General features: G+C 72.1%; 49 protein-coding genes and 5 pseudogenes. 35 read left to right on the top strand and 19 right to left on the bottom strand.

Features of this window, described 5'->3' with window-relative positions; all coding sequences use genetic code 11:
* Positions 1 to 199 precede the first annotated feature (199 nt).
* Positions 200 to 637: pseudogene (locus QMZ92_RS30390) on the bottom strand (tyrosine-type recombinase/integrase); the annotation flags it as partial.
* A gap of 40 nt (positions 638 to 677) precedes the next feature.
* On the opposite strand from QMZ92_RS30390, the gene QMZ92_RS30385 reads away from it, so the two are divergent.
* From QMZ92_RS30385 to QMZ92_RS30350, 8 genes and pseudogenes are all read left to right on the top strand, one after another.
* Complete coding sequence (locus QMZ92_RS30385; RefSeq protein ID WP_283300779.1) at positions 678 to 1,010, top strand: transposase; 333 nt, start codon at positions 678 to 680, stop codon at positions 1,008 to 1,010.
* Between the two features lie 543 nt (positions 1,011 to 1,553).
* The gene (locus QMZ92_RS30380; protein WP_283300777.1) at positions 1,554 to 2,186 is read left to right on the top strand and encodes a hypothetical protein; all 633 of its coding nucleotides are present in this window, start codon (positions 1,554 to 1,556) and stop codon (positions 2,184 to 2,186) included.
* Positions 2,187 to 2,712: 526 nt separating this feature from the next.
* Positions 2,713 to 2,898, top strand: a pseudogene (locus QMZ92_RS30375) (transposase); the annotation flags it as partial.
* A gap of 457 nt (positions 2,899 to 3,355) precedes the next feature.
* A complete protein-coding gene (locus tag QMZ92_RS30370) occupies positions 3,356 to 3,559 on the top strand; it encodes a cold-shock protein (protein WP_236242280.1) in 204 nt (67 codons plus the stop codon).
* A 287-nt stretch (positions 3,560 to 3,846) separates the two neighbouring features.
* Positions 3,847 to 5,267, top strand: a pseudogene (locus tag QMZ92_RS30365) (DEAD/DEAH box helicase).
* A gap of 9 nt (positions 5,268 to 5,276) precedes the next feature.
* Positions 5,277 to 5,549 (top strand): CBS domain-containing protein, encoded by a 273-nt coding sequence (locus QMZ92_RS30360; protein ID WP_283300776.1) that lies wholly within the window; start codon positions 5,277 to 5,279, stop codon positions 5,547 to 5,549.
* Between the two features lie 154 nt (positions 5,550 to 5,703).
* Positions 5,704 to 6,012, top strand: a complete 309-nt coding sequence (locus QMZ92_RS30355) for an SCO5918 family protein (RefSeq protein ID WP_283300775.1) — start codon at positions 5,704 to 5,706, stop codon at positions 6,010 to 6,012.
* Between the two features lie 632 nt (positions 6,013 to 6,644).
* Positions 6,645 to 6,983, top strand: coding sequence for a helix-turn-helix domain-containing protein (locus tag QMZ92_RS30350; protein ID WP_283300774.1), 339 nt, complete (start codon positions 6,645 to 6,647; stop codon positions 6,981 to 6,983).
* A gap of 29 nt (positions 6,984 to 7,012) precedes the next feature.
* Here the strand turns inward: QMZ92_RS30350 and QMZ92_RS30345 are convergent, their stop codons facing one another.
* Complete coding sequence (locus QMZ92_RS30345) at positions 7,013 to 7,510, bottom strand: DUF5994 family protein (RefSeq protein ID WP_283300773.1); 498 nt, start codon at positions 7,508 to 7,510, stop codon at positions 7,013 to 7,015.
* Between the two features lie 288 nt (positions 7,511 to 7,798).
* Here QMZ92_RS30345 and QMZ92_RS30340 point away from each other — a divergent pair, with 288 nt between their 5' ends.
* A complete protein-coding gene (locus tag QMZ92_RS30340) occupies positions 7,799 to 8,272 on the top strand; it encodes a DUF5994 family protein (RefSeq protein ID WP_283300772.1) in 474 nt (157 codons plus the stop codon).
* Positions 8,269 to 8,535 carry a hypothetical protein gene (locus tag QMZ92_RS30335; RefSeq protein WP_283300785.1) on the top strand — a complete coding sequence of 89 codons (267 nt, stop codon included), beginning with the start codon at positions 8,269 to 8,271 and terminating at the stop codon, positions 8,533 to 8,535. Before QMZ92_RS30340 ends, QMZ92_RS30335 begins: the two co-directional genes overlap by 4 nt.
* Positions 8,536 to 8,998: 463 nt before the next feature.
* On the opposite strand, the gene QMZ92_RS30330 is transcribed toward QMZ92_RS30335, so the two are convergent.
* Positions 8,999 to 9,703, bottom strand: a complete 705-nt coding sequence (locus tag QMZ92_RS30330; protein ID WP_283300771.1) for a hypothetical protein — start codon at positions 9,701 to 9,703, stop codon at positions 8,999 to 9,001.
* A 274-nt stretch (positions 9,704 to 9,977) separates the two neighbouring features.
* Positions 9,978 to 10,322, bottom strand: a complete 345-nt coding sequence (locus QMZ92_RS30325; protein WP_283300770.1) for a winged helix-turn-helix transcriptional regulator — start codon at positions 10,320 to 10,322, stop codon at positions 9,978 to 9,980.
* A 97-nt stretch (positions 10,323 to 10,419) separates the two neighbouring features.
* Here QMZ92_RS30325 and QMZ92_RS30320 point away from each other — a divergent pair, with 97 nt between their 5' ends.
* Entirely contained in the window at positions 10,420 to 11,310 is an 891-nt protein-coding gene (locus QMZ92_RS30320) for an NAD(P)-dependent oxidoreductase (protein WP_283300769.1), read from the top strand.
* A gap of 285 nt (positions 11,311 to 11,595) precedes the next feature.
* On the opposite strand, the gene QMZ92_RS30315 is transcribed toward QMZ92_RS30320, so the two are convergent.
* Complete coding sequence (locus QMZ92_RS30315) at positions 11,596 to 11,922, bottom strand: carboxymuconolactone decarboxylase family protein (RefSeq protein WP_283300768.1); 327 nt, start codon at positions 11,920 to 11,922, stop codon at positions 11,596 to 11,598.
* Between the two features lie 543 nt (positions 11,923 to 12,465).
* Between QMZ92_RS30315 and QMZ92_RS30310 the strand changes: the two genes are divergently transcribed.
* Positions 12,466 to 13,455 carry a serine hydrolase gene (locus tag QMZ92_RS30310; RefSeq protein WP_283300767.1) on the top strand — a complete coding sequence of 330 codons (990 nt, stop codon included), beginning with the start codon at positions 12,466 to 12,468 and terminating at the stop codon, positions 13,453 to 13,455.
* Positions 13,456 to 13,623: 168 nt separating this feature from the next.
* Here QMZ92_RS30310 and QMZ92_RS30305 read toward each other — a convergent pair whose 3' ends face one another.
* The gene (locus QMZ92_RS30305; RefSeq protein WP_283300766.1) at positions 13,624 to 14,118 is read right to left on the bottom strand and encodes an excalibur calcium-binding domain-containing protein; all 495 of its coding nucleotides are present in this window, start codon (positions 14,116 to 14,118) and stop codon (positions 13,624 to 13,626) included.
* 128 nt (positions 14,119 to 14,246) lie between these two features.
* The gene (locus tag QMZ92_RS30300; RefSeq protein WP_283300765.1) at positions 14,247 to 14,990 is read right to left on the bottom strand and encodes a histidine phosphatase family protein; all 744 of its coding nucleotides are present in this window, start codon (positions 14,988 to 14,990) and stop codon (positions 14,247 to 14,249) included.
* Positions 14,991 to 15,695: 705 nt separating this feature from the next.
* Here QMZ92_RS30300 and QMZ92_RS30295 point away from each other — a divergent pair.
* Entirely contained in the window at positions 15,696 to 17,798 is a 2,103-nt protein-coding gene (locus tag QMZ92_RS30295; RefSeq protein ID WP_283300764.1) for an alkaline phosphatase family protein, read from the top strand.
* Positions 17,799 to 18,411: 613 nt separating this feature from the next.
* Here QMZ92_RS30295 and QMZ92_RS30290 read toward each other — a convergent pair.
* A complete protein-coding gene (locus QMZ92_RS30290) occupies positions 18,412 to 19,203 on the bottom strand; it encodes a CDP-alcohol phosphatidyltransferase family protein (protein WP_283300784.1) in 792 nt (263 codons plus the stop codon).
* 115 nt (positions 19,204 to 19,318) lie between these two features.
* On the opposite strand from QMZ92_RS30290, the gene QMZ92_RS30285 reads away from it, so the two are divergent.
* The 5 genes and pseudogenes from QMZ92_RS30285 to QMZ92_RS30265 form a co-directional block, all read left to right on the top strand.
* Positions 19,319 to 20,299, top strand: coding sequence for a zinc-dependent alcohol dehydrogenase (locus tag QMZ92_RS30285; protein ID WP_283300762.1), 981 nt, complete (start codon positions 19,319 to 19,321; stop codon positions 20,297 to 20,299).
* Positions 20,300 to 20,520: 221 nt separating this feature from the next.
* Positions 20,521 to 20,919, top strand: a complete 399-nt coding sequence (locus QMZ92_RS30280) for a 6-pyruvoyl trahydropterin synthase family protein (protein WP_283300783.1) — start codon at positions 20,521 to 20,523, stop codon at positions 20,917 to 20,919.
* Complete coding sequence (locus QMZ92_RS30275; protein ID WP_283300761.1) at positions 20,916 to 22,109, top strand: glycosyltransferase family 4 protein; 1,194 nt, start codon at positions 20,916 to 20,918, stop codon at positions 22,107 to 22,109. The genes QMZ92_RS30280 and QMZ92_RS30275 overlap by 4 nt, the downstream gene beginning before the upstream one ends.
* Positions 22,106 to 23,059 carry a methyltransferase domain-containing protein gene (locus QMZ92_RS30270; RefSeq protein WP_283300760.1) on the top strand — a complete coding sequence of 318 codons (954 nt, stop codon included), beginning with the start codon at positions 22,106 to 22,108 and terminating at the stop codon, positions 23,057 to 23,059. Before QMZ92_RS30275 ends, QMZ92_RS30270 begins: the two co-directional genes overlap by 4 nt.
* Positions 23,056 to 24,036, top strand: a pseudogene (locus tag QMZ92_RS30265) (lysylphosphatidylglycerol synthase transmembrane domain-containing protein); the annotation flags it as partial. The gene QMZ92_RS30270 and the pseudogene QMZ92_RS30265, both read left to right, overlap by 4 nt.
* Here QMZ92_RS30265 and QMZ92_RS30260 read toward each other — a convergent pair.
* The gene (locus QMZ92_RS30260) at positions 23,968 to 24,768 is read right to left on the bottom strand and encodes a RibD family protein (RefSeq protein ID WP_283300782.1); all 801 of its coding nucleotides are present in this window, start codon (positions 24,766 to 24,768) and stop codon (positions 23,968 to 23,970) included. The pseudogene QMZ92_RS30265 and the gene QMZ92_RS30260 overlap by 69 nt on opposite strands.
* Positions 24,769 to 24,881: 113 nt before the next feature.
* Positions 24,882 to 25,655 (bottom strand): creatininase family protein, encoded by a 774-nt coding sequence (locus tag QMZ92_RS30255; protein WP_283300759.1) that lies wholly within the window; start codon positions 25,653 to 25,655, stop codon positions 24,882 to 24,884.
* Between the two features lie 137 nt (positions 25,656 to 25,792).
* On the opposite strand from QMZ92_RS30255, the gene ribA reads away from it, so the two are divergent.
* The 7 genes from ribA (at position 25,793) to pstB (ending at position 31,923) form a co-directional block, all read left to right on the top strand.
* The gene (gene ribA, locus QMZ92_RS30250; protein ID WP_171052995.1) at positions 25,793 to 26,464 is read left to right on the top strand and encodes a GTP cyclohydrolase II; all 672 of its coding nucleotides are present in this window, start codon (positions 25,793 to 25,795) and stop codon (positions 26,462 to 26,464) included.
* Positions 26,465 to 26,719: 255 nt separating this feature from the next.
* Entirely contained in the window at positions 26,720 to 27,076 is a 357-nt protein-coding gene (locus tag QMZ92_RS30245) for an ArsR/SmtB family transcription factor (RefSeq protein ID WP_283300758.1), read from the top strand.
* Positions 27,073 to 27,330, top strand: a complete 258-nt coding sequence (locus QMZ92_RS30240; RefSeq protein WP_283300757.1) for a hypothetical protein — start codon at positions 27,073 to 27,075, stop codon at positions 27,328 to 27,330. Before QMZ92_RS30245 ends, QMZ92_RS30240 begins: the two co-directional genes overlap by 4 nt.
* Before the next feature lie 883 nt (positions 27,331 to 28,213).
* Positions 28,214 to 29,191 (top strand): PstS family phosphate ABC transporter substrate-binding protein, encoded by a 978-nt coding sequence (locus QMZ92_RS30235; RefSeq protein WP_283300756.1) that lies wholly within the window; start codon positions 28,214 to 28,216, stop codon positions 29,189 to 29,191.
* Entirely contained in the window at positions 29,188 to 30,138 is a 951-nt protein-coding gene (gene pstC, locus QMZ92_RS30230) for a phosphate ABC transporter permease subunit PstC (protein ID WP_283300755.1), read from the top strand. The genes QMZ92_RS30235 and pstC overlap by 4 nt, the downstream gene beginning before the upstream one ends.
* Entirely contained in the window at positions 30,135 to 31,034 is a 900-nt protein-coding gene (pstA, locus tag QMZ92_RS30225; RefSeq protein ID WP_283300754.1) for a phosphate ABC transporter permease PstA, read from the top strand. Before pstC ends, pstA begins: the two co-directional genes overlap by 4 nt.
* A gap of 37 nt (positions 31,035 to 31,071) precedes the next feature.
* The gene (gene pstB, locus QMZ92_RS30220; RefSeq protein WP_283300753.1) at positions 31,072 to 31,923 is read left to right on the top strand and encodes a phosphate ABC transporter ATP-binding protein PstB; all 852 of its coding nucleotides are present in this window, start codon (positions 31,072 to 31,074) and stop codon (positions 31,921 to 31,923) included.
* A gap of 55 nt (positions 31,924 to 31,978) precedes the next feature.
* On the opposite strand, the gene pstS is transcribed toward pstB, so the two are convergent.
* A complete protein-coding gene (gene pstS, locus QMZ92_RS30215; RefSeq protein ID WP_283300752.1) occupies positions 31,979 to 33,100 on the bottom strand; it encodes a phosphate ABC transporter substrate-binding protein PstS in 1,122 nt (373 codons plus the stop codon).
* Positions 33,101 to 33,409: 309 nt separating this feature from the next.
* Between pstS and QMZ92_RS30210 the strand changes: the two genes are divergently transcribed.
* The gene (locus tag QMZ92_RS30210) at positions 33,410 to 34,180 is read left to right on the top strand and encodes a DUF72 domain-containing protein (protein ID WP_283300751.1); all 771 of its coding nucleotides are present in this window, start codon (positions 33,410 to 33,412) and stop codon (positions 34,178 to 34,180) included.
* Positions 34,181 to 34,283: 103 nt separating this feature from the next.
* A complete protein-coding gene (locus tag QMZ92_RS30205) occupies positions 34,284 to 34,649 on the top strand; it encodes a PH domain-containing protein (RefSeq protein ID WP_283300781.1) in 366 nt (121 codons plus the stop codon).
* A gap of 104 nt (positions 34,650 to 34,753) precedes the next feature.
* Here the strand turns inward: QMZ92_RS30205 and QMZ92_RS30200 are convergent, their stop codons facing one another.
* The gene (locus QMZ92_RS30200) at positions 34,754 to 36,091 is read right to left on the bottom strand and encodes a phytase (protein WP_283300750.1); all 1,338 of its coding nucleotides are present in this window, start codon (positions 36,089 to 36,091) and stop codon (positions 34,754 to 34,756) included.
* A 275-nt stretch (positions 36,092 to 36,366) separates the two neighbouring features.
* Here QMZ92_RS30200 and QMZ92_RS30195 point away from each other — a divergent pair, with 275 nt between their 5' ends.
* The 3 genes from QMZ92_RS30195 to QMZ92_RS30185 all read left to right on the top strand — a co-directional run bounded on the left by QMZ92_RS30195 (position 36,367) and on the right by QMZ92_RS30185 (position 39,035).
* Positions 36,367 to 36,900, top strand: coding sequence for a DoxX family protein (locus QMZ92_RS30195; protein ID WP_283300749.1), 534 nt, complete (start codon positions 36,367 to 36,369; stop codon positions 36,898 to 36,900).
* 120 nt (positions 36,901 to 37,020) lie between these two features.
* Positions 37,021 to 38,187, top strand: a complete 1,167-nt coding sequence (locus QMZ92_RS30190; RefSeq protein WP_283300748.1) for a magnesium and cobalt transport protein CorA — start codon at positions 37,021 to 37,023, stop codon at positions 38,185 to 38,187.
* A 107-nt stretch (positions 38,188 to 38,294) separates the two neighbouring features.
* Positions 38,295 to 39,035 (top strand): PP2C family protein-serine/threonine phosphatase, encoded by a 741-nt coding sequence (locus QMZ92_RS30185; RefSeq protein WP_283300747.1) that lies wholly within the window; start codon positions 38,295 to 38,297, stop codon positions 39,033 to 39,035.
* A 125-nt stretch (positions 39,036 to 39,160) separates the two neighbouring features.
* On the opposite strand, the gene QMZ92_RS30180 is transcribed toward QMZ92_RS30185, so the two are convergent.
* Both QMZ92_RS30180 and QMZ92_RS30175 read right to left on the bottom strand, forming a co-directional pair.
* On the bottom strand, positions 39,161 to 39,571 hold the full coding sequence (locus QMZ92_RS30180) for a hypothetical protein (protein ID WP_283300746.1): 411 nt from the start codon (positions 39,569 to 39,571) through the stop codon (positions 39,161 to 39,163).
* Positions 39,572 to 39,973: 402 nt separating this feature from the next.
* A complete protein-coding gene (locus tag QMZ92_RS30175) occupies positions 39,974 to 40,387 on the bottom strand; it encodes an STAS domain-containing protein (protein WP_283300745.1) in 414 nt (137 codons plus the stop codon).
* A 225-nt stretch (positions 40,388 to 40,612) separates the two neighbouring features.
* On the opposite strand from QMZ92_RS30175, the gene QMZ92_RS30170 reads away from it, so the two are divergent.
* The 4 genes from QMZ92_RS30170 to QMZ92_RS30155 all read left to right on the top strand — a co-directional run bounded on the left by QMZ92_RS30170 (position 40,613) and on the right by QMZ92_RS30155 (position 44,526).
* Positions 40,613 to 41,014 carry a hypothetical protein gene (locus tag QMZ92_RS30170; protein WP_283300744.1) on the top strand — a complete coding sequence of 134 codons (402 nt, stop codon included), beginning with the start codon at positions 40,613 to 40,615 and terminating at the stop codon, positions 41,012 to 41,014.
* Positions 41,015 to 41,166: 152 nt separating this feature from the next.
* Positions 41,167 to 41,982 (top strand): P-loop NTPase family protein, encoded by an 816-nt coding sequence (locus QMZ92_RS30165; protein ID WP_283300743.1) that lies wholly within the window; start codon positions 41,167 to 41,169, stop codon positions 41,980 to 41,982.
* 58 nt (positions 41,983 to 42,040) lie between these two features.
* On the top strand, positions 42,041 to 43,162 hold the full coding sequence (locus QMZ92_RS30160) for a sulfite oxidase (RefSeq protein ID WP_283300742.1): 1,122 nt from the start codon (positions 42,041 to 42,043) through the stop codon (positions 43,160 to 43,162).
* 80 nt (positions 43,163 to 43,242) lie between these two features.
* Complete coding sequence (locus QMZ92_RS30155) at positions 43,243 to 44,526, top strand: phosphoribosyltransferase family protein (protein WP_283300741.1); 1,284 nt, start codon at positions 43,243 to 43,245, stop codon at positions 44,524 to 44,526.
* 200 nt (positions 44,527 to 44,726) lie between these two features.
* Here QMZ92_RS30155 and QMZ92_RS30150 read toward each other — a convergent pair whose 3' ends face one another.
* Both QMZ92_RS30150 and QMZ92_RS30145 read right to left on the bottom strand, forming a co-directional pair.
* Complete coding sequence (locus QMZ92_RS30150; RefSeq protein WP_283300740.1) at positions 44,727 to 45,917, bottom strand: thiolase family protein; 1,191 nt, start codon at positions 45,915 to 45,917, stop codon at positions 44,727 to 44,729.
* A 53-nt stretch (positions 45,918 to 45,970) separates the two neighbouring features.
* Positions 45,971 to 46,150, bottom strand: a pseudogene (locus QMZ92_RS30145) (CoA-transferase); the annotation flags it as partial.
* A gap of 103 nt (positions 46,151 to 46,253) precedes the next feature.
* Between QMZ92_RS30145 and QMZ92_RS30140 the strand changes: the two are divergent.
* A complete protein-coding gene (locus QMZ92_RS30140; RefSeq protein ID WP_283300739.1) occupies positions 46,254 to 47,891 on the top strand; it encodes an IclR family transcriptional regulator domain-containing protein in 1,638 nt (545 codons plus the stop codon).
* A 54-nt stretch (positions 47,892 to 47,945) separates the two neighbouring features.
* Here QMZ92_RS30140 and QMZ92_RS30135 read toward each other — a convergent pair whose 3' ends face one another.
* The 3 genes from QMZ92_RS30135 to QMZ92_RS30125 form a co-directional block, all read right to left on the bottom strand.
* A complete protein-coding gene (locus tag QMZ92_RS30135) occupies positions 47,946 to 48,587 on the bottom strand; it encodes a vitamin K epoxide reductase family protein (RefSeq protein WP_349307777.1) in 642 nt (213 codons plus the stop codon).
* A gap of 374 nt (positions 48,588 to 48,961) precedes the next feature.
* Positions 48,962 to 49,465 carry a DUF5949 family protein gene (locus QMZ92_RS30130; protein ID WP_283300738.1) on the bottom strand — a complete coding sequence of 168 codons (504 nt, stop codon included), beginning with the start codon at positions 49,463 to 49,465 and terminating at the stop codon, positions 48,962 to 48,964.
* Positions 49,466 to 49,680: 215 nt separating this feature from the next.
* Positions 49,681 to 49,968 carry a hypothetical protein gene (locus tag QMZ92_RS30125; protein WP_138054087.1) on the bottom strand — a complete coding sequence of 96 codons (288 nt, stop codon included), beginning with the start codon at positions 49,966 to 49,968 and terminating at the stop codon, positions 49,681 to 49,683.
* Between the last annotated feature and the right edge of the window lie 393 nt (positions 49,969 to 50,361).

Below are 50,361 nucleotides of genomic sequence, written 5' to 3'. Positions count from 1 at the left end.
GTGCGGCCCACCGGGCGCATGATCTTCTACCACCTCGGCGAACTCACCCTGCGGATCGGCAATGTCACCGACCCGCCCACCGTCCAGATCACCCGCGGCGTCCAACTCCACCTCCTCGACCTACTCGACACCGACATCGGACAAACCCGCTGGCCACAGACCTGAAACGGTGACCCGCGAAGTCCGGGTCTAGACCGCGCTAGGCGTCGCGTGCCCGTTCCGTGCCCGATGGCTGCTCGTCGGGCACGTCGGCAGCCTTCTCCCGCTCGGCGCGCACACGGGCGTCGATACCGCCGGCTACTTCCCTCTGCCGCTCCAGGTTGGAGTGCTGGTAGATCAGTGCCGCCCGCTCGGAGGACTGCCCGGCGCGGACCATCGTGTCCTTCAGCGTGGCCCCGGACTGGGTCGAGGGCGTATGCCCGGTGTGACGAAGATCGTAGAAGCGGAAGTTCTCCGGCAGCCCGACCTTTGCCCGGACCTTGCGCCACTTCCGCCCGAAGGTCGAGCGCCGGAACGGCTTGCCCTCCTCCCCCACGAACAGCAACCCGTCCGGCGTCTTCTCCGCGTACCAGGCAAGGTGGCGCTTCAGGTCCTTCTCCATGAAGGCCGGCAGGACGATGAACCGCTTGCCCGCGTCTGGTATGCCCCGGCTCTAATGGAGTCGGTTTGCTGGACAATTGACGATCCAGCAGCCTTCGGAGGCCGTGATGCCCCGCAGCTATCCGCCCGAGTTCCGCCGCAAGGCCCTCGATCTCGTCGCATCCGGAAGAAGGGTCGCCGAGGTCGCTCAACTCCTCGGCATCAGCGACCAGACCATCTATATCTGGCGTCGCCAACACCTCATCGACACGGGACAGTTGCCCGGCACGAACAGCAGCGACCAGTCCGAACTCGCCGCGGCCCGCAAGCGCATCGCCGAGCTGGAGGCCGAGTTGGCCATCCGCCGGCGGGCCGCCGAACTGCTGGGTGAGGTGACGCCCCCAAAAGGCGGTTCGAAGCCATCCGCGTGATGGCCGGCGCAGACACTCTGCGCTTGGCATGCTCAGCCCGGTGGAGTACGAACTCCGCACCCCACCGGTAGCCTGAAACCAAGCAACTCGACTCCACCCAACTCGGGGCAGTCCGCCGGACTCTACGAAACTCGGGGCAGCTCAAGGACACGATGCCGGCTAGCGCCGAGGCTACGAGAGCAGTCGTCCACCAACGCTCAGGCCAACCCTTGCTCACGTTCCCCCCAGCCACAACTGCGGATGCCGACGCTCCCAGTGTGCCGTGCCCGATTCGTGCCCGATCCAGCGGGACGTAGCGGGGATTCAAGGGGAACAGCAGCGGCAACCGCGCTCCAGCCCAGTTCGGGAGCTTGCCAGGTCAGCCGCCATCCTCATACGGCGTCTTCCAAACTGGTGCTCCGGGATCCGGTCCCGTCGACTCTTGACCAGGGCATGGAAAGTCCACCAACCTTGCTCGAGCCCACGCGTTGACCTCAGGCGGCGCGCTCCTGGCACGCTTCAGCCTGGCTGGCCGATATCAGCCGTGGGAGAGAGGTCAACCGCATGCGAGCCAGTTTCAAAGTTCACCTCGTTCTGGCGTTGACCCTGTGTGGTCTCGCCGTGCTGATCGTGGCCGCGACGTTCCTACCGGGTGCACCTCTTGTACCGGACCCGGTCTCCGTCACACTGTTCGCTCTGGTTTTTCCGGTCTTCGGTACTGCCCTCATCCGCTGCACCCTCGCCGACAGGGCGATCGGCCTCCCAGGACCCCAGGGCCATCGGTTTCTCGAAATCCTCCGAGAGACACCGCGGCCACTCCAGATCGCGTCAGGTGTGATCCTTGTGGGGGCATTGCTCAGCTTTGTCCTCGGCGTGGGCATGCTCAAGGGGCAACCATCGTCGGACGGTAGCTCGTACCACGCGAACAACCATGGCACGCACATCGGCTTGACCCTTGACGAATACCATCAGCACGTCAAGGCGCAAGAGCGCATGTTCGCCTCCGGATGCGCACACTTCTACATGGGCAGTGCGATCTTCGTGCTCGCGGCATCTCGATCCCGGGAAAGGGCCTCACGCGGTGTGCCACCGTACGGCAGCGCGGTACAGCTGCCGCTGCGACCGTCACCCACCGGCAATGTCCGCTGGACCAGGGCCGATCAGCCGAGGAAGCCTCATCGAGCACCCCGCCCGTAGTTCATCGAGGGGGTCAAGCCGTGCCACTCTCGTGCCAGAACGGGCGGTCAGCCACGGTCAACCGAGGGACGACAGAGCGCGTCGCCGCAGTGGTCGTTCAAGGACTCCGTCCTGCTCAGCGGCTCAGTGGCACGGATCCGTTCGGTGATTCCCAAACTCAGAGCGCGGGTTCGATTCCCATCACCCGCTCCATGGCGAAGCCCCAGGTCACAAACCTGGCGCCTATTTGCTGTCTAGACCTCTTGGCCCGCGCGCCACAATCGCCGTAACGGGGCGTCAGGTGGGAGGTCGCATCCCAACCGATCATGGAACGTTCGGTTCGAACAGATTTCCCCCGGGGTGGTCTTCCCGTCGTGCGCGCATGAAGACAGGGACCTCTCGGTAGCTCGGGGATGTGGATCTGACCGAGCAGTACGGGGAGGCCCTGGTTCGTTGTTGTACGCGTCCGAAGCCGTTCATTTCAACTCGGCCGCTCCATCGTGTGATTGCCTCACGCACGTGTACGGCACCGCGGCCTGCCGTCCCGATCGGGCACTCCGGTATCCGTCGGATACCGGAGTGGGCCGCCGTACGGCCGTTGCTGCCGGTGCCGGCCTGGCTGAATGAGCGGGGCGGACGCCCCGAGGGCTACCGCCACCGCCAACTGCTGGACGCGATCCGCTACCTGGTCGCGGGCGGGATCCCCTGGCGGGCGATGCCCGCGGACTTTCCCGACCGGGGCCGGGTGGGGGCCCGCATCGCAGGCTTCCCCTCGGACGAGTTCCGCCCGCGCCAGGTGGTGAGCCTGTCCTTCCGCCAGGCCACCCCGCCGAGGCGGGCCACGGCCGTGTCTCCACCACCTCGTCGGCGTGCGCCTCGGCGCGCCGGCACCTCAGGAGGCACGCCCGGGCTCATCGTCATCTGCGTCGGCGAGATGAGAATGTGCGGGGTCGTGCCGTGAGGATTTCTACCGCATAAAAGGAGCAGCGGGATTTGAGCCGCATCGAGCATGACGGCGTGCTAGCCTCGGATTCAGTTGCAGTAGTGGTTCCAGAAACTTACGTGCATCCAGTCGCCCAGAGGGCCTCTGAGGGCACTTTTCACCTCCGGTCTTCTCCGGCGGGGTAATCATCGCGGCGACACGGCATCCGCGCAGTGCGGATTCCGATTACCCCCGAAGGAGACATGCCATGTCAACTGGCACTGTTAAGTGGTTCAACGCGGAAAAGGGCTTCGGCTTCATCGAGCAGGACGGTGGCGGCCCCGACGTGTTCGCCCACTACTCGAACATCGCCGCACAGGGCTTCCGTGAGCTGCAGGAGGGCCAGAAGGTGAACTTCGACATCGCGCAGGGCCAGAAGGGCCCGACGGCCGAGAACATCGTTCCTGCCTGACAGCGGCGCGTACGACGTAGCTGGGGCCCGCATCCTTCGGGGTGCGGGCCCCAGCTGCATGTGTTTCACGCAGCACGACTCCGCCTGATCCGTGTCCGCGCCCCACGTGGCTGACGGCCTGGGGTGGCACGCGCTCACTTCCGGCACTCATCCGCCGCCGGTGATCGGCATCCCCGAATTCCGTCAACCCGGGTTCCATTCCCCATTCGAAGCCGTCTCGAAATTCTCCGAACCGTTCAACCGCCGGGCGAATTCAGTGATGTGCACTGTATCGAGGAAGGTTGCACATGAACGGCACGCACACGACCGATCGTCTTCCGGACACCCTAGGAGAGTTCGCACTTTCCGCTCCGGCCGCCCCCGCGCTCTCATCCGTGGAAGCCTTCGCCGATCTCGGCATGCCGGAGCGGTTGCTCGCCGCGCTCGTCGCCGAGGGCGTCACCGTTCCCTTCCCGATCCAGAGCGCGATCCTGCCGAACATGCTTGCGGGCCGTGACGTCCTGGGCCGTGGCCGTACGGGCTCCGGTAAGACGCTGGCCTTCGGCCTCGCCCTGGTCGCCCGTACGGCGGGGGTGCGAGCCGAGCCCCGTCAGCCGCTCGCCCTGGTCCTGGTCCCCACACGTGAGCTGGCGGACCAGGTGGCCGACGCCCTCACGCCCTACGCCCGCGCCGTCGAACTGCGCCTCGCGACGGTCGTCGGCGGGAGGCCCATCGGCAGGCAGGCGAACGTCCTCCGCGGGGGCGCCGAGATCGTCGTCGCCACTCCGGGCCGGCTCAGGGACCTCGTCGCCCGCGGCAGTTGCCGACTGGACCGGGTCGCCGTCACCGTCCTGGACGAGGCCGACCAGATGACCGACATGGGTTTCGCCCCCCAGATCACCGAGCTGCTCGACCAGGTGGTCCCCGGGGGGCAGCGGATGCTCTTCTCGGCCACGCTGGACCGCACGATCGGGCGGCTGGTCAGCCGCTACCTGTCCGACCCCGTCGTCCACTCCGCGGATCCGGCGAGCGGCGCCGTGTCGACTATCGAGCACGATGTGCTGCACGTACACGCCGACGCCAGGCACGCCGCGACGGCCGAGATCGCCGGCGTGACGGCCGTGTGATCATGTTCCCGGCCACCGAGCGCGCGGTCGACCGGCTGACCACACACCTGCCGGCCGGCGGTGTACGAGCCGACGCACTGGACTGTGGCAAGTCCCAGCCTCAGCGCAACAGCGCGCCGGCGCGGTTCAGGAGCGGGCAGATACCCGTGCTCGTCGCCACCAACATCGCCGCCCGCGGCATCCACGTCGATGGGCTCGACCTCGTCGTCAACGTCGGCCCGCCCGCCCACCACAAGGACTACCGGCACCGCAGCGGCCGTCCCGCCCGGGCGGGAGGGACCGGCGGCGTCGGCATCCTCGTCACCCCGAACCAGCGCCGCCCGACGACCCACCTCATGGCCGAGGCGGGGATCCACCCGCGGACCACCCGCATCCGCCCCGGCGCGGCCGAACTGAACGGCACCACCGGTGCACGGACTCCGGCGGGCATCCCCGTCCAGGGCACGGAGCCGGTGCCCGACGGCCCCGCACACGGTCTGGCCCCGCCCACCTGGCTCGGCGGCCCTCACCGACGGAGCCGCACACCGCTCCGGGGCGCTCCTCCCCTGTCCGGGCCTGCTAGGCCTTCGCACCGGGGGCCGACGCCCCTTCACTCCCCGTAGGAGTCGCATATGACACAGATCCAGACGCCGACCCGCCCCGCGCGGCCCGCACCCCACGCCGACGAGGCAGAACCGCATGCCTGGGCCGACATGACCGTCGAGGTGGCTCTGGCGGTCATGCGCGGCGCCCGCACCGAGCGCCTGATCGTCCGTGACGCAGACGGCCGGGGCACCGGCCTGGTGACCCTGGCCCAGCTCACCGGCTTCCGTGCCACTCCCGACTACACCGACCGGGTACAGCTTCGCGACTTGCGCACCGCGGGCCCTCCGTCCCGCTCGTGACCACGAGAGCCACCGCCGAGCACACGATGCACATCGACCGGCCCACCACACCGCCTGGACTCCGACAGACGCCGCCGCGTCCGGACCTCCCCAGTCCGCCGCCACGCTGCCACATGCCGACCCGGTCCGTTCCCGTCGTCCCCTGCGAGGTCCCATGCGTTGCGTCATCGCCCGCTTCCCCTTCGAGTTGACGAGGAGCGGTGTCCTGGAAGCGATGAAGGGCGTCAAGCCCGAACCCGTCACCGGCGAGTCCGTGGTCATCGGACGCCGTGAGTATCCCGTCAAGCAGGTCGGCGCGATCATCACACGCCAGGACCGTCGCGACTTCAGCGCCGGCGAGGTCATCCGGGCCATGGTCCGGCTCGGCTTCGTCTGCCGTACCCGCCCGGGGGCTGAGCCCCCGGCCGCCGCCACCCCGATCCAGCACGCGTCCTCCCAGCTCGGAACGCCCACGGCGCTCTGACCGGCGGACGGGCGCATGTCGCGCCTGAAGGCGGGGGCCCGTCCGGTGCGCACCGGACGGGCCCCCGCCGCGTCGCACGGTGGCTCAGCGGTCGGGGTCCTCGACGTCTCCCACTGTCCGGGTGCCGGCCTCCGCGATCGATGCGCGGTACATGCCGCCCTTCTGCGGGACCCCCTCGTGCCCTGAATGATCCGTCAGCGGCACGTCGTCCCGGGTCGCCCCGTCGAGGACGTCGGCGAACCGGCGCAGGCGGGCCGATCGGGCAGGACTTCCCTCCCGCCGCAGCGCTTCGGGGCGTCATCGCGGTCAGGAACAGCAGGCGACGCCCACCCCGCGAGAGGCCGACGGGCGCGTCCCGCGCGGCAGGAGGACCCGGGACCACGGCACGGTGACGCCGGACCGGCAGGGGGGATGGGAGCATGACCCTCAGCGAACGCGCCGGACCGCCGGCGCGCGGACTGGGAGGTTCGACGGACAGGTTCCGAGCCGAGCAGGTGTGGCAGGGGCGGGAGCGCCTGCCGACGCGCGTTGCACGGTACCGAGCCGGCGCCGGCTCGCGTACGCCTCCGGTTCCTTGATGTCCGAGGACACCAGACACGACGCTCTTCGGCCCCGTCCCCAGAGAGATGAGAATGACAGCAGACGATTCGACCGGCCGTCTCGACGATGACGACTACCCCGCCTACACCATGGGACGGGCGGCCGACATGCTGGGCACGACTCCCGGGTTCCTCCGCGCCCTCGGAGAGGCCCGGCTGATCACTCCGCTCCGCTCCGAGGGCGGCCACCGACGCTACTCCCGCTACCAGCTGCGCATCGCCGCCCGCGCCCGGGAACTCGTCGACCAGGGCACTCCCATCGAGGCCGCCTGCCGCATCATCATCCTCGAGGACCAGCTCGAGGAGGCACGGCGCATCAACGCCGAGTACCGCCGCGCGGCGTCCGAACCACGTCCTCGGGACGGGGAGTGAGCAGGGCCTGCGGTACCACGCGGTCCCGCTCATCCAGGTTCCTCCGTCCCGGGCGCCGGTGCGGCCACTGCGGTGACGAGGATCTCGGCGGCCTGCGTGACGTTGTCAGCCCGGACCGCGCGTGCCATGGCCGCACGCGCGGCATCGGGCTCCGTGTCCGGGGGCACCACCATCAGCGCGAAGTGGTCCCGCTCGCCGCGGGTGATCAGGACGGTGTCGTCGCCGACGGGGAACGAGTCGAGGTGGACGACCCGGTCGTCGACGACCAGTCGGGTCGGGATGGCGTTCCACGCCACGGCATCCAGGCCGACGCGGGTGATGGGTCCGAGATGCTCGGCCAGGGCGGACACGAGCGCGGAAACCTCCCGCGCCACGTCCCGGGTGCGCGGCCACCACGCACCGTCGAGGACGCCCTGCCGTGAATGCGTCGTCTCCAGCCGGAGCAGCGCCGTGCCGGGACGCACCCTCTCGTGGATCGCGTCCGGTAGGAGCGACGGGGGCGAGTGCGGGATGTCCGAGTCGGCCATGGGGGTCCGCCCGTCTTCAGGAGGGGACGTGGCCGTCGCGTGTGACGGGCCGCGGACGGGTGGGGTTTGCCGTCACTTCACGGTAACTCCGGCTCTCGCCTTCCCGGCCCAGACCCACGCTGTCCGCGAACAGAAAGCCTCCTCCCGTGTCGTCTCACTTACGAGGTGCCCGGACGTACCCTGGAAGGACCGGGAGTACTTCGCACACCGGCACCCGTGCAGGTGTCGTTCCCGGAGGAACACGAGAAACCGGGCTGCCGACGGGCGGCCCGGGGGCAGGTCCGCACCATGACCACCACCGTCGGCAGGACGGCGAGCCGCGCCCCCATGCCAAGACGTGCAAACCGGTTGCCGCCCACCCCCAAGACCAGGTCGGCCGCGAGCTCGCTCGACGGCGCCTGGTGGCCCCGTTCCCGTGACGTGGCGGCCGAGCTGCCGTCGCTGGCCGACGCCCTCGAAGCCCGCTGGGGCCGCGTCACCCGGACCGCGGTGAAGCCGAGCCGTCGGCCCGCCGTTCCGTGCCGGGTCTCCTCTTCCGGCCACGCGCTGCACATGGGCTGGACCCTCGCGGTAGGCACTCTCGTGGTCGCGCTCGGCATGCGTCTGATCCACCGGCTCAGCGCCCAGCACGAGCACGCTGATCCCGGACCACTCCTCCGCCCGAAAGGCGGCGGGTGGGGCGACCGGGCATCCCGGAGGACCCCACCCGCCGACCTCTCGCTTCGCTCCGAAGGGAGCACGCCGTCTTGCGCCCTGTTCTGAACCCCGCCGAAAACGAGCCTCTGCCACGGCCAGGGCTCGCGGAGATCCGTATCGTCGCCGCCACCCCCGAAGCCGCCCGCACGGTCGCCGAAGTGATCCGCCGGTGCTTCGCCGGGACGGAGCAGCGCAGCTACCCCGCGCCAGGCGGCGGCACGCGGCTCCACCTCACCGTCGACACCGAGACCGCCGCCGGCCCCGCCCGCTCCTGGCTGGCCACCAGCCGACCCGCCACCGGTTCCGGCCCGCACGCCGAGGAGCCCTGACCGGCTGCGAACGGCACACACCGCGCGGAGCGTGAGCGACACGGCCGGGGCGACCCGCACCGGTGGGGGCGGTACCGTCGACAGGCCGCGGGTTCCCCCCGGCGCCGGGCAGGCGGCGGGCTGCCTGGCGCCACCGGGGCGGCACACGGGCCCGACCACCGCATCCCGGTGCAGCACCGCGCCCCCGCCCGTGACGGCCACCTCGTGACCGAGGGCCTGGTCACCGGTCACCCGGTCCCGCTGCGCGGCGGCGGCTGCTGCATGACGGACGGGTCTTCAACGTCGCCACGCCGGTCACGCAAGCGGCTTGACTTCGTCATTGCGTCTCCCGCCCAAAGCCGCTGCGCCGACCTCGGCTGTCAGTGGCAGTCGAAGCGCCAGTCCCATGGGAGGCCGGGGCACTGGCGGCAATGGAAGGAGTAGACGCCGCCGCAGTCACCCAACTGTATGTCGCCGGTGATGGTCAGAAGGTGCTCCATGCGGTGTCCGCGCTCGCAGTTCGGCCAGTCGGCAGGCTGCGTCCAGGCGGGCCAGCCGCCGACCTTCGTCCCGACGACGTTGTTGTCGGGTGGCCACCTGGAATGGCCCGTCGGCAACCGGAGACGAGGCTCCCAGGTCTCCACATGTCCTTGAGCAGATCACGCCACCCCGGAAAGTCCTCCGCGCTAGTCGGGGACAACGTGGACGATTGCGGCATGTTGTCCTCGTCGTACTCCCCCTCGCCCACCCCGGGGATCTCGGACAGCACCCCTCCAGCCACGACCTCGGCCTCGTTGCGCCAGTACAGCCGCGGCATCACCAGCAGCCTGGGGTCCTGCTCATGCATCAGCGCGCACCACACCAGCTGTAGCAGGTCCTTCCCCTCCGGGAACTCCAGTCCCGGCACAACCCGGGCGAACAGTTGGAGGATCGGCACCATCGGCACCGCGCCAGGGACGATCTCGTTCCTGTTGGACGGGTCGGAGCCGAACGTCCAGTGGTCTTCCTGCGCGCAGTGCGGCCACGCCTCGTCCGCGGGCCACAGCGGCTTACCTCCCAGCGAGCTCTCCCGCACGCCGGGGTCGCCGGGCTCAGCGTTGAGGAGGGTGGTCTCCCGAGCGAGGCCCGCGTATTCCGGTATCAGGGTGAGCAGATCCTTCGCAGGCAGCTCGGGTGGGTCTCCGGCCATCGTGGCTCCTCAGGCGTACAAAGATCGACGAAACGCTGCGGGCACGCTGGTACGTGCCACCGACAACCCCATGCGGCAACGGCCGCCTCATCATTGGCGTCGAGAGGATCAGGCCGTGCCACGATCGCGTCAGATCGGGCAGGGAAGTCACGGCGAACTCCGACGGCTGGCGGGGACGGCAGCCGGCATCCGCCAAAGCCGGCATGCCGCAGGTCACGATGCAACCCGCCCGACCTCGCTGCCAACGCGGTGCCCGCGAGAGCGCCGGCTCCCCCTAAGCGGTCGGCGTCCCTTCGGGGAGGAGGTGCCTGCTCCCCCACGCCCCCAAGGGCTCCAGGGCCGTGTTGAGGGCGTGGCCCAGCGGGGTCAGGGAGTACTCCACGCGGGGCGGGACCTCGTCGTAGGCCTGACGGTGCACCAGGCCGTCCGTCTCCAGCTCGCGCAACTGGGCGGCCAGCACCTTCTCGGACACCCCAGGGACCAGTCGCCGCAGTTCACCGAAGCGGCGCGGCCGCTGGTCCAGCTCCCACAGGAGCGACACCTTCCACTTGCCGTCGATCACGGACATCGCCGCGGCCACACCGCAGTGGTCCGCCCCGGGCCTTCGCGTCAGTGCCATCACGCACCCCTCCCCACGTGTTCACTCACCCTGGAGTAACCACCCACTCCAAAGTGCGTACTTGAGGGCCTTTCGGCCCACCACCAGTCTGAACTCCATGACCGACACGAACATTGCACGGCGCTCCCTCACCCTTCTCGGCCTCGGCGACATGGGCACGGCCCTGGCCCGCACCTGGCTCGCCGCCGGCCACTCACTGACCGTCTGGAACCGCACCGCCGCCAAGGCCGAGGCCCTCGCCGGGGCGGGCGCCCTCGTCGCCGCGAGCCCGGCCGAGGCGGTGGCCGCGAACGACCTCGTCGTGGTCTGCCTGCTGGACGACGCCAGCATCGGCTCGGCTCTGGACGGCACCGGCCTGGACGGCAAGGACCTGGTCAACCTCACCACCGGCACCCCTGACGAGGGCCGGGCCCGCGCGGTCTGGGCCGAGGCTCGCGGGGCCCGCTTCGTGGACGCCGGGATCATGGCCACACCGGCGATGATCGGCGCCCCCGAAGCCGGCGGCTATGTCCTCTACAGCGGCTCCCGGGCCCTGTTCGACACCCACCGGGCCGTGCTGGAGATCCCGGCCCCGGCCCGGTTCGTCGGCGAGGACCCGGGCCACGCCGCCCTGCACGACGTGGCACTGCTCAGCGGGATGTACGGGATGTTCGCCGGCATCTCGCACGCCTTCGCGCTCATCGAGGGCGAGGACATCGCCCCGAAGGACCTCGCCCCGCTGCTGTCTCAGTGGCTGGGCGCGATGGGCTTCTTCGTGGGCAACGCGGCCGAGCGGCTGACCTCGGGCGACTTCACCACCGGTGTGGTGTCGAACCTGGCCATGCAGGTGGCGGCCACCGGGACGCTGCTGCGCACCGCGGCGGAGCAGGGGGTCAGTACGGAGCTGATCAACCCGTACTTCGAGCTGATGCGGCGCCGGCTGGCCGCCGACCGAGCCGCGCACGCCGATGAGGACACGGCGGGAGCGATCACCCTGCTGCGGCGCTGAGGGCGTCCCGCAGACGAACTCGGGCGAGCTGGGGGACCCGGCATCGGTGACCGAGTCCCTGGCCGGCGGCTGACACGGGGAGCGACGGGCTCGGCCGACGGCTCCGGCCACCCACCGGGCGACGCCTTCCGAGGCGGCAGCCGCGGAGGTCCTTTCGGTGCCTTCCGGGGCACGCCGCATCACGTACGACGCCCGGCCCGTCCGCGGTGCGGCCGGCCCACGAAGTCAGGCGCGCCGGTCGTCGGTGCCGGGCGCGCCCGGTGGCGTCAGGGCTGGGTGAGGTTCCTACGCGCCGGCCTCGGCCGCCGCGTCGGCGACTGCGATCTCGATGCTGAGCGCCTCGGCGATGTTGCCGGCTGCCGTCATGACGCGCGCCGTGCCGACGATGGGGGCGATGGCGACCAGGACGTCCTGCAGCTGGTCGGCCGTCAGTCCGGCCTGGAGGGCGGGGTCGATGTGCGCGACGTAGGAGATCGGCGGAGCGTCCGAGGCGGCGAGAGCGGCGATACGGGTGAGCATGAACATGTCCGGTGCCAGTCCGCACCGCTCGACCGAGTCGACCGTCATCGCGGCGAGGGTGTCCAGTACCGGGGTTTCGGATGCTGTAGCCATGGCAGGTCGTCTCCTGATGGTGTCGTGACGAGGATCGGCCGGGCGGAGGCGCGGCAGGGCTCCGTGTCTCGGTGCAGCGTCTCCTGCTCGACCGTAAGTCGGTTTGCGGCGGATCGCCCGTCGAGGCGACCTGGGGCAGGGCGGACCGGGACGTGACAGACACCGATGTGCGCCTGTGGCAGGCGGACCGGGGACGGCGGTCGCGGCCTGTGGGCCGGGGGAGGGTCGGCGGGCACCCGCAAGGGCGACCGGGCTCGTACACCCCGGCGGCACGCCGCCCCACGGCCGGTCCCGCCGTCCCTCCGGCCGGCCGCGCCGCCCCGTCTGGTCGGGCTCCCGGGAAGGGGTCGTACGCCTGTTGGTCGGCCCGTACGCCCATTGGTCGGCCCGGCGGGCACGGCGCGGTACCGGCTTGTAGCGTCAGCGCACAAGCAGTGATCAATCGGATCTTCCCAACGGTACCGGTGGAGGCCCGGAGGGGGCCGGCCGGTGAGGGCGCAGTGCGGTGTCCACACCTGTGGAGCGGTGCGGAGAGGAGGCGAGTTGGCACGCCGCAAGGTCACATCGATGGCCGTGTTCGGGGTTGTTGTCCTTGCGATCGCCATCAACCCCGTGATCCCCGTCTTCCCGAAGGCCGGCCTCCAGCACGCCCCCAGGACGGAGCACGCGACTCAGCGGTTCAAGGGGCGGCCCGTCGAATGCACCTCCGGGAAGCCCAAGCTGGCGCGGGCGCTCGTCCGGCACATGGTGAACTCGCTGGAGATGCGGTCCAGTCGGGTCTCGATCGCGCTCTACGACCGTACGTCCCGCACCTCGTGCACATACCGCGCCGATGTGCACTACGACTCCGCCAGCACGGTCAAGCCGATCGTCCTGGGCGCGTTGCTGCTGGCCAAGGGGACCGACCTGTCCAGGAAGGAAAGGTCCCTGGCCAGGGAGATGATCGTGAACTCGGACAACGACGCAACCTACGCCCTGTGGGACCTGCTGGGCAGGGCGAGAATCCAGGACTTCCTCGACGAGGCCGGGCTGGAGGACACCGGCCTGAACGACGCCGGCTTCATGGGGCTCACCCAGATCACCGCGCGTGAACAGGTGAAACTTCTTCAACTGCTCACGGGGGAAGACGAGTCCGTGCTGAACTCCCGGGAACGCGCTTACGTTCTGCGGCTGATGCGGGAGGTGCAGGACGACCAGCGCTGGGGGACGCCGGCGGGCGCTCCGCCGGACGCCGTCGTCCAGGTCAAGAACGGATGGCTGCAGCGTTCCGAGCACGGGGTCAAGAGCTCGTGGGACCGCGGGGACTGGAAGGTCCACAGCATGAGCGCCATCACCGGAAGCTCCTACGACTACGGCCTCGTGATCCTGACCGAGAACAACCGCGTCCCCGAGGGTGCATCACCCGAAGTGGGGTGTGACTACGGTATGGAGACGATCGAGCGGGTGGCCAAGGCGATCCACCACGACCTGTACCCGGAGGAGACGCCCGGGGTCCGCCGGGCGTCCCGGCCGCTGGTGAGCGCCGCGCGATAGGAAACGGATGGGATGTGTCAGGGCGCGGGCACGGGACCGTGCTCGGGGTGTGTCGGGACAGGGTCACGGGCGCGGGACCGTGCTCGGATGTGTCGAGGGCCCGGGTCACGGCCCACTACCGGGCGCCGGGCGGCCCGGACGCGGGACCTCCCGGCGAACCCCGGGTGGTCAGCCCCAGTCGCAGCCGATGCCGTCGTTGTCGCGGTCGAGGTGGCTGCCGTAACCGGGCTCACCGCGGCGGACGGGGGCGGCACCGGCGGCGCGGGCCGCCGCGCAGTTCTCGTAGTGGACACCGGCGGAACCTCCCCCGCCGCCACTAGCACTGCCGCCGTCGCCGCCCGATCCGCGGACCTCGACGCTCCTGGTCTTCGTGACGGTGACCGTGGGCCCCGGCTCGGTGACCGTCGCCGCGGGCGCCTCGGGGGTCGCGGTGACCGTCGCCGTGGCCGTCACTGTCGCGGTGACCGTCGGGCCGGGGCCCGCCTCTGCCGGCGCAGAGGCCGGGCGCCCTTCCTCGGCCCGGTCCGCGGCTCCACCGCAGCCGAAGCCGATCGCCATGAGGAGCAGGCCGCCGGCATAGGCGCGCTTCATCCTCCACAGGGGCCGGTGCGCTCCCGAGGGCTGCGGTCCGGGCTGCGGAGCGATGGTGTAGGGATTACTCAAGGCCCCCCCTGTGCAGATTCAGTGAACGACGTGTGGGGACACGGTAATCCCAGGACCCGTCCCTGGCGAGGGAAGTGACGGACATTCCACTTCCGGGCCGGAACCCGGCGTTCCCTTCGGCCGTCGGCTCACCCGACCGCGTTCACGTCGTTCCGGTCCGCGTGCGCACGCGCCCCGGAGACGATCCTGCGCCGTGCGGCGCTCCTCACCCACGTCGCCCGCGCGGCGCCGACGTGCTGGACGACGGCGGAGACGTCCGCCACGCCGGAGACGCCCCAGACCCCCGGACCGGGGCGGCAGTGGACGGGGAGGCGGCCGGGCCGGACGGACCAGCGGCCGTCGAACGCCGGGGACGAGAGTGTGCAGAGCGCCGGTGCGTCGAGGCGCCAGAAGGCACGCGCCGGTGCCGACAGTGCGTGCACGAGCAGGGCCCTGACGGTCGCAGGTTCGGCGATCACCAGGGCGCGGCCGGTGTCCGGCGGGAGGCCGTCCAGCCAGTCGGCGGTACGGCGGCACAGCCGGCGTACGGACTCACCGCCGTGGGGCGTGGCGTCCGGATCCCTCAGCCAGGCCGTGAAACCGTCCGGGTCGGCCGCCGCGACCTCCTCGACCGTACGGCCCCGCCAGGCGCCGTAGTCGATGTCGCGGAGCACGGACTCGACCGCGGGTTCCAGTCCGAGGGCGGTGGCCACGGCCGCACAGCGCGCCGAAGGCGCCCGGAGGGAGGGCAGGTACGAGGGCAGGGCCGCCCTGGCCGCACCCGCGTCCCGCAGGACACGCTCGCTCGGGGGCCCGTCACCGAAGACCGTGCTCCGGGTGCCTCGGGTGCCGTCCCCCGCGGCCGCACAGAGAAACGTCAGGCGGACCGTCATGACGACCGACCTCCTTCCGGGTCCGGCGAGTGCGCCGGACTCCTGCCGCCGGTCAGCTGATCAGCGGACGGGTGTGGTGCCGCGCGCAGCAGGTGCCCGAGCGGCCCGGGCGGGCCCGCATTGGGTGCGGACATGCCGAGGATCGCCGGTTCCCGGACACGGCCCGGCCGCGCGAGGACGCTCCCGGCGGGCCGGACCGTCGGCGGTGCCGGCGGACGGGAGGCGTCCGCCGGAATCGCGGCAGCCGCCGGAGCTGCCGCGTTCGTCACGGCCTGCAGTACGTCGGGCCTCATGTGCTCCAGCGTCGGCCACGGCTGCCGGGGCCGACCATCCGGCAGGTGTCCGGACCGCCCCCGCCGAATGGCCGGTGGGTTGCGGCGGGGTGGGCGGTGGAACCACCGGGGCGGGTGCCCACCGGAGCGGGGCGGCCACAGGGCGTACCGGGCCCCCGCACGGTGGTGCCGTGCACGACCGCGGCGTGCCCTCGCCAGTACCGTGCCGCGCATGGCCGTACCGTGCCGGGCGGGCATGGCCGTACCCGAGCCTGCCGTACCCGTGCACGGCCGTGCACGGTGGTGCGCCCGAAGCCGCGGACCGGCCGGGGAAGGGGCGGTCGTGATGCCGGGCGCCCGGCGGCACCGGTGCTTGAACTGAATCCGACGGCGGTCCGTACAGGTAGTCGCGGGCGTGGCGGGCCCTGTCGTCATGCCGATCACCAGCCCTGCGCGGAAGGACCTACGGGTGGCGCTCTGGACACGCTCACGCCGGCTGCCGGCCCAGGCCGCGGCTCCGGCCGTGGAAACCGGGACGGACGTCGGCACGGACGTCGGCGAACGGCCCGTGCCCGACGGCTCCCGGGACCGCCCCTCGGTCGACCGCCCGGACGGCGGCACCGAGGCGGAGGGGGGTGTGCACCGGGCGGGCGACGGGCAGGACGTCCTCGGCACAGACGACGGGGACGCCTCCGCCGGTACCGACGTGGAAACCAACGCCCGTACCGCCTCCGACACCGGAACCGGCACCCCCGCCACCTCCGACACCGGGACCAGGACTGGGACCGACACCGCATCCGACACCGGAACCGGCACCCGTACCGACGGAGACCTGGACCTCCCGGTGGCGCCCGGCGCAGGCGGCCGCCGTGTCGTTCACCCGGTCGCGGCGCGCGTGGTCCACCACGGCGCCACCGCCGTGGCCGCCCTGGTCGTCCTCACCGCGCTCCTCCTGCCGAACAAGCTCGGGCATCTCACGGCGCCCATGTTCCTCCGCATACCGGTGGAGGGGATCTTCGGCGTCGCCGTGCTGCTGCTCCTCGGACCGGGCCGGCGCGGCCGGGTGAGGCGCCTCGTACCGGCGTTCGCCGGCACGGCGCTCGGCCTGATGGTCGTGCTCAAGCTGCTCGACATCGGGTTCGACGCGGTCTACAAGCGACCGTTCGACCTCGTGCTCGACTGGATCCTCCTCGACGACGGCCAGTCGTTCCTCCGCGACTCCATGGGCCCGGCGGGCGCGATCGGCGTCGTGATCGGAGTCCTCGTCCTCGTGTTCCTGCTGCTCGTCCTCCTGACGTGGGCCGCCGTACGGCTGAACCGGGTCCTGGCCCGTCACGGGGCCGCGGCGGCGGGAGGCACGCTCGTGCTCGGGACCGTGTGGGTCGTGTGCGCCGCGCTGGGTGTGCGCAACACGGCGGTGCCCGTCGCGGCGGGCGGTTCGGCCGAGTTCCTGCAGGACCGGGTGCAGCAGGTGCGTGCCGGCCTGCGGGACAAGGAGGAGTTCGCCCGCGAGTCCGCCGACGACGACTTCGCCGGTGTACCCGCCGACCGGCTGCTCACCGGACTGCGCGGCAAGGACGTCCTCTTCGCCTTCATCGAGAGCTACGGACGCAGCGCGGTCCAGGATCCGGAGATGGGACCGCGGGTCTCGGCCCTCCTCGCGGACGCGGACCGCCGGCTGGGCGCGGCCGGCTGGTCCTCCCGGAGCGCGTTCCTCACTTCCCCTACATACGGCGGCGGAAGCTGGCTGGCGCACGCCACCTTCAACTCGGGCCTGTGGATCAAGAACCAGCAGCGGTACCGCAACCTCACCTCCGGCGACCGCATGACGCTGACCAGTGCCTTCCAGAAGACGGGGGCCTGGCGGACGGTCGGCATCATGCCCGGCGTCACACGGTCCTGGCCGGAAGGGAAGTTCTACGGCCTCGACCACGTCTACGACTCGCGCGACATGGGCTACAAGGGCCCGAAGTTCAGCTGGACGCCGGTGCCCGACCAGTACAGCCTCTCCGCGTTCGAGCGCCTGGAGCACGGAAGGCCGGGCCGGGGGCCGATGATGGCGGAGATCATCCTCGCGTCGAGCCACAACCCGTGGGCGCCGATACCGAGGACACTCGGCTGGGACGAGATCGGCGACGGCTCCGTGTACGGCGCCATCGCGGAGGAGGGCAAGGACCCCGAGGAGGTCTGGGAGGACCCGGCGCGGGTCCGCACCGAGTACCGTCGTGCGATCGAGTACTCGCTGACGAGCCTCATCACCTACGTGGAGAAGTACGGCGACGAGAACACCGTGCTCGTCTTCCTCGGCGACCACCAGCCCGTGTCCACGGTCACCGAGGACAAGCTCGGCCGGGACGTGCCCGTCACGATCCTCGCCCGCGATCCGGCCGTGCTGGACCGGGTCTCCGGCTGGGGCTGGCAGCCGGGCCTCAAGCCCGGTCCGGACGCCCCGGTCTGGCGCATGGACGCCTTCCGCGACCGGTTCCTCTCCGCGTACGGGGACCGGCCGGGGGCGGCGCCGTCGACGGGGCGCTGAGCGGACTCGCACGTACCGGCGGGCGGGGCCCTCCCGTACGTGCGTGCCTCGCCATTCGCCGGACTGCGGTGCCCGCCCGGCCGGGAAGCACATACGTCACCTGCCGGGAGTACGTGGGCCGGAGTACGCAGGCCCCGCCCGGCGGCGCCTGGAGCCCCGTCCGGACGGCTACTCGTACGCCGCCTGCCGGGAGTACGCAGGCCCCGCCCCCGCGGGTACCCCGGCGCGCCCCCGGCGGGGCGACGCCCCGCCCACCGGATACGCCGGCTCCCCTCCCCCGCCTCGCGTGCGTCGACGCCGCGCGAGCCGTCGGTCAGCGGCCTGCCCGCGTTCCCCGCCGGCCCCGCCTTCCCGCCCGCGGGACGCCCGCGCACGCCCCGGGACACGTTCACCGATCCAGCTCCCCGTCCGCACTCCCGCGCCCGCGTACGCGCCAGCCGGACGTTCCGCGGCACGCCGGCCCGGACTTCCCGGCCGCCCACCGCGCAGCACCGTCCGTTCCCGGACCGCCCCATGCGAAAGGGCCCCGGCCGCATCGGCCGGGGCCATTCGCCGCACCGGCCGGGACGGTGGCGGGCCCCCCGTGCCCGCCGCCCGTGGCCCGGCCGGCGGGTCAGACCCGCCCGCCCGCCCGCTCCCGGACCGCCGCCGCGCGGGGCCGGGACGTACGCGCGACCGGAACGCCGTCGCGGACCCTGACGCACCAGAGGCCCCTGATGTCACGGCCGAAGGACCAGACGAGGGACGCCAGTGCGCCGAGGACGAGCAACCAGGCGGCCACGAAGGGCAGAAGGCGGGCCGCGGCGAGCAGCAGGACCACGCCCTGGAGCGCGGCCACGGTCTTGCGGGCCATGCTCGGCGGCAGCGGGCCGTTCAGCCACGGCAGTATCCGCGCGGCGGCGACGAACACGTACCGCATCGCACCGATCAGCAGCACCCATGCGCCCAGCGAGGCGGCCACGTGCACGCTGAGGACCAGGATGAGGAACGCGTCGGCCTCCATGTCGAAGCGCGCGCCCAGCGCGGACTCCGTCCCGGTGCGCCGGGCGACCTGGCCGTCGACCGCGTCGAGCACCAGCGCCACCGTGGTCAGCACGACCAGTGCGGTGATGCGGGGTCCGCTCGCGAAGGACTCGGCGACCAGCGCGGTCACCCCGCCGACGAGCGTCGTGCGGACCAGTGTGACGGCGTTCGCGGGACCGAACGGCCTCGGCGGCCACGACCGGTGCAGGGCGCGTGTGAGCAGCACCCACGTCGCGACCGTGAACGCCGCGCCCGTCAGCCAGCCGGCCGCGCCGAGTCCGGTCACCGCGTCCAGCAGGACCAGCAGGACCGTCTGCGCGCCGGCCCCTGCCGCCGCCTCCGGGCGCAGCAGCCGAGTCTCGTAGGTGCCGATCAGGGCCACCGCGGTACCACCCTCCGGACGTGTGACAGAGTCGACGAGTGCCGCGTACGGTGTGCGCGGTCTCATGATTTTCAGAACGTAAACCGTCGCGGGAGTGTTCAGCGGGAGGTCGTGGATGGAGCGCGCCGCACGCGCCTTCTGGCTCAATTCCCCAGGTCAGGGCGAGATTCGGGATGTTCGTCTGAAGCAGCCCGACGAGGGTGACGTGGTCGTGCGGAGCCTCTGCTCCGGGGTGAGCCGCGGCACGGAGAGCCTCGTCTTCCGGGGCGGGGTGCCGGAGAGCCAGTACGCGGCGATGCGGGCGCCGTTCCAGGAGGGCGAATTCCCCGGACCGGTCAAGTACGGCTATCTCAGCGTCGGCGTCGTCGAGGAGGGCCCGTCGCACCTCCTCGGCCGGACGGTGTTCTGCCTCCACCCGCACCAGAGCCGCTACGTCGTTCCGGCGAGTGCGGTCACCCCGGTGCCGGACACGGTGCCCGCCGGACGGGCGGTGCTGGCGGGGACGGTGGAGACCGCGGTGAACGCCCTGTGGGACGCCGCGCCCCTGGTGGGCGACCGGATCGCGGTCGTCGGCGCCGGGATGATCGGCGGCTCGGTCGCCGCGCTGCTGGCCGGATACCCGGGCGTACGGGTGCAGTTGGTGGACGCCAACCCGGAGCGGGCCGCCCTGGCCGCGGCGCTGGGCGTCGACTTCGCCCTCCCGGAGGAGGCCCTCGGCGACTGCGACCTCGCCGTTCACGCCAGCGCCACCGAGGCCGGCCTGACCCGCTCGCTGGAACTCCTCGCGCCGGAGGGCACGGTGCTGGAGCTGAGCTGGTACGGCGACCGGCGGATCAGTGTGCCGCTGGGCGAGGCGTTCCACTCCGGCCGGCTGGTCCTGCGCGGCAGCCAGGTGGGGCGGGTGGCGGAGGCCCGGCGTTCGCGCCGCAGCTACGCCGACCGCCTGGCGCTCTCCCTGGACCTGCTCGCCGACCCGGTGTTCGACGCCCTGATCACCGGTGAGTGCGCCTTCGAGGAACTGCCGTCGGTGATGCCGCGGATCGCCGCGGGTGAACTCCCGGGCCTGTGCCACCGGGTGGTGTACGACGCCTCGTAGCGGGCACCGAGTCGCCGCTTCCGCGGCCCCACTTCGGTTCCCCGCGCGCGGACGTCCCCCGGTCCGGCACGTACCGCACCCGTGAGACACCGCTCCGACGTGCCCGATCCCCGCGGAAATCCGAACGACCTGCGTCTTTGAACACGCAGTACTCTCCGGCCGTACTGATGGACACGGCCGCCCGCCGGCGGCCGAGCCGTACGACCGGGAGGTCACAGCCGTTGTTCAGCGTCACCGTCCGTGAGCACCTCATGATCGCTCACAGCTTCCACGGCGAGGTCTTCGGGCCCGCACAACGTCTGCACGGAGCGACGTACCTCGTGGACGCCACCTTCCGCCGTGCCGAGCTGGACGCCGACGGCCTCGTCGTCGACATCGGCCTCGCCACCACCGAACTGGGCAAGGTGGTCGGCGAGTTCAACTACCGCAACCTCGACGAGGTGCCCGAGTTCGCCGGGACCAACACATCCACGGAGTTCCTGGCCAAGGTCATCGCCGACCGGCTCGCGGACCGGGTCCACTCCGGAGCGCTCGGCGAAGGGGCTCGCGGACTGTCCGGCCTCTCCGTCACGCTGCACGAGTCACACATCGCGTGGGCGAGCTACGAGCGGGATCTGTGAGAGCGGGCTCCGTGAGCACGCGTCCCGAGGAGTGCGGCGCCGCAGCCGCGCCCGAGCGCACCGTCCGGTTCGTCATGCCGGGGGGCGTGGACGACCCGGCCGCGCCGAGCGGCGGCAACGTCTACGACCGCCGGGTGTGCCGTGAACTGCCCAGGATCGGCTGGCAGGTCCACGAGCACGCCGTCGCGGGCGAGTGGCCGCGGCCCGGTGCCGGACCGCGGTCCGAACTGGCGCGGGTGCTGCGCGAGTCGCCCGACGGCAGCCTGGTCCTCCTGGACGGACTCGTCGCGTGCGGGGTCCCCGACCTCGTCGTGCCCGAGGCGGCACGGCTGCGGCTGGCGGTGCTGGTGCATCTGCCGCTGGGCGACGAGACCGGGCTCGCTCCTGCGGTTGCCGCGGAACTGGACGCCGCGGAGCGTATGACGCTGCGGTCCGCGGCGGCGGTCGTGGCGCCCAGCGAGTGGGCGGCGGGACGGCTGGTGGAGCACCACGGGCTCGACCCGGACCGGGTCCGTGCCGCCGCCCCCGGCGCGGATGTCGCGCCGCTCGCACCCGGCACCGCGTCCGGGGCGCCCTCCCTCCCCGGGCGGGGCACCGCGCCGGACGTCGTGGGCCCCCGGCTGCTGTGCGTGGCCTCCGTGACCCCGCGCAAGGGGCAGCACCTCCTTGTCGAGGCCCTGGCGTCCGTCGCCGGACTGCCGTGGACCTGCGAGCTCGTGGGCGGAATCGGCCATGACCCCGGCTACGTCGCCCGGCTCCGGGAGCTGATCGCGGAGCACGGTCTGGACGGCCGGGTGCGCCTCGCCGGACCCCGGTCCGGTCCCGACCTGAACGCGAGCTACGCGGCCGCCGATCTGCTGGTGCTCGCCTCGCACACCGAGACGTACGGGATGGTCGTCACCGAGGCGCTCGCACGCGGTGTCCCCGTCCTGGCGACGGCCGCCGGCGGGCTCCCGGAGGCGGTCGGGCAGGCGCCCGACGGCAGTGTGCCCGGCACGCTCGTGCCGCCGGGGGACCCGGCGGCGCTCGCCGCGGCACTGCGCCGCTGGCTCTCCGAGCCCGGCGAGCGGCACCGCTCGAAGACGGCCGCGCGACGGCGGCGCACCGCACTGGCCGGCTGGGAGGCGACCTCCCGGAGCCTGGCCAAGGCGCTGGAACAACTCCGGCAGAACCCCCTGGAGGCCGTGTGAGTACAACCGATGTCACGCGTTACGCACCGGAGTGGCTGGCGCTGCGGGAGGCCGCCGACGCGGCGGCCCGCGCGCCCGAGCTCCTGGAGCCGTTGCGGCTCCGGCTGCCCGGGTCCGGCCCGGATCCGGCGGACCGGCACGGCCGGGTCGCCCCGCTGGTGATCCGGGACCTCGGGTGCGGCACCGGTTCGATGGGGCGCTGGCTGGCGCCCCGGCTGAGCGGCCGCCAGCACTGGATCCTGCACGACCACGACCCGCGGCTGCTCGAACTGGCCGCCACCCGGCTGCCGCGGAGGGCGGCGGACGGCAGCCCCGTCACGGTCGCGACCGAGCGCGGTGACGTCTCCCGGCTGACGGCGGAACGGCTCAAGGGCACTTCGTTGGTGACGGCGTCCGCGCTGCTGGACCTGTTCACCCGGGAGGAGCTGGACGGGCTGGTCGCGGCCTGCGCCGGGGCCGGCTGCCCGGCGCTGCTGGCGCTGTCGGTGGTGGGACGGGTGGACCTCTCCCCCGCGGACCCGATGGACGCCGAGGTCACCGATGCCTTCAACGCCCACCAGCGGCGTGAGGAACACGGCCGCCGGTTGCTCGGGCCCGACGCGGTCGCGGCGGCCTCCGTCGCCTTCGCCCGCCGGGGCATGACCGTGCGGGTACAGACCAGCCCGTGGCGGCTCGGCACCGGGGCGATGGACCTCCCGGACACCGCGGCGGTCCCGGGCTCCGTCGGCGGTGACGGCCGGACGCCGGACGGGCGGCTGTCGCGGCAGCTGACGGCGGAGTGGCTGCGGGGCTGGGTCGGCGCGGCGCGGGAGCAGCGGCCGGGAATCGCCTCACGCGCCGAGGCGTATCTGCGGCGCCGTCTGGAGGCCTGCGAGGCGGGCGAGTTGAGCGTGGTGGTCCATCACAGCGATGTGCTGGCACTGCCCGGGCGGACAGGCGACGCCTCGTGAACAGGGCGGCCGGGGGGCGTCTCGGCCTGCTCGCCGGGGCGGCGCGCAGGGCGGTCCGGGGGCGTCTCGGCCTGCTCGCCGGAGCGGCGCTGGTCGCGGCGACGCTGTGGTGGCAGGGCACCGGCGCGTTCGTGGACGGGCTGCGCGGTGTCGACGCGCCGACCCTCCTGGCCGCCCTGGGCATAGGCCTGTTCACGACGGTGCTGAGCGCGTGGCGCTGGTGCCTGGTGGCAAAGGCGCTGGACATCCGGCTGGCGCTCGGGCCGGCCGTCGCCGACTACTACCGCTCCCTGTTCCTGAACGCCGCGCTGCCCGGCGGGGTGGCCGGTGATGTGCACCGCGCGGTGCGGCACGGGCGGAGCGCCGGCGCCGTGGGCCGGGGGGTGCGCGCGGTCGTCCTCGAACGCGTGGCGGGGCAGGCGGTCCTGGTGGCCCTCGGTGCCGTCCTGCTGGTGGCGCATCCGTCGCGGCCGCTGGAGCGGGCCGGCGGGGCACTCCGGGAGTTCGTGCTGACACCCGGTGCGGCCGTGTTCGTCGCCGTGGCGGCCGGGCTGGTGGCCGTGGCCGCCGTGCGGCGGCCGGGCGGCTCGCGGTGGGGCCGCGCGGTCCGCGGCACGCTGGCCGAGGCTCGGGTGGCGTTCCTCGGCCGGCGCCACGGTCCCGGGGTGCTGCTCTCGTCCGTCGCGGTGCTGGCCGGGCATCTGGCGATGTTCCTCCTCGCCGCCCGGGCCGCCGGATCGACGGCCGCCGCCGTGGAGTTGCTGCCCCTGATGGTGCTGGCGCTGCTCGCGATGGCGCTGCCGCTGAACGTGGGCGGCTGGGGTCCCAGGGAGGGCGTCACCGCCTGGGCCTTCGGAGCCGCGGGCCTGGGCAGTGCCCAGGGACTGAGCACTGCCGTGGCCTACGGGCTACTGGCCTTCGCCGCCGCCCTCCCCGGCGCCGCCGTACTCGCCGTCCAGTGGTTCGCCGGACCGCGGCGCACGCAGGTCGAGTTCGAAGAGGGTGTCCTCGCCGAGGAAGGCACGGCGCACGGGCGGCCGGAGCGCGTCCCGCATCACGTCGGGTCCGGGGAAGGCGAGGCCCGGCACGCCGTCGCCGATCAGCACCGGCGCCACGGTGACGTACAGCCGGTCGAGGGCGCCCTCGTGGAGGAAGCGGGACACGGTCACGCCGCCGCCCTCGACGAGTACCCGGCCCAGTCCCCGGCGCGCGAGCTCGTGCACCAGGCGGCGGGGGGCGAACGCGGCGGTGTCGGGGAGGACCAGTACGTCCGCTCCGGTACCTGCAGTGCCGTCCGCCACGGCCCGCGCCGGCTCGCTGCCGGCACCGACCACCCACAGGGTGGGGGCCGCGCCGTCGGTGAACACCTGCCGGGTCAGCGGGACCCGGCCGTGCGGATCGAGGACGACGCGCACCGGGTGCGGGCCGGGGCAGGCTCGGACCGTCAGCCGGGGGTCGTCCGCGACGGCGGTCCCGGCGCCGACGACCACCGCGTCGGCGAGCGCGCGCAGCCGGTGCAGGTGTTCGCGGTCCTCGGGGCCGGTGACGTAGTCGGCGTCGCCCTTGCGGGTCGCGATGAACCCGTCGAGGCTCTGGCCGAGCTGGGCGAAGGTGAAACGCGGGCCGGCCAGGCAGAGCGGCAGATAGCGCTCGGCGAGGAGCTTCGCCCCGGCGGAGGCGTCGTCCGTCCACCGGTACCGGCCGTGCACGTCGCGGCGCAGTCCGGCTGCCTCCGCGTCCGCTTCGGTCCGTACGTCGAGCAGGCGCTTCCAGGCGCTGGGCGCGTCGAGCACCCCGGCCGACCGCCCGGGGGGAAGGCCGTTCACCGGGCTCCCTCCGCGGACGGGGCGGCGGAACGTTCCGCCACCAGCAACGAGAAATACGCGTCGAAGGAATCGACGAGAGCGGCCAGCAATTCCTTACCCTTCTCCGCCGATGCCAAGGAAGGCCGGCCGACCACACCGGTCTCCGTGTAAGGGCGCAGACCCAGGGTGAGCAAATGCTCCCGGTCGTCGGCGAGGAAATCAGAGGTCATATGACCGGGGCGTACGAGTTCGGGATGGTCATGCAGCAGAATCGAAGTCTCCACTTCACCCGCGTGCATATCACTGTGGGACGGGGTCTCCACACCCGCGCGTTCGCGCGCCGCACTCCAGTCGGTCGATCCGGGGAAAAGCGCCATGCGGATGCCGGTGCCCACGGACTCCTGAACCACGTTGCGCAGCACGTAGTTTCCGCCGTGCCCGTTGATGAGCACGAGATTCCGGACACCGGAGCGCCGGAGCGATTCGGCGATGTCCCGCACCACGGCGACGAGCGTCGTGGCGGAAATACTGACGGTGCCCGGCCAGGCCGAGTGCTCGTGCGAACAGGAGAACGTCAGCGGCGGCAGCCGGTGGACCGGGTACGCGGCTGCGACCTCCCGCGCGACGGCACACGCGATCAACGTGTCGGTGGCCAGGGGGAGATACGGTCCGTGCTGCTCGAAGCTGCCGATCGGCAGGACCGCGACCTCCGCCCGTCCCGTACCCGCGTCCCGGGTCGTGTCCAACGGCAACAGGCCGAGTTCCGGCGGCCGTACCTGTGGGTCGGTCATCTTCCCGCCCCTTTCCTTACGCGCACTTTCTGCGTTCCATGAGATGCGGCCGATCGGAACCGGTGCAATAGCCCGGTCAGTCGAGATCTCCACACCGAAGTCAACTCCCGCCAGAGGCTACCCGATAGGATCCGGCCATGACAGACAGCGATGGCACTCTCCGCATGGATGCTCGCGCCAAGAACACCGAGCGCATGGCAACTGTCCAACTGTCCACCAAATACGGCATTTTCCGCGCCATCGGCTACCTGGATCGTATTCGTGGTGACGAACAAATCGCGCTGGTATACGGCGACATCACGGGAGAGGACGTTCTCGCCCGGCTGCATTCGGAGTGCCTGACCGGTGACGCCTTCGGCTCACGCCACTGCGAGTGCGGCGACCAACTGGCCGCGGCACTCCGGGCGATCGTCAGCGAGGGTCGCGGAGTTCTCGTGTACCTCCAGGGACACGAGGGGCGCGGTATCGGTCTGCTCGCCAAACTCCAGGCGATGCAACTCCAGGCGGAGGGCATGGACACGGTCGAGGCCAATCTCGCCCTCGGCCTCCCCGTCGACTCCCGCGACTACGGCGTGGCGGCGGACATGCTGCACGACCTCGGCGTCCGGTCGGTGCGGCTGATGTCGAACAACCCGCTCAAGCGGGAGGCGTTGCTCCGGCACGGCATCGAGGTCAGCGAGCAGGTGCCGCTGCTCACGCAGCCCCGCGAGGAGAACATCTTCTATCTTCGGGCCAAGCGGGAGCGCATGGGCCATCTGCTCCCCCATCTCGACCGTCCCCCGCTGGACCGCACGGCGGACCAGCCCTGAGCACGCGCCGGACGACCGACCGGCGCCCTGCGGACGGACGGCACGGCGAACCGGCTCTCGGAGCCGACGGCACGGCGGGCCGCGTCCCGCACCCCGTGAGGCCCCTCACCCGACCGGTGAGGGGCCTCACGCACGCCCCGACCCCGAGGCGTCCCTGAGATCTCCCCCCTTCGACCCCGAGATGTGTCGGTTCTCTTTGACAGGCACTCCGGGGGGTGTCAGCTTTGGCTGACAGGTAACCGTGAGAGGGACGTGATGACCGGAGGCCCGGCCCCGCATCCGACCGGGGACGAGCTGCTGCGGATCCTCGCTGCGCTCGGCAACCCGCACCGGCTGCGGATCGTCGCCGCGCTCACCCGGGGCGGCCGCAACTACGTCAGCAGGCTCGCCCGCGAGCTGGGCATCGGACGACCCCTGCTGCACATGCACCTGCAGCGGCTCGAGGCGGCCGGGCTCGTCGCGGGCTCCCTGGAACAGGCGGCGGACGGAAAGGCCGTGAAGTACTTCGAGGTCACCCCGTTCGCCGTCGCCCTGACCCCGGAAGCGGTCGCCCGAGCGACCCTGACGATCACCCAGGAGGAGACGGAGAACGTGAAGGAGAAGGCGAAATGAACTCAACGGACTGGGCCGGGGCCATCGGTGCCGGCGGTGTCTTCCTCTTCCTGATGGTCGTCGTGTGGCAGGTCGCCGCGACCTGGCGGGCCAGGATGCTCGCGTCCCGCGAGGAGCAGTACAAACGGCTCGCGGCCAGGTACGCCGAACTGCTGGAGGACAACGTGGAACTGCACCGGCGCACGCTGGAGGAACTGACGCAGGCCCGCGCCTCGATCACCTCGATGGAGAAGATGATGCGCTCCGTCGAGTAGGGGCTGTCCCGCAATCCCCGGGGGACCGGCGCGCGGCGTCAGATGCGGTGCATCGCAAGGCGGAGAGTCGCCCCCATACCGGGTGTATTCGGATGATTCGACAACGCGGCGAGGCGCCGTGGCTGTCGTCGCGCGCCCGCCGGGGATTGCGGAACAGCCCTCAGCGCGGACCCGCCGGACCGGCGCACCCACGGACGGCCGGGCACCACGAACCCACGACGAACAGGCGAACTGGAGACACTGACCGGCACCGGGGGCATCACCGCCTCGGCCGGTGCGGTGCTCGCCTCGCCCCTCGCGGTGTTCGCGGCGCTGCCCCTGGTGACGACCCAGGCCGTGCTCTTCGGCGTCGGGTCCCGCCCGGACACGTTTCTCGTCCGTGCGGTCCTGGCGCCCCGCCTCGCCCCGGACCTCGGCCGCCGGTTCCGGGTGGTGCAGCCGCCTCTTCCGGGGGATCGGCAGGCGGCCCGGGCCGCACCGGCCGGGCGGGGACCGGAAGCACACCCCGTCCGCACGCCGCCCGGCCCGGCCGGACCGCCACGGAGTCCGGCGGCGGCACCCCTTGCCGGACGCCGGTCACCCGGCCGGACTCCGGTCGGGTGACCACGGCGCTCGGCCCGTCCCGAGAGCCGTGGTCACCAGCGCCGGCCGCGGCCGCCCCCTCCTCCCGGCACCTACACCGCCGGTCACCCCCGCCGGCGGTCACCCTCGGCCACCGGTCCGCTTCCCCACCGGTCCGCCTCCCCGATCGTGCCCACCCTCGTCGGTCGCGCTCACCACCAGCCGTTCGTAACCTTATGGGGTACTTTGTCGCTTATGCGGCCGACGAGCATGCTCCGGCACCGACGACCGGCGAGTGCGCAGACGAGGATCGAGAGCCGACGTGAACATCCCCCGTTCCCCTCGCCGGGCCACGGCGCGCCTGTTCCTGGCCGCCGCCGTCGCCGTGGCCGCGGGCGCCTGCGGCGGTGCCGACGCCGGCTCCGGGGACGGCGGGGGCGGGGGGCTCTCCGGCACGATCCGGGTGGACGGCTCCAGCACGGTGGCCCCGCTCTCCACGGCGGCGGCCCAGCTCTTCCAGCAACGCAACCCCGGCGTACGGATCACGGTCGGCACGTCCGGCACCGGAGGCGGGTTCGAGAAGTTCTGCAACGGCGAGACGGACATCGCCGACGCCTCGCGGCGGATCACCGCCGAGGAGCAGGCCCGGTGCGCTGAGAAGGGTGTGAAGTACGAGGAGTTGCGGATCGCCAACGACGGCATGTCCGTCGTGGTGAACAAGGACAACGACTTCGCCGACTGCCTCACCGTCGAACAGCTGGGGAGGATCTGGGAGCCCGGCTCCCGGGTCGACAACTGGAACCAGGTCGACCCGGACTTCCCGGACGTCGAACTGGAGCTGTTCGGCCCCGGTACCGACTCCGGCACCTTCGACTACTTCACCCGGGCCGTCAACGGCGAGGAGGGCCGGTCCCGCACCGACTACTCCCCCAGCGAGGACGACAACGTCACCGTGCAGGGCGTCTCCGGCTCCAAGGGCGGCCTGGGCTACTTCGGGCTGTCGTACTACGAGGAGAACAAGGACAGGCTCAAGCTCCTGAAGATCGACGGGGGGAACGGCTGTGTCGCGCCGACGCAGACCACCGTCCAGAACGGCACCTACCGGCCCCTGTCGCGCCCCCTGCTCATCTATCCGAACGCCGCCGCCCTCGACCGGAGGGAAGTCGAGGCGTTCGTCGAGTACTACGTCGAGAACAGCGCCGACATCGCCAGGGCCGCCCAGTTCGTCCCGCTCAGCTCCCGCCAGGAGGACGAACTGCGGCAGGACCTGACGAGGCTGCGCGAACGGCACGCCCCATGACCCCGCGGGCAGTGCGCCGACGGACCGCTCCGGGAAGCCCCGGCTTCCTGAAGCGGTCGCAGCCGCGCTGGACCGAGCGGTCGGTCAAGGTCCTGCTCGTGGCCGCCGCACTGGTCTCGGTGCTGACCACGGTCGGCATCGTCGTCGCCCTCATCCCGCCGGTCGTTGACTTCTTCGGCAAGGTGGACTTCGGGGAGTTCATCACCGGCACCGACTGGTCACCTCTGTTCGAACCGCCGCACTTCGGTGTCCTGCCGCTGGTGACGGCCACCCTGGTGGTCACGGTCATCGCGCTGTTCGTGGCCGTCCCCCTCGGTCTCGGCGCGGCCGTCTATCTGAGCGAGTACGCGAGTCACCGCGTCCGCGGGATCTTCAAGCCGGTGCTGGAGGTCCTCGCCGGCATCCCGACGGTGGTCTACGGCTTCTTCGCACTCAAGGCGATCACCCCGGCCCTCCAGCGGTTCTGGCCCGGGGACGACCCGCCCGAGGTCTTCAACGCCCTCTCGGCGGGGTTCGTCATGGGCATCATGATCATCCCGACGATCGCGTCGCTGGCCGAGGACTCCATGGCCGCCGTGCCCCGCTCGCTGCGCGACGGCGCCTACGCCCTCGGCTCGTCGCGGATGCAGGTCTCCACCAGGGTCGTGTTCCCGGCTGCCCTGTCCGGCATCGTCGCCGCCGTCGTCCTCGGGGTCTCCCGCGCCATCGGGGAGACGATGATCGTGGCGATCGCGGCCGGCGGCCGTCCGAACCTCACCTTCAACCCGCTCGAGGGCATGCAGACGATGACCGCGTTCATCGCCGCGGCCGGCATCGGCGACCTGCCCACCGGGTCCACCGGCTACCAGACGATCTTCGCCGTGGGCCTGCTGCTCTTCGCCATCACGCTGGTGATGAACCTGATCAGCATCCGCCTGGTGCGCCGCTACCGCGAGGTGTACGAATGATCCCCACCGCGGTCACCTCCGACCCGCCCGAGGCTCCCCGCCTCAAGGGGCGGGGCACGCCGGTGCGCGAGCAGTTCTTCCGGCTCGGTCTGTGGGCCTCGCTGGCCATCGGAGTGGTGTTCCTGGCCGGCCTGCTCACGTACGTGGTCATCGAGGGCTGGCCCCGGCTGAACTCCAAGCTGTGGACCAACTTCCCGGACATCATCGACCCGTCCAACGCCGGCGCCCAGTCGGCGATCACGGGCACGATCTGGGTCATCTCCCTCACCGCCCTGTACTGCCTGCCGACCGGCGTGCTCACCGCGATCTACCTGGAGGAGTACGCAGACCGCGACCGGTGGTGGAACCGGGCGGTCGAGATCAACATCCAGAACCTGGCGGCCGTCCCCTCCATCGTCTACGGCATCCTCGGCCTGGGCGTGATCTCCCGCGGGCTGGGCTTCGGCCAGACCGTGCTCACCGCCGCGCTCACGCTGTCCCTGCTGGTCCTGCCCATCGTGATCATCTCGTCCCGGGAGGCGATCCGGGCGGTGCCCCAGTCCATCCGCCAGGCCTCCCTCTCGCTGGGCGCCACCCAGTGGCAGACCATCTGGCGCCAGGTGCTGCCCGCCGCCGTGCCCGGCATGGCGACCGGCTCGATCCTCGCGCTGTCCCGCGCCATCGGGGAGGCCGCGCCGCTGCTGCTGCTCGGCGGGCTGACGTTCATCACGTTCAACCCGACCGGCGTGCACAGCCAGTTCACGGTGCTGCCGATCCAGATCTTCAACTGGATCAGTCAGTCCCGCGCCGAGTTCACCGCGCTCGCCTCCGCCGCGATCGTCGTCCTGCTGGTGATCCTGCTGGTCATGAACTCGCTGGCGATCTGGCTGCGCAACCACTTCACCCGCCGATGGTGACTGCCGTGCCACCGAAGACCCCGTGTGAGGAAGCACCATGACCACCCCTCCCGGCCACGGACCCGGCGGCACCAGACCGCCCCAGCCGGCCCACAGCGTCACCCCGCAACCGTCCGAGACGGTCTTCGAGGTCGGCGGACTGTCCGTGTTCTACGGCGACCACGAGGCCGTACGCGACGTCAACATGACCATCGGAGCCCGCCAGATCACGGCGATGATCGGTCCCTCGGGGTGCGGGAAGTCCACCGTGCTGCGCTGCTTCAACCGCATGAACGACCTGCTGCCGGACGCCCGTGTGGTCGGCAAGATCCGCTACCACAACGAGGACCTCTACAGCCGCGAGGTCGACCCCATCGAGGTCCGCCGCCGCATCGGCATGGTCTTCCAGAAGCCCAACCCGTTCCCCAAGTCCATCTACGACAACATCGCCTACGGCCCCCGGGTCGGCGGCTTCAAGGGGAGCCTGGACGACCTGGTGGAGGAGGCCCTGACCCACGCGGCGCTGTGGGACGAGGTCAAGGACAAACTCAAGACCTCCGCGCTGGCACTCTCCGGCGGACAGCAGCAGCGGCTGTGCATCGCCCGGACCATCGCGGTCGAGCCGGAGGTGATCCTGATGGACGAGCCGTGCTCCTCCCTGGACCCGATCGCCACGGCCAAGATCGAGGACCTCATGGAGCACCTGGCCCAGGAGTTCACCATCATCGTCGTCACGCACAACATGCAGCAGGCGGCCCGGGTGTCGGAGCGGACCGCGTTCTTCAGCTCGGAGATCGACCGGAACGGCGTGCGCCACGGCCGGCTGATCGAGTTCGACGAGACGGGCACGCTCTTCAGCAATCCGTCCGACCAGCGCACGGAGGACTACATCTCCGGCCGCTTCGGCTGAGCTCCGGCACGTTGGCGGTCGCGGTGGGGCGGCCCGTACGCGAAGGCATCAGGCATCAGGCGAGCGTGGCGATGATCTTCCGTACCCGAGTGGCCACGCTGTCCGGCAGCGGCGCGTAGTGGATCGCGGGCAGCAGCTTCTGCCCCTCCTCTCCGGCGGTGTACGCCAGGAAGGACTTCAGCGCCGGGAGGCTCGCCGGGTCGTTCCCCGTGTCACAGACGACCTCGTACGTCACGAGCACGATCGGGTACGCACCGTCGGCGGACGTCCCGTGGTCGAACTCCAGCTTCATGTCGTCGCCCCGTCCGACGACCTTCGCCTGGGCGATGCCCCGGGACGCGCTCTCCGCGCTGGGCGCGACGGGCGCGGCCGCGCCCGTGTCGATGCGTACCGTGTCGATCTTCTGGGTGGCGGCGAAGGACAGCTCGAAGTAGCCGATGGCTCCCTGGGTACCGGCCACCGCCGCCGCGATCCCGTCCGAACCGACAGCCGAGTGGCCGCCCTTGGCCTGCCAGGCCTTCTTCGCCTCGTACGGCCATTCGTCCCCCGCGGCGCCCGACAGATAGGCGTTCAGGTTCTGCGTCGTGCCCGAGTCGTCCGAGCGGTGCACGGCGGTGATCGCGAGGTCGGGGAGCCGTACGCCGGGGTTGAGGCGCCGGATGTCGGGGTGGTTCCAGGCGGTGATGCGGGAGTCGAAGATCGCGGCCAGGGTGGGGGCGTCGAGCACCAGGCCGTGGACGCCCGGAAGGTGGTAGCCGAGGGCCACGGGCCCGCCCGCCATCGGCAGGTCGATGGCCTGGCCGCCCGCGCAGAGCGTCCGGGAGATCTTGACGTCCTGCTCCCCCAGCGCGCTGTCCGTGCCGCCGAAGGCGGTGGCTCCCCGCAGGAACTGCGCCACCCCGGCGCCGGAGCCCACGGGGTTGTACGCGACCCGCACGCCTGGGCAGGCACGCTGGTACTGGTCGATCCAGCGCTTCATGGCGTTCTGCTGAGCGGTCGAACCGGAGCCCTGGACCTTGCCGGAGCCGGCGCAGTCGATGTCCGCGGTGACGGGCGGAGGGCCGGCCTCGACCCGGTCCTCCGAAGGTCTCTCCCCCGCGCAGCCGGCCAGTGCCACCAGGGCGGCGACGGCCACGGCCGGGCGCACCCGGCTGTTCGTACGTCTCACGTGTTCCATGGATCTGCGCCCGCCCCCTTTCCCCCCTGGGATCGTCTCCGATCCCGCCCCGGAGTGGGTGACGTCCGGGCGAACATCAGTCGACGCCCGGCCGACCCCCGGGTGCGGCCCCGTGCCGGGACGGATCCTCGGGACACGGGGCCGGGCCTTCCCCGGACCCTCCCCGCCGGCCCCCGGCCGGAGACGGCGCGTCCGCCGTCCGGGGAAGGCGGCTGCGCGCTCCCCGGGCTCACCGCCCCCGAGCCCGCGTACGGGTACCCGCCGCGCGCGGGCGGTACGTCCGGGCGCGAGCCGGGCACGGATTGCTCCATGCCCATGCTCGTCGGAACCTCGGGGTGGCAGTACAAGGACTGGCGCGGCGGCCTCTACCCGCCCGGCGTGCCGCAGCGGCTGTGGCTGGAGGAGTACGCCCGGCGGTTCGCCACGGTGGAGAACAACAACGCCTTCTACCGCCTCCCCGCCCGGGACGTCTTCGCCTCCTGGCGGGAACGCACGCCCGGGGACTTCGTCATGGCGGTGAAGGCGAGCCGCTATCTGACGCATCTGAAGCGGCTCCACGATCCCGGAGAGCCGGTGGCGCGGCTGCTGGACCGGGCCGAGGCACTCGGCGGCCGGCTGGGGCCCGTCCTGCTGCAACTTCCGCCGAACTTCCGTGAGGACACCGCGGCGCTGGACGCCTGCCTGCGCTGCTTCCCCCGCCGTGTCCGGGTCGCCGTCGAGTTGCGCCACCCCTCGTGGTGGGACGCCGAGCGGGAACTCCGGGCGGTGCTGGAGCGGCACGGGAGCGCGCTGTGCTGGGCGGACCGGGGGTCACGTCCCGTCACCCCGCTGTGGCGCACGGCGGACTGGGGCTATCTGCGTCTCCACGGCGGGCTCGCCCAGCCGCCGCCGCGCTACGGCCGCCAGGCGATGACGGCCTGGGTACGGCGTCTGACCGGCTGCTGGCAGGACGAGGACGACGTGTACGTGTACTTCAACAACGACACGGGAGGCGCTGCCGTCGTGGACGCCGCGCGGTTCGCCCGGTCCGCCGCGGCGTCGGGCCGGACCGTGACCCGTACGCCCGACCTCACGGACTGACCCGACCGGCCCCGGACCAGCCGGGATGCGTCCCGAAGGTCCGCTGTACAGTGCGAAGGTCGTGCCACGACGACGTGACGACTTCGACGGGTGGGGGCCTCTCATGGCGCTGTTCGGAAACGCGCACACGGTCGATCCGGCCAAGGCGCAGCAGGACTACGCACGGCTGCTGGGGCAGGGGGAGCAGGTGCACGCCGCGTTCCTGCTGATCCGCGACACCATCCTGTTCACCGACCGCAGGCTGCTGCTGGTCGACAAGCAGGGCATCACCGGCAAGAAGGTGGAGTACCACTCCGTCCCCTACCGCAGCATCACGCACTTCGCGGTGGAGACGGCCGGCACGTTCGACCTGGACGCGGAGCTGAAGATCTGGATATCGGGGAGCGCCGCGCCTGTCCAGAAGACGTTCACCAAGGGCGTCGACATCTACGAGGTGCAGGCGATCCTCACCCAGTTCGTCGCCCGGTAGGCCGGGCCGCGAGAGCGCCCCGGCGGTCCTGACGCTGCCGGTCGTTCGCGTCGGTCCCGCCGGGGCGCCGCCGTGCGGTTCGGGCTGTTCGGGCGGCCGTTCCCTCAGCGACCGACGCGCTCCATGACGGTGCCGAGGTCAACGAACTTGAAGCCGGTGGCCTCGCGGTCGCCGTCGCCCGGGGTGTCGTGCCCGTCCTGCACGACGAGCAGGCCATCCGGGTACCTGGCGCCGAGCGGCGCGTTGAGCACGGCCGCGCCGTCGCACTCCTCGGAGCCGTCGAGGGCCGACGAGGCCGCGGTGACGCGGAAGCCGCCCTCGTACTCGTTGCGGTCGCGCACCTCACGGTCGTACAGGGCGAAGCTGTCGTCGCCCTGGCTCGACGCCAGGACGTATCCGTCGCCGTCGGGCTCGGTGAGCAGGGCCAGCCCCTCGACGTCGGCGGACAGGTGCTCGCCGCCGAAGCCGGGGTCCGCGCCCGCGACGCACTCCTCGGTCCCCTCGTCGTAGACGGCGGGGACGCCGAACTCCCGGACCTTGTCGACGAGCCGGGGCGTGCCGGTGAGATCGGCCCGGACGCGCCAGATGCCGACGTCCTCCTGGCCCGCGTAGAGCATCCCGTTCGCCGGGTCGACGACCATGCCCTCGACCTGCGGCGCGTCCCCGGGCCCACCGCACGGCGTCCAGCTGGTGCCGTCGGGCAACCGGAAGGAGGACGGCAGCTCCAGGGTGCGCACCGTGCGGTAGGTGACCGTTCCCGAGGAGGTCGGGCGCAGCTCCAGCAGCGCGACCTCGGTGCCCGCACGCCGGCTGACGAGGGCGTACGAGCGGCCGCCGGCCCGGTCGGTCCAGGTGGCGAGGCCGTAGGCGGTCCGCTGGCCGTTGATCTCGTCCTGGTTCCGGGAGAAGACCGGCGGCGCGGCGGGGTCGGTGACGTCGGTCAGGGGGCCGCCGGGGCGTGCCCGGTCGATGCGGTGGATGCGCAGCCGGTCATGGCCCCGGTCGGTGGTCACGGCGAGGTCGGCGCGTCCGGACGGCAGCCGCAGCCCGTGCACGAGGTCCACGTTGTTGAAGCGGCCGGGCGCGTCGCCCGGGCGGGCGGGGCCGGGCGCCGCGATCGACTGAACCGGCCGGGCGTCGAGGTCGTACACCCGCAGTCCGCCCTCCTTGGCCGTCGCTATCACCAGGCTGCGCCCGGGGTCGGCGGTGTTGCGCCAGATCGCGGGGTCGTCCGCGTTCGCGTTGCCGCCGGCCTCGTCGTCGTACAGCGTGGGCGCCTCTGCCGCGGGGGTGACGGCCGGCAGGGCGGCGGCGGTGGGTCCGGCCGGGTCCGGGGACGCCGCGGCGGACGGGAGGGCTGCGGACGCCACGAGTACCAGGCCCAGTACGGCGGTGGCCTGCCGGAAGGGCGGGAAGTGCCGGAAGGGAAGGGGTCTGCTCACGAAGCGCTCCTCCATGTCGGGAACATGATGACTTCCCGCTTGAGGGTGAAAGCGGCGGATGACGGCCCGGCGTCCGGGACACGGTGCCCGTGGGTGCGCGCCGTGAACTTGGCCAACCTCCGCCGGGAAGCGCAGTATCGAATGGTGACGCGCGATCCACCGACGTGTGCACCCGACCACCACTTCTCCGCCTGACCGCGCCGACGGCCCGCCCCGGACACCGCACTCCGGCGGCCCCGGGGACCTGCGGCATCGGCGCAGGAGGTGACACCACCATGAAACTCCCGACCGAGCGTGCCCGACACTCCGCGGGCCCCGTCGCGGTCGGCGCGGCCGACGCGGGCGTGCTGCTGCTCCGGCTGGCCGTCGGACTGATCCTGGCGGGGCACGGGGCCCAGAAGCTGTTCGGCTGGTTCGGCGGCCGCGGCCTGGAGACCACGGGCAAGGGCTTCTCACAGCTCGGCTGGGACCCGGGCGTCTTCTACGCCGGACTGGCCGGGGTCTCCGAGTTCCTGGGCGGCCTGGGCCTGGCCATCGGCGTGCTCACCCCCCTCTCCGCCGCGGCCTGCATCGGCGTCATGGTCAACGCCATGGCGATCGCCCCCGAGATCGACCTGTGGTCCGCCGCCGGCACCGCCTTCGTCTACCCGATGCTCCTCGCCGTCGGCGCGCTCACCGTCGCCGCGGTGGGACCGCTCCGGCTCTCCCTCGACGCGCGTTTCCCGTGGCGGGACGGCGGCTGGCTCCCGGCGGGGTTCGCCCTGGTCCTGGGTGTCGTCGGGGCGTTCGTCATCCTGGCGCTGAAGTAGCCGGGCGGCCCCGGTCGGACCGCAGTGATCGCGGCCGCGGCGATCGCGAAATAGTCTGTTCCGTGCCGGGTTCTTCGGAAGTACGGCGATCGAGCGACCCCGCCAGACGAGGTGCAGGCGATGTCCGACAGGCGTCCACGCGCGGTACGGGCGGGCAGGTGGCCTCTCCGGACCCCAGGTCACGGCAGGCAGCCGGCCGACCCCGCCCCCGAGCACTCCATGGACCCGCGGGCGGAGCACGAGGCGCAGGAGCCGGCACCGCTGGAACGCAGCATCGTGGACGCCGCGCTCTACCGCGGCGGGCGCCGGATGGAGACGCCCACCTCGCTGGCGGAGATCTACCACCGCCTCCCCGGAGAGCCGGGCACGATGGCCTGGATCGGGCTGTTCCGGCCCTCCCCCGCCCAGCTGTGGGAGGCGGCGGAGCAGTTCGGGCTGCACGAACTGGCCGTCGAGGACGCGATCGTCGCCCATCAGCGCCCCAAGCTGGAGCGGTACGGGAAGACGCTCTTCGTGGTGCTGCGCCCGGCCCGGTACCTGGACGAGGCCGAGGAGGTGGACTTCGGCGAGATCCACGTCTTCGTCGGCCCCGAGTTCGTCCTCACCGTGCGGCACAGCCAGACCCCGGACCTCGCGGTCGTCCGCAGCCGGCTGGAAGCCGACCCGGATCTGCTGGCCCTCGGCCCCGAGGCGGTGCTGTACGCCATCCTGGACGCGGTCGTCGACGGCTACGCCCCGGTGATCGCGGGCCTCCAGCACGACATCGACGAGATCGAGACCGAGGTCTTCCGCGGCGACCCGAAGGTCTCCCGGCGGATCTACGAGCTGTCCCGCGAGGTCGTCGACTTCCAGCGGGCGACCCGGCCGCTGCTGGCCATCATGAACGGGCTCCAGGCCGGCTTCCAGAAGTACGGCACGAACGAGGAGCTCCAGCGCTACCTGCGGGACGTGGCCGACCACGCCACCACCGTCGCCGAGCGGGTCAACGGCTTCCGGCAGGCGCTCGGCGACATCCTCACCGTCAACGCCACGCTCGTCTCGCAGGCGCAGAACGAGGAGATGAAGATGCTCGCGGAGGCCGGCCACGCCCAGAACAACGAGATCAAGAAGATCTCCAGCTGGGCCGCCATCCTCTTCGCGCCCACCCTCATCGGCACCGTCTACGGCATGAACTTCGTCCACATGCCCGAGCTCGACTGGCGCTTCGGCTATCCGTTCGCTCTCGCGCTGATGCTGCTGGTGTGCATCAGCCTGTACCTCGTCTTCAAACGCCGCGACTGGCTCTGACCCGACCGCACCGGCCGCCCGGCGCCCGCCACCGGACCCCGCGACGGCCTTCGCGTCACAATGGGTGGTGAGGACATGCCGTCCACAGCGGTGAGGCGGGACCGAGAATGCCCTACATTGCCGTGACCGCCCTGAGCGACGTCGGGCTGATCCGCGAGCACAACGAGGACAGTCTCGTCGCCGGCCCCTGGACCCTGTGCGGCACCGTGACGGAGAACCCGCAGACGCTGCTCTTCCCGCTGGGCACCCCGCTCGTCGCCGCCGTCGCCGACGGGCTCGGCGGTCAGCCAGCCGGTGAGGTGGCCAGCGCACTCGTCGTACGACAGCTCGCCGCGCTCGGTCCCGCGCTGGATGACCAGGAAGCCGTCAACGAGGCGCTGAACATGTGCAACCACATGGTGTACTCGGCCGCCGACGACAACCCCGACCTGCTCACGATGGGCACCACGATCGCGGGCGTCGTCGTCCTGCCCGGCTCGGTGACGGTGTTCAATGTCGGCGACAGCAAGGTCTACGCCGCGGCCGAGGACGGACTGCGGCAGCTGAGCGTGGACGACAGCCCACCGGCGGCGCCTGGACGGCGCGTCACGACGGCGGTCACCCAGACACTCGGCGGCGGCCCCTCCTACACCCCCGTCACGCCCCATGTCACGACCACCTCGCTGTCCCCGGACGGCCGCTGCCTGGTGTGCACCGACGGGCTGACCGACCCGGTGCCGGACGAGGAACTCCACGCCCTGCTGCGGGTGCACGACGACGGCAGGGCCGCCTACGAACTGTGGAAGGCCGCCATCGAGGCGGGCGGACCGGACAACATCACGCTGGCGCTGGTCCGCATCGGCGAGTAGCGGCGGCGCACCCGCGGGCGGCCGCCGCCCGGAAACGGACGGTGCCCCGGAGCCGAAGCTCCGGGACACCGTCCTCGTGCGCGGATGGGGCGAACCTCCGGTGCCCCACCGTGTCGCGCGCGGGACTACTCCACGTCGTGGCAGACCGCGTAGGCGGTGATGGAGCCACCCACGGCGACGACCGAGGCGGTCGCCCTCCATCCGGTGGCGTGACCCGTGCCGACGAACACCTGAGCACCGTCCTCGACGTTGATGGCGACGGGGTCGCTGCTGTCGCAAACGCCGCCGATGGCGATGTCGTTGCCGAGGCAGAGGGCCGTCGAGGTGACGTCCAAGCCCACGGCGTCGGTCGCGACCAGGCCGGTCACGACGTAGGTGTCGAGCTCCCCCTCGGGGCCGGCCGGCCCGGGAGGGCCCTGCGGCCCCTGCGGGCCGCGCTCGCCGCGCTCGCCACGACGGGCGTCGTCGAAGCTCATCACCAGGGCCCCCGAGCCCGGCAGCGCGACACTCTGCCCGGAGGGCAGCGTGTCGGCCACGGCAGCGGTGCTCGGGACGACGCCGAGCAGGGCGGCGACAGTGCCGGGCCGAGACCAGCATGGCGGTCTTCGTGCGGGAACTGCGCATTGCACGGCTCACCAGAGAACCTTCCTCGCGGAACGTGGAGTGACTGACCGAACCACCGGCGTGCACGCAGTCGGCAGTGCGCTTCGTCCGCCTGAGCGTCACGCGATGCGCGACCAAGGGCCACAGCTTCACTCTCCGCGATCAGAAGATTACGGATCGCCACGCGTCGTGCACGCAATCACCCGTGCCGCTGTGAAACCCCGCAGCCCCCGTACTCAATTCGGACCTGTGGCGTTCCCCGCGCCCGTCAGGGGCGGAAGAGCGAAACACTCGCGCATCACACGAGTACCGGCCACCCATTGGCCGGACCCGCGTCAGCACTTCATCAGGTCCAGTGCGTGCTTGACCGAGAGGGCGCACAGAAAGAGCCGCCGGGAAATCTCGGCGGCAATCAGGTCGCGTACCGGGGAGGACGGGTGGACCAGAACGATGTTCCGGTCGTGGCGCTTCCAGGAGAGAAAGAGATCCAGCAAATCGTTGTCGCACTCGGTGATTTCCGCGCAGTCGACGACGAGTCGCGAGTACCCGGACTTCACGGCGACGGTCAGCATCAGCCGCAGGGGGTAGACGCTCTCGCGGTCGACCACCCCCCGGAGGGCGATGACCAGCGTGCGGTCGATGGTCCGGCAGTAGGAGATGGCCGGTGGGTCGTTCCGCCGCCCGGGAGTGCCGCAGGGGCCAGGGTCCGCGGTATCCGAATGCACCGCGACCGACGCTGCGACTGTCATGCTGCTTTACCCCTTCGCGGTGTGCCGCCCGAATGCCGCTCTACAACTACCGTAAAAGTGCCGGGAACTGCATCCGGGGAACGATCCATACGGGTGACGGCGGCCGGTTCCATTCGGCCGCGGCGGAGATCTGTTTTCCGTATCAACTGGCATCTTCGGCACACCGCCCGGCTCGCGTCCCGGGCGCCGACGTGTCCATCGGCGCGGGAAATCGTTTTGTCATCGATGAATTCTTCCAACACTTCGCCGCCTCCCGGGTCTTCGGACCCCCTGGCCCCGCCGGCCCCCCACACCGGAGTCCTGGCGTGGGAGCGCCGTCCCGGTTCCGAGCGGTCCGGCCCCCGTCACCGCGGCGCGGGCGAACTCGCCCAGACACCGGTGTACGGGCAACTGGTGTCCGAGTGGCGGGCGCGCGGGGCGATGCTGCCGGGCGCACGTGATCCGCAGTGGGACCGGCTGGTCTCCCTCCGCGCCTTCGAGGAGGACACCCGGCGGACACTCCGCATGCTCCGGCTGGAGCGGGATCCGCTGCCGCTCCTGCCCGACGCGGAGGCGCGGCTGACCGCCGGGGACGCCGACCACCCGGCCGTGCCGGGCGCGGTCGCGCACCTGCCGGGCTCCCGCTGAGAGCTGTCCCGCCGCACCGGCACTGCCCGTCCCCGTAGCCACGACCGTGAATCATGAAAACTTGAGCCATTGGAGCTCATCGTGTGAATTCTCGGGCGAGTGCGAGTCCCGGACCCGGGTGAAGCGTTTGTGCGTATGTGGAACCGCGAGAGTTGTGGGAAAGAAATACAGTCCTTGCGAATGCCTTCTGCACCAGCGACGACCGGGTGCGGCTGGCCCAGAGCGCACTCGACGAGGCCCAGGCCGACCGTACGAGGATGCTGGCCGCATTCGCGGTGGTGGTCGGCGACGACGGCACCGTCGCCGGCATGATGGGCCTGCCGGAACGCGAGGTCAGGGTCGCCCGCAGGACCGTCGGCCGGGAAGGCGCGCGTACCGTCGCGGCAAATCTACTGACACGAATGTCTGATCAGTCGGCCGATGCGGGCGGGGAACCCGTGCAGACGGCCGGGGAGACCACGGCGTCTTTTCCCCGGGCGGAGCCGGCCGCGGTGCCGGTCTCGGCTCCGCCCGTGTCCCCGTACACCACCGCACAGCCGTCCCAGCCGACCGGTACCTATTCCGTTCCGGTGGTCGAGGAACAGATCTGGGCCGAACCCGTCCAGCCCGTTCCGTCCACGCAGCCCGCAAGTCCCGTCTGGTCTCCCTCGATGGATTCCGTTCTGGTGTGGAGCTGGCACTCCGGGCTGGATCTCCAGGTGGTCGCGAACGAACTCGGTCTGGAACTGCGAACGGTTCTCCAGCGCGTACAGACCCTCGCCGCGGACGGCCAACTCGTGAAAGCCGACCAGGTCGCATCGCGGGACTACTCGGGTGGCTCACGGGACCATTCGGTCCCGTCGCGGGACTACGCGACCGGTTCGAGGGAGTACTCGGGCCGGCACCGGCGGCACGAGGAGCCGATCGAGTTCTCCGACACCGGATCGTTCGGACTGGGCGGACTGTTCTCCAGCGCTTCCTGGTCCTGAGCGCCTACTGCCGCTCGCGTGTGCTGCCGCCCGACGGCGGGCGGCGCACCATGGAGGCATGGACCGGGACCTCGCGGCCGTCAGCCTTCCCGGGCGGGTCGCCGGACCCGGCGAGGGGATCAGCCCCGAGGAACTGGCCCTCGCCGCCCGCAACCACGGAATGCCGCTGGAGGCACTCCGGTACGGACTGACGCCACCGGGGCTGCACTACGTCCTCGTCCACTACGACATCCCCGCCGCCGAGGCCGCCGACTGGCGGATCGTCGTCGGCGGGCTGGTGCGGACGCCACTGCGGCTGGACCTGGCGGACCTCAGGTCGTACCCGTCCGTCACGCTCCGCGTCACGATGGAGTGCGCGGGGAACGGGCGGGCCCGGCTCACGCCCCGGCCGGTGAGCCAGCCGTGGCTGGAGGAGGCGGTGGGCACCGCCGAGTGGACGGGCGTACCGCTGCGCACGCTGCTGCGGGAGGCCCGGGTGGAGCCCGGCGCCGTCGAGGCGGTGTTCACCGGCGCCGACCACGGTGTGGAACGCGGCGTCGAACAGGACTACCGCCGCAGCCTGCCGCTGCGCATGGCCATGGGCGACGACCCGGAGGTACTGGTCGCGTACGCGATGAACGGCGGTCCGCTGCCGCCGCAGCACGGCCACCCCGTGCGGCTCGTCGTGCCCGGCTGGTACGGCATGGCCCAGGTGAAGTGGCTGTGCGACATCACCCTGACCGGCACCCCCTTCACCGGCTTCCAGCAGTCCGTCGCGTACCGCTACCGGCAGTCCGCGGACGAGCCCGGCGAGCCGGTCACCCGCATCGCCCCACGGGCCCTGATGATCCCGCCGGGCTTCCCCGACTTCATGTCCCGCACCAGGGTGCTGCGCCCCGGCCGGACCGGGCTGGAGGGCCGGGCCTGGTCCGGCCACGCCCCGGTCGTACGGGTGGAGGTCAGCAGCGACGACGGGCGGACCTGGCACGACGCGGCGCTCGACGTGCCGGAGGGCGGCGGCTGGGCCTGGCGCCAATGGCACACGGCCTGGACGGCCACCCCCGGCAGCCATGTGCTCGTCACGCGCGCCACCGACGCCGACGGGCGCACCCAGCCCCTCGACCAGCCGTGGAACCGGGGCGGCTTCGGGAACAACCTGGTACAGCGGATCCCCGTCGTGTGCCTGCCGGAAGGCACGTGAGGCGTGCTCCGGCCCGACTTGCGAAGCGGCCCCCCATGGGGTTGGTTCGAAAGGAGAACCCCTTTTGGGGGTGAGCCACTGTGCTGTTCACCGATCGCGTCGACGCGGGGCAGCGCCTCGCCGGGGCACTCGGACATCTGCGGAAGGCCGATCCCGTCGTGCTCGGGCTGCCGAGGGGCGGGGTGCCGGTGGCCTTCCAGGTGGCACGGGCGCTGGGCGCGCCGCTGGACGTGATCGTCGTACGCAAACTGGGCGTGCCGTACCACCGGGAGCTGGGATTCGGCGCCATCGGCGAGGGCGGCGTCCGGGTCATCAGCGACGACATCGTCCGCCGGGGCCATGTCTCCGAGAAGGACGTCGCGTCGGTGGAACGGGCCGAGGCCGCCGAGCTGACCCGGCAGGCGGAGCGGTTCAGGGCCGACCGGCCGCGCGTCGGCATCAGGGGCCGGACCGTGATCGTCGTGGACGACGGGATCGCGACCGGGGCCACGGCCGCCGCGGCCTGCGAGGTCGTCCGTGCGCAGGGAGCGGCCAGGGTGGTGCTCGCCGTCCCCGTCGCGCCGCCGGACGCGGTGTCCTGGCTGCGCACCGAGGCGGACGAGGTGGTGTGCCTGTCGACACCGCGGGCATTCTCGGCAGTAGGTGAGTGGTACCAGGACTTCTCGCAGACCCCGGACGAGGAGGTCGTCGCGCTGCTGGCGCAGTCGGCCGCCGACCCGCCGCAGCCCGCCAAGCCCGAGGACGTCGAGGTGGAGGCGGGCCCGGTGCGGCTCGCCGGCGAGCTCGTCCTGCCGGAGGGCTCCGCCGCGGTGGTGATGTTCGCCCACGGCTCCGGGAGCAGCCGCCTCAGCCCGCGCAACCGGGCCGTGGCGACGGCCCTGAACGCCGCCGGTCTCGGCACCCTGCTGTTCGACCTCCTCACCGAGCCGGAGGCCGCCGACCGCAGGAACGTCTTCGACATCGAGGTGCTGGCCGACCGCCTCACCGGGGCCACCGCGTGGCTGCGCACCCGCACCCCCGTCCCCATCGGCTACTTCGGTGCGTCGACCGGTGCCGCCGCGGCGCTCTGGGCGGCGTCGAGCGCAGGTCCCGAGGTCGGTGCCGTCGTCTCGCGCGGCGGCCGTCCCGACCTGGCCGGGTCACGGCTGCCCGGGGTGCGCGCCCCGACGCTGCTGATCGTCGGGGGCCGTGACACGACGGTCCTCGACCTCAACCGCCAGGCGGAGTCGGCGCTGCGCTGCGAGTGCCGTCTGGTGGTCGTCCCCGGTGCGACGCATCTCTTCGAGGAGCCCGGGGCGCTGGACGAGGTGTCCGATCTGGCCCGCGACTGGTTCACGCTGCACCTGACCCCGCAGGAGCCGTAGGGCCGCGAACGCCCCGGCGCCTCCCTCCCTGTTCCTCCGTCCCCGTTCTCCACTCGGGGCCGGCCACCGGACGGGACCGGTGCCGACCCACGGCGCGGTCAGCGGGGCAGCAGATCCGTGTGGTTCTCGGCCGGTTCCCCCGCCGCGTGCGACGCGGCCGGCGTGATCCGTGCCGCTCGGCACCTGGAGGTGGAGCCACGTCACCTCTCCAGGACCAGGGCCAGCCCCTGCCCGACGCCGATGCACAGCGTCGCGAGGCCCGTGCCCGAGCCCGCTGCCGCGAGCTGGTGGGCGACGGCCCCGGTGAGCCTGGCCCCGGACGCACCGAGCGGGTGACCGATGGCAATGGCGCCGCCGCGCGGGTTGACGCGGGCCGGATCGAGGTCCGGCCACTGGCGGAGGCAGGCCAGCGCCTGCGCGGCGAAGGCCTCGTTGAGCTCCACCGTGTGCAGCTCGCCGAACTCGCGGCCGGCCTTCTTCAGCGCACGCCGGGCGGCCTCGACCGGGCCCGCGCCGAAGTACTGCGGCTCGATACCGGTGACGGCCGAGGCGCCGACGCGGGCGAGCGGCTCCCGGCCGGTGGCGCGCAGCCCGTCCTCGTCCACGAGCAGCAGCGCGGCGGCGCCGTCGTTGAGCGGCGAGGAGTTGCCCGCGGTGACGGTGCCGTCCTTCCGGAAGACCGGCTTCAGTGTGGCCAGGGCCTCGATTGAGGTGGTGTCGCGAATGCACTCGTCCCGGGTCAGGTCCACGCCGTCGACGGGGACCACCTCGCCGTCGTACAGCCCGTCGGCCCAGGCGCGGGCGGCGTTGCGGTGGCTGGCGAGGGCGAACGCGTCCTGTTCGTCGCGGCCGATGCCGTACCGATCGACCAGCAGCTCGGCGCCCTCGCCCAGGCCCACCGTCCACTCCCGCGGCATCCGCGGATTGACCATCCGCCAGCCCAGCGTGGTCGAGTGCAGCTGCTGGTGGGCGGCGGAGTATCCGCGCTCGGGCTTCTGCAGCACCCAGGGCGCGCGGCTCATGGACTCGACGCCGCCCGCGACGGCGATGGACGCGTCGCCGACGGCGATCGCGCGCGCGGCCTGGATGACGGCCTCCATGCCGGAGCCGCACAGCCGGTTCACGGTCGTGCCGGGCACGGTGACCGGCAGGCCGGCGAGCAGCACGGCCATCCGCGCCACGTCCCGGTTGTCCTCGCCGGCGCCGTTGGCGTCGCCGAAGAAGACGTCGTCGATCCGTGCCGGGTCGAGCTCGGGCGAACGGGACACGAGGGCGCCGAGCACCCCGGCGGCCAGGTCGTCGGGCCGCACCCCGGCGAGGGCGCCGCCGTACTTGCCGATGGGGGTGCGGACGGCGTCCACGACGTAGACGTCACGGAGGCGGTCGGTCATGACAGCTCAGCTCCTGTCTTGTCTCGTACCTCGTCGGAGGTGGCCCCCAGGGCGCCGCTCCCGTCCGTGCCGCGGTTGTCGGGGACGATGCCCAGCCCGCGCACCCCGCGGGCGTACAGCGCGGCTACCAGCGCGTTCGGCACTCCGCCGTGGCCGAAGCCGCCGACCGCGAGCGACGCGTGGTCCGCGATGTCGCCCACCGCCTCGGCGGCGGACCGCTTGACTTTGTCCATGGAGACTTCCACTCGGACCGTTCGCCAGGTGAACTAGAGTTCATCCATGGCTCGCCCTGAGTCTGCGTGCACCCGGCACACATGTCAACGCCCTGGAGAACCGATGCCAGCCGCTCTCCCCGCAGAGGCCGTGGCTCCGCTGATGCGCGGTATCGCCGTGCTGCGCGCCCTCAGCGACGCGGGCGGCCGGATGGACCTCAGCGATCTGGTGCGCTCCACGGGGCTGGCCCGCTCGACCGCCGACCGCGTCGCGGCGACCCTGGCGCGGATGGGGTACGTACGCCTCCGGGCCCACGAGGTCCGGCTCGCTCCACGGCTCATGGAACTGGGCAACGCCTACCTCGCCGCGCTGTCCCTGCCGCGCCGGCTCGGCCCGCTCGCCGAGCGCCTCGCCGACGAGCTCGACGAGCCGGTCTCGCTCGCCGTCCCCGACCGCGACGGCATCCGCTTCGTCCACCAGACCACCCGGCGGCGGGCCATGTCGCCCGCCTTCCGGATCGGCGACCTGCTGCCGTACGAACGCACCGCCGCGGGTGCGGTGTTCGCGGCCGGGTGGACCGAGCGCACCTGGGCGTCCCGGAGCGGTGACGTCCCCGGAGCCGAGGACGGAGGCACGCCGTTCGGAGCCGGAACGTCCACCGCCGAGGAGGAGGCGTTCCGGCGACGGGCAGCGGGCTCCGGCGAGGCCGGCTGGGCCTTGGACGACCAGCTCATCGAGCCGGGACTGGTCGCCGTCGCCGTGCCCGTGCACGACCGCGAGGGCTCCGTCGTCTGCGCGGTGAGCGTGGTCAGCCACACCAGCCGGCACACCGCGGACTCGCTCGGCCGCGCCGTGCTGCCGACGGTGCGGGAGACCGTCGCCGCGATGGAGGAGGAGCTGCGGCGGGACGGCCCGGCCGCGGGGGCACCCGCGCCGGACGGCCTCGCCCACTGGACCACGGCCTCCAAGCAGGAACTCGGCGCGGAGTTCGTGGAGTCGCTGGCCAGGGGACTCACCGTGATCACCGCTTTCGGCGAGGGCCGCCCCGAACTGTCCCTCACCGCGGTCGCCGAGGCCACCGGCCTGGCCCGGGCCACCGCCCGCCGCGCGCTCATCACCCTGGAGCACCTCGGCTACGTCGGCTCCGGGGACCGCGTCTTCCGGCTCACTCCGCGCGTGCTGTCCCTCGGCTGCCCCGCGCTGTCCCGGACGACACTCCCCGACATCGCCGTCCCGCACATGGCGGAACTGGTGCGCCGCGTGCACGACTCCGCGTCCCTCGCGGTCCTCGACGGGGACGACATCCGCTACACCGCGCGCGTCGCCACCGAGCGGATCACGAGTGTCGACATCACCATCGGAACCCGCTTCCCCGCATACGCCGCCTCCATGGGGCGCGTCCTGCTCGCCGGGCTCCCCGCCGACGAGCGTGCGGACCGTCTCGCCCGCACCGCACTGCGCCCGCTCACCCCACGTACCGTCACCGATCCGGCACGCCTGCTCGGCCTCCTCGACCGCGTCCGTGACGAGGGGTTCGCACTGGTCGACGAGGAGCTGGAGGAGGGGCTCCGCTCGCTGGCCGTCCCCGTGCGCGACCACACGGGGCGCATCGTCGCCGCGCTGAACGTCGCCATGCACACGGCCCGCCGCACGACCGGCGAGTGCCTCGCCGAGGTCCTCCCCCCTCTCCGCGCCACGGCCGCCGCGATCGAGTCCGACCTCCACATCGCCGGCCGGTTCGCCCGCGTCCCCGAGGTCTGACCCCGGTCGGCACCCCGGCCGCGGGATGCCCGGCCGAGCCTGGACCAGGCGGACTCAGCCGGTCCAGAAGTCCCACCAGCGGGTGAGCACCAGCATGCCGATGATCCCCGTCCACGCGACCGGCGGCAGCCAGCCGAACTCCCGCAGCCCGTCCCGCAGACCGGCCGGTGCCGGCAGCATCCGGTGCCCGACGGTGTGCCGCGTCACCCGGCAGAACAGGACGATCGTGGCGACCCAGGCGAGACAGCACCACAGGCAGAGGGCGCCGATCCGGTACAGCGACTGGAACTGCAGCCACGTGCAGAACACGACCCCGAAGAGCGATCCCCCGTTGAGCGCGAGCCAGAACCAGCGCCGGTACCGGGCCCCCGCCAGCAGCCCGGCCCCGACCGCGATCACCACGGCGTACGAGACGAGCCCCAGCATCGGGTTGGGGAAGCCGAAGACGGCCGCCTGCTCGCTCTTCATGACGCTGCCGCACGACACGACGGGGTTGAGGCTGCACCCCGGGGTGAAGCCCGGGTCCTCCAGCAGCCGGAACTTGTCGAGCGTGATGACCCAGGAGGCGAGCAGCCCCGCCGCGCCCGTGACCAGGAGCATCAGGGCGAAGCCCCGGCTCGCGCCCACGCCGGTCGCGGGGGTGTCGTCCGACGCCGTCACGGGACGCGGGACGCGCGTCCTGGCTCGTGTCCCCATGTCTCTCCATCCCTCTCCGGCCGGATCCGTCCGGCCGATTCCCTGGCCCTCCGTCACCTGGGCCGATGCGCACACGCAGTAATCGCCGCCCCGCTCGACACGACGGATCGTCAGATCCGGACTAGCGTCGCGGGTGTCCGCACCCCCCTCTGACAGGAGGCCACCGTGAAGCTGACGCTTCCTCACCCGGCGGCGGCCGCCGCCGTGGGCACCGGAATACGATTCAGGCTCGCCGGGACAGCCCGGGCGGACGCGCACCGCGCGCCCTCCCGCCCGGCGAGCGGTGTCCGGCAGCTCTGACCAGCAAGGTGTGAACCAGGCCCGGCCGGCGGTCCTACCGCCGTCAGCCGGGCCTCTTGCCGCCCGGTGACGGCTCAGCCACGCAGCTGACGGACCGGCAGCAGACAGTGTGCCGCCGTCGACAGCACGGCCTCGTCGCCGACGAACTCCCGCAGCCCGTCCTCTGTGACCGGAATCCCCGGCGCGGCGTCCGGCCAAGGCCGCGTCGCGAAGATGAAGTACACGTGCCCCCGGTCCCGTACCGCGGCCAGCCACTCCTGCGGCACCGTGCACTGCGCGGTGAGGTGAGGCATCGTCAGCACGGCCTGACCCGCCTCCACCAGCAGCGTGACGGGAAGCCCGACGGACTCGGCGGCGTCCACGAACTCGGTCCCGACCGGCAGACCCACGTCGTCGAGCAACTGCCGGGCCGCGGCCTCGGCCCCCTCCGGTCCGCCGTCGCCGTCCCCGAGTGCGTAGGCCAGCAGGAAGGGCATGTCGCGCTCGTCGTCGGGGTGCTCCCCGCTCCAGGCGATGACGACGAGGGTGCCCAGTCGGGCTGGGCGGAAGGCGCGTACCGCGCCGGGGGTTGAGGTCACGTTCGGGACCATAGCGACTTACCCGAACCCTCCGGGCACCGTTGTCACACGCGCGGGGGAGCCCACCGCCCGATTAGCCCGAAGGGGTCGCGCTCGCTCATCCGTGCGCAGACCCGCCGCGCCGTCGGACCGGCGGCGGCAGGGGCCCCGGACGCGGAAAGGCCCGGCGGAGTCCTTCCGCCGGGCCTTCCGGGTGACCGTGCCGGGGACGCCGCTCAGGCGCCCAGGGGAAGCCCACCGAGGAGCTGCTGCGGAGCGGCCGCCTTGCTCCTGTTCAGGTCGTCGGCGGTGCCCTGGACCGTGTTCAGGAGCGAACCGTCCTGCTCCGTGTCCAGCGTCCTGTTCGTGAGGGGCTCCACGGCGCCCGTGGTCTCGCTCGCGACGGTACCCAGCGCGCCGTTCAGACTGGTCGGAGCGAGCTCGGAAGCGGCGAAAGCCGGGGCCGAGGCACCCGCGGCGACCAGCGAACCGGCGACGACCGCAGCGACCTTCATGGGCTTCATCAGTGAATCTCTCCTTCGGCAACGCGTGTCGCGCGCGCAAGTGGCGGAGGCTTCGGGCACATTGCGGGTGCCCGGTATGCCCCGTCGTGCTGTTCTGTGCTGTTACGTGTTCTGTAACGATCCGCCACCCGGGCCGGAAACCCCGAATGCCGGGGATTCTCCCACAGGGCCATTGCGCGATTGGGATTGGTCCGGTTCGCCGGTCTCGTGAGTGACGTGGCGTCATGTCCTTGGTGCGGCATGGGAGCCCGGAGAGCAGAGCAGGCACGGTGCTGGTGATCATGTGGTTGTCGAGACCCATGAGAACCGAGCGAGACCGTGCCTGCCCGAACATCATCGCCCATCCCTTCCGCACTTGAGCAACTGGGCTCCCCGACTGATCCCCTCACCTCA

The sequence above is a fragment of the Streptomyces sp. HNM0645 genome (assembly GCF_030056615.1).
Classification (GTDB): domain Bacteria; phylum Actinomycetota; class Actinomycetes; order Streptomycetales; family Streptomycetaceae; genus Streptomyces; species Streptomyces marianii.
Note: the sequence above shows the minus strand (reverse complement) of the source record. Positions and strands in the feature narration are given on the sequence as shown.

What these genes read in the sequence shown, in the direction of transcription:
- QMZ92_RS30380 (WP_283300777.1), top strand. Translation starts at nt 1,554, where the DNA reads ATGCGAGCCAGTTTCAAAGTTCACCTCGTTCTGGCGTTGACCCTGTGT.
- QMZ92_RS30370 (WP_236242280.1), top strand. Translation starts at nt 3,356, where the DNA reads ATGTCAACTGGCACTGTTAAGTGGTTCAACGCGGAAAAGGGCTTCGGC.
- QMZ92_RS30360 (WP_283300776.1), top strand. Translation starts at nt 5,277, where the DNA reads ATGACACAGATCCAGACGCCGACCCGCCCCGCGCGGCCCGCACCCCAC.
- QMZ92_RS30355 (WP_283300775.1), top strand. Translation starts at nt 5,704, where the DNA reads ATGCGTTGCGTCATCGCCCGCTTCCCCTTCGAGTTGACGAGGAGCGGT.
- QMZ92_RS30350 (WP_283300774.1), top strand. Translation starts at nt 6,645, where the DNA reads ATGACAGCAGACGATTCGACCGGCCGTCTCGACGATGACGACTACCCC.
- QMZ92_RS30345 (WP_283300773.1), bottom strand. Translation starts at nt 7,510, where the DNA reads ATGGCCGACTCGGACATCCCGCACTCGCCCCCGTCGCTCCTACCGGAC.
- QMZ92_RS30340 (WP_283300772.1), top strand. Translation starts at nt 7,799, where the DNA reads ATGACCACCACCGTCGGCAGGACGGCGAGCCGCGCCCCCATGCCAAGA.
- QMZ92_RS30330 (WP_283300771.1), bottom strand. Translation starts at nt 9,703, where the DNA reads ATGGCCGGAGACCCACCCGAGCTGCCTGCGAAGGATCTGCTCACCCTG.
- QMZ92_RS30325 (WP_283300770.1), bottom strand. Translation starts at nt 10,322, where the DNA reads ATGGCACTGACGCGAAGGCCCGGGGCGGACCACTGCGGTGTGGCCGCG.
- QMZ92_RS30320 (WP_283300769.1), top strand. Translation starts at nt 10,420, where the DNA reads ATGACCGACACGAACATTGCACGGCGCTCCCTCACCCTTCTCGGCCTC.
- QMZ92_RS30315 (WP_283300768.1), bottom strand. Translation starts at nt 11,922, where the DNA reads ATGGCTACAGCATCCGAAACCCCGGTACTGGACACCCTCGCCGCGATG.
- QMZ92_RS30300 (WP_283300765.1), bottom strand. Translation starts at nt 14,990, where the DNA reads ATGACGGTCCGCCTGACGTTTCTCTGTGCGGCCGCGGGGGACGGCACC.
- QMZ92_RS30295 (WP_283300764.1), top strand. Translation starts at nt 15,696, where the DNA reads ATGCCGATCACCAGCCCTGCGCGGAAGGACCTACGGGTGGCGCTCTGG.
- QMZ92_RS30285 (WP_283300762.1), top strand. Translation starts at nt 19,319, where the DNA reads ATGGAGCGCGCCGCACGCGCCTTCTGGCTCAATTCCCCAGGTCAGGGC.
- QMZ92_RS30255 (WP_283300759.1), bottom strand. Translation starts at nt 25,655, where the DNA reads ATGACCGACCCACAGGTACGGCCGCCGGAACTCGGCCTGTTGCCGTTG.
- ribA (WP_171052995.1), top strand. Translation starts at nt 25,793, where the DNA reads ATGACAGACAGCGATGGCACTCTCCGCATGGATGCTCGCGCCAAGAAC.
- QMZ92_RS30245 (WP_283300758.1), top strand. Translation starts at nt 26,720, where the DNA reads ATGACCGGAGGCCCGGCCCCGCATCCGACCGGGGACGAGCTGCTGCGG.
- QMZ92_RS30240 (WP_283300757.1), top strand. Translation starts at nt 27,073, where the DNA reads ATGAACTCAACGGACTGGGCCGGGGCCATCGGTGCCGGCGGTGTCTTC.
- pstC (WP_283300755.1), top strand. Translation starts at nt 29,188, where the DNA reads ATGACCCCGCGGGCAGTGCGCCGACGGACCGCTCCGGGAAGCCCCGGC.
- pstA (WP_283300754.1), top strand. Translation starts at nt 30,135, where the DNA reads ATGATCCCCACCGCGGTCACCTCCGACCCGCCCGAGGCTCCCCGCCTC.
- pstB (WP_283300753.1), top strand. Translation starts at nt 31,072, where the DNA reads ATGACCACCCCTCCCGGCCACGGACCCGGCGGCACCAGACCGCCCCAG.
- pstS (WP_283300752.1), bottom strand. Translation starts at nt 33,100, where the DNA reads ATGGAACACGTGAGACGTACGAACAGCCGGGTGCGCCCGGCCGTGGCC.
- QMZ92_RS30210 (WP_283300751.1), top strand. Translation starts at nt 33,410, where the DNA reads ATGCCCATGCTCGTCGGAACCTCGGGGTGGCAGTACAAGGACTGGCGC.
- QMZ92_RS30205 (WP_283300781.1), top strand. Translation starts at nt 34,284, where the DNA reads ATGGCGCTGTTCGGAAACGCGCACACGGTCGATCCGGCCAAGGCGCAG.
- QMZ92_RS30195 (WP_283300749.1), top strand. Translation starts at nt 36,367, where the DNA reads ATGAAACTCCCGACCGAGCGTGCCCGACACTCCGCGGGCCCCGTCGCG.
- QMZ92_RS30190 (WP_283300748.1), top strand. Translation starts at nt 37,021, where the DNA reads ATGTCCGACAGGCGTCCACGCGCGGTACGGGCGGGCAGGTGGCCTCTC.
- QMZ92_RS30185 (WP_283300747.1), top strand. Translation starts at nt 38,295, where the DNA reads ATGCCCTACATTGCCGTGACCGCCCTGAGCGACGTCGGGCTGATCCGC.
- QMZ92_RS30175 (WP_283300745.1), bottom strand. Translation starts at nt 40,387, where the DNA reads ATGACAGTCGCAGCGTCGGTCGCGGTGCATTCGGATACCGCGGACCCT.
- QMZ92_RS30170 (WP_283300744.1), top strand. Translation starts at nt 40,613, where the DNA reads ATGAATTCTTCCAACACTTCGCCGCCTCCCGGGTCTTCGGACCCCCTG.
- QMZ92_RS30160 (WP_283300742.1), top strand. Translation starts at nt 42,041, where the DNA reads ATGGACCGGGACCTCGCGGCCGTCAGCCTTCCCGGGCGGGTCGCCGGA.
- QMZ92_RS30150 (WP_283300740.1), bottom strand. Translation starts at nt 45,917, where the DNA reads ATGACCGACCGCCTCCGTGACGTCTACGTCGTGGACGCCGTCCGCACC.
- QMZ92_RS30140 (WP_283300739.1), top strand. Translation starts at nt 46,254, where the DNA reads ATGCCAGCCGCTCTCCCCGCAGAGGCCGTGGCTCCGCTGATGCGCGGT.
- QMZ92_RS30135 (WP_349307777.1), bottom strand. Translation starts at nt 48,587, where the DNA reads ATGGGGACACGAGCCAGGACGCGCGTCCCGCGTCCCGTGACGGCGTCG.
- QMZ92_RS30125 (WP_138054087.1), bottom strand. Translation starts at nt 49,968, where the DNA reads ATGAAGCCCATGAAGGTCGCTGCGGTCGTCGCCGGTTCGCTGGTCGCC.